Consider the following 55,733-nt stretch of genomic DNA (forward strand, 5'->3'; position numbering starts at 1 on the left):
GGGTCGCCGGGAATCTTGCCGTGGTTGAACACGATCATCGGAAATGGGCCCGCGCCGTCCGGCTTGTAGATCGTCGTTTCCAGCGTAACCTTGCCGTCGGCGTCCACCGGCACGCGGATGATCTGTTCGTTCAGGCGCGCGGTCGGCAAGTAGACGTCGTCGTCGAGCGCGATACGCGGCACGTGCGCGCGGGTCAGCGGTCCCGCCTGCGTGTCGGCGAGCGGGTCGGCGTGCGCGACTGCGACAGCGAACGCAGCCGCTGCACAAATCACCGCATACCTCGTCACAAACTTGCTGAGCACCATTCACGTACCTGCTGGAAGACCTGCGCTGAACACCGTGATGTCTGTTTGCCGCAACCGCGCTGACGTTCGCCTTTCGTCCGCGGTTTTCGACACACAAAAACCCATCCGCGTACGCAGTGCGCGAAGCGCACGTACGCCAATCGAGATCGCACGAGATGAACCCAAACGGCCGACGCGACCCCACGCGCCGATGATGAGCGCCACTGATGCTGCCCGGAACCGCCGCCGCACCCACTATGTGCTAATCGGCAGGGCCCCTGCGCATTTTGCGGAGCCGGTATCGATCCGCTCTCGCCAAGTGACGTCATGAAGCTACCGCCACATCCTGGCACGACAAATTTGTTTTGTGCAATCAAGGAGAACCCGCGCCGCAAAAATTGCGTGCCCAGTCAAGGACATCCGTCGGGCTTTGGACAAGCATCGAACGGGGGCCATAGTGTCCCGACTTTTTGGGGTAATTCCGGCGGAAAACGCGGCGTGCTAACGATCGATGGGTCTTCAACGGACGCCGCGTACCGCGACGATTCTTTCAGTCGAACTATCGGCCGCTTGAAAATGAAAGGAAGCACAGAAAAATCTGGAGTGATTCTAAGGCGGGGAAACAGAAGTGAAGGGAGTGCTTAAGGGTCCTTGCAAGCCGGGTGCCGTGGCGCGTGTTCGCGTATTCGCTGGCTCGGGTCATGATCCTGGCTGCGCCGACGCTCTGGCAGGAAAGGATCGTCGCGGCTCCCTGGAAGCGCGCTGAGCGCGTATTGGATCGTCGGTGCGCCTCGGCTTGTCCCGCGTAGACGATGGGTGCGGTCGCTGCCCTCAAGGGACAGTAGCGCGTGGACAGCGCATTGCGCGCCGCTGCGTCGTCAGAGCCTATCAACGGGCAGGGCGACGGATCACGCGCTAGTCGCCGACCTCGCCATCGACATAGCGCCAGCGCCCGTCATCGCCGCGCACGAAGCGGCTCAGCTCGTGCAACCGGTGCGCGCGCCCGGCCAACTTGTATCGCGCGACGAATTCGACGCTCGCGTGATCGGCGTCCGTTTCAGCGAAGGCTTTTATCTGCAGTCCTAGCCAACGCGGCGCGCCGGGCGACGCGGGGTCCGCGTCGAGATCGGCGGGGCAGGTTTGCGGCGCCCAGGTGGCGCGCAGATATTCCGTTGCGCCGACGACGTAAGCGCTGTAACGCGAACGCATCAGTTCGAGCGCACGCGGTGCGGCCTCGCCGCCGTCGATATAGCGGCCGCAGCATTGCGCGAAGCGGGGTGCCTTGGCGCCATTGCGCTGGCCGGGCGCGGCGCCGCCGCAAGGGCAGTCGGACGGTCGTTGCAGGGTATCCATCGAGCTCAGTTCAGACCGCGCGCAATCAGGATTTTCTGGATGTCGCTGGTGCCTTCGTAAATCTGGCACACGCGCACGTCGCGATAAATCCGCTCGACCGGGAAGTCGGTCAGATAGCCGTAGCCGCCGTGAATCTGCAAGGCCGCCGAACAGATGCGCTCGGCCGCTTCCGACGCAAACAGCTTGGCCATGGCCGCTTCGGTCAGGCACGGCTGGCCGGCGTCTTTGAGCGCCGCTGCGTGCCAGATCAGTTGACGCGCGGCTTCCAGTTGCGTCGCCATGTCGGCGAGACGGAATTGCACCGCCTGGTGAGAAAACAGCGCCGCGCCGAAGCTCTCGCGCTCCTTCGCGTAGCTGAGCGCGGCCTCGAACGCGGCGCGCGCCATGCCGACGCTCTGCGCCGCAATGCCGATACGCCCGCCTTCGAGCCCCGACAGCGCGATCCGGTAGCCTTCGCCCGGCGCGCCGATCAGGTTCGCGGCCGGCACGCGGCAGTCTTCGAAAATGATCTGTGCCGTATCCGACGAGTGCTGGCCGAGCTTGTCCTCGACGCGCGCGACCACGTAGCCTTTCGCATCGGTCGGCACGATGAACGCGCTGATGCCGCGCTTGCCCGCCGTCTTGTCGGTCACGGCCATCACGATCGCGACGTTGCCGTTCTTGCCGCTCGTGATGAACTGTTTGACGCCGTTCAGCACATACGAGTCGCCGTCGCGCGTCGCGGTGGTGCGCAGCGCGGACGCGTCGGAGCCGGCTTGCGGTTCGGTCAGGCAAAACGCGCCGAGCATCTCGCCGCGCGCGAGCGGCGTCAGCCAGTCGCGTTTCTGCGCGTCGTTTCCGTAGGTCAGCAGGATGCTGCACACCGGGCAGTTGTTGACTGAGATGGCCGTCGAGGTGCCGCCGTCGCCCGCGGCAATCTCTTCGAGAATCAGCGCCAGCGCCAGCGCATCCATGCCGGCGCCGCCATAGGCTTCGGGCACCAGCACGCCGTACGCGCCGAGTTCCGCGAGCTGCCGGTGCACGTCGCGTGGAAAGGTGCGCTCGCGGTCCCACGCAGGCGCATACGGTGTGATCGCTTCGCGCACGAAACTACGCAGCGCGTCGCGGACCATCAGGTGATCCTGGTCCAGCACCATGAAGCTGTCTCCTTACCAGTCGAGCGGCGTGCCGTCGTATTGATAGAAGCGGCCGTTGAACGCGTCGCGCTCGGCCGCCGCTTGCGCCAGCACGTCGCGCATGCCGGCGACGCTGCGTTCGGGATCGATGGCCGCCTGCGCGCCGCCCATGTCGGTGCGCACCCAGCCGGGATGCAAGGACACGCAGGTCGCGCGGGACGCTTCGACCGAGGCGAGCTTCAGCGCATCGTTCAGCGCGGCCTTGCTCACGCGATACAGCCAGCCGCTCGTGCCACTCGTTTCGGCGATGCTGCCCATCTTGCTGGAGATCACCGCGAACACGCCGCCAGCTTCCTCGACGAGCGGCAGCAGCACCGGCATCAATTGCATCGGGCCACGCACGTTGGTGTGCATCACGTGATCGAAGTCCTCCGCGGTGATGGTCTCGACGCACGCGGTGTGCGGGCCGTACACGCCCGACACCACGATCGCCGCATCGAGCCGTTCGCCGTCGAGCCTCCAGCCGAGCGCGGCGATCTGCTCGGGCGCGGTCACGTCGAGCGCGAAGGTTTCGGCGCCCAGGGCGCTCAGCGCGCTGAGCGCAGTGTCGTCGCGCGCGGTGGCGAGCACCCGCCAGCCGCTTTTCCTGTACTGCCGCACGAACTCCTGGCCGATGCCGCGCGACGCACCGACAATCAACACGGTCTTCATCGTCATTGAATACCTCAAGCGTTGTGGCGACGCGGTGAGGCGCGTCAAACCAGTTCGACACCCATCGCGGTCGCTTCGCCGCCGCCGATGCACAGCGTCGCGACGCCGCGTTTCAGGCCGCGCTTCTTCAATGCACCGATCAGCGTCACCAGAATCCGTGCGCCCGAGGCGCCGATCGGATGGCCGAGCGCACATGCGCCGCCGTTCACGTTGACCTTTTCATGCGGCAGATGGTGCTCTTTCATGGCCGCCATCGTCACGACCGCGAACGCTTCGTTGACTTCATACAGATCGACGTCGTCCGCACGCCAGCCGTTCTTCTCGAACAGCTTGCGAATCGCACCCACCGGCGCGGTGGTGAACCTGGCCGGCTCCTGCGCGAAGGTCGAATGGCCGACCACGCGCGCAACCGGTTCGATGCCCAGACGCTTCGCCGTCGATTCGCGCATCATCACCAGTGCGGCAGCGCCGTCGGAAATCGACGATGAATTCGCCGCCGTCACCGTGCCGGTTTTGCTGAACGCGGGCTTGAGCGTCGGAATCTTGTCGAGGTTGGCCTTAAACGGCTGCTCGTCGCGATCGACGCTCACCTCGCCTTTGCGGCTCGCCACGGTCACCGGCGCGATTTCCCACGTGAACGAGCCGTCTTCGTTTGCGCGCTTCGCACGTTTGAGCGATTCGACCGCGAACGCATCTTGCGCCTCGCGGGTGAAGTCGAACGACCCGGCGCATTCCTCGGCGAAGCTGCCCATCAGACGGCCTTTGTCGTACGCGTCTTCGAGGCCGTCATAGAACATGTGATCGATCACCTGGCCGTGGCCCATGCGCATGCCGCCGCGCGCCTTCGGCAGCAGATACGGCGCGTTCGACATGCTCTCCATGCCGCCCGCGACGATCACATCGACCGAACCGGCGGCGAGCATGTCGTGCGCGAACATCGCCGCGCGCATACCCGAACCGCACATCTTGTTGACCGTCGTGCAGCCAGTGCCCAATGGCAAGCCGGCGCCGAGCGCGGCCTGCCGCGCGGGCGCCTGGCCGAGCCCGGCGGGCAGCACACAGCCCATCACCACTTCGTCGACCTGTTGCGGTTCGAGGCCCGCGCGCCGCACGGCGGCCTCGATTGCCACCGAGCCCAACTGCGGCGCGGTGAGCGAAGCGAAGTCGCCCTGAAATGCCGCCATCGGCGTGCGCGCGACGCTCACGATCACCACTGGATCGGCCTGCGCTTCGGTGCGCTTGCCGTTCGTGCCTGTCTCAGTCATGTTTGTCTCCGTCATGCTTAAGCTCCCTGATCACACCTTCGACGATGGCCGGCACGTCGCCGAGTTGCGCCGCGTCGGCGGCCACCATGTCGTTATCAGCGTTGCGCGGGCCGCTCGCCGACACGGCGGCCACGCACTCCTTGTAGGTTGCGTCGAGCGCGGCCGCGTCGCCGATCATCATGCCGAGGTTGCGCATCTTGCCGTCGTGCACACCATAGGCCCAGCCGTGCACGGTCAGCTCCTGACCGCGCGCCCACGCGTCGTTGACAATGGTGGTGCGGCACACGTTCACCACCTGTTCGATCGTATTCAACTCCACCAGCCGCCGATGCCGCGCCTCACCGAGCGGCCACTCCTCGATCAACGCGGCGTGCTTGCTGCGCACATCCTGCACGTGAGCGAGCCAGTTGTCGGCGAGACCCACGCGGCGGCCATGCAGCGCCGCTCCCACACCCGAGCAGCCGTAATGGCCGACCACCATGATGTGCTTGACCTTCAGCAGATCGACGGCGAACTGGATCACCGACAGACAGTTCAGATCGGTATGCACCACCACGTTGGCGATATTTCGGTGGACGAACACTTCACCCGGCGGCAAGCCGATGATCTGGTTCGCCGGCACCCGCGAGTCGGAACAGCCGATCCACAGATACTCGGGCGTCTGCTGATGAGCAAGTCGCGAGAAGTACTGCGGGTCTTCGGACAGCTTGCGGGTGACCCAAGCGTCGTTGTTGTCGAACAGATGCGAAAGCGGATGGGAAGACTGGGAAACGTTCGTGGTCATGATGCTTGTTGGCGGTTGCTCGACCTTGACAGGTCGAAGTCGTTACATAAGGGCGGACGATGCAGTCGATCCTGCGAGCGGCGCAGACGGTTCACGCCACGCGCACGCTGGGCTCCTCTGCCGGGGCAGCCGGTGCAGTCGGTGCAGTCGGTGCGCTGCGCGCATCGGCAAATCGCTCCGGATAGCGCACGCAGAAGCGCACGCTGCTGTCGTACGGGAAAAAGTCGGGCAGTTCGCCTTTCAGTAGATGATCCTTGTACCGTTGCCATAGCGAAGGGTCGAAGAAGTCCGCGTGATGCTGCATGAACGAACGCCGCACGCGTGGATCGCCGAGCAGGAATGTGCCGTACGTCTCGGGGAATATGTCGTGCGGGCCGACCGAATACCACGGCTCGCCCGACATTTCGTCCTCCTCGTAGCGCGGTGCCGGCACGGCGCGCACGTTGCAGTCGGTCAGATATTCGATTTCATCGTAGTCGTAAAACACGACGCGACCATGACGCGTCACGCCGAAGTTCTTGTACAGCATGTCGCCGGGGAAGATGTTCGCCTGGATCAGCTCCTTCACCGCATTGCCGTATTCCTTGATGCCGTGCTCGACGTCGCTGTCGTTGCCGTTTTGCAGGAACAGATTCAGCGGCACCATGCGTCGCTCGATATACATGTGGCGAATCACCAGGTTCTCACCGTCATGTTCGATCAGCGACGGCACTTCCTTTTCGAGTTCACGCACGAGCGCTTCATCGAGCCGCGACATCGGCAACGCGACGCTCGAATATTCGAGCGTGTCCGCCATACGCCCCAGGCGATCGTGGCGTTTGACGAGCTGATACTTTGCCTGGATCTGCGCGCGCGTGGTTTCCTTCGGCGGCGGAAAGCTGTCTTTGATCAGTTTGAACACATAGGGGAACGACGGCAGCGTGAACACCAGCATCACGAGCCCTTTGATGCCCGGCGCGATGACAAACCGATCGCTCGAATGCGACAGGTGATGCAGCAGATCGCGATAGAACAGATTCTTGCCCTGCTTCTGCAAGCCCACCGACGTATAGATTTCCGCCTTCGGCTTGCCCGGCATGATGTTGCCGAGAAATTCGACGTACGCGGACGGCACTTCCATGTCGACGAGGAAATACGAGTGCGCGAAGCTGAAGATGATCTGCAACTGCTCGCGCGTGAGCAGAACCGTGTCGATCCCGAGCATGCCCGGTTTCACATGGCGCAGCGCCAGCGCGAACGGCAGCAGCGCGTCGCCGTTGATGATCCGTCCGACGATATACGCCGACTTGTTCCGGTAGAACAGCGACGCGAGCACGTGAATCTGGAAGTTCGGTGCTTCGTCGAACGCGCCGAACGCGTCGAGCATCGTCTGAACCACGCAGCCGACGTCGCGCGTCAGGTCTTCGAACGGTGGTTCGAGCTGGAAGTTGGTGACGATGCGTTCGAGCGTCGCGGCAAGGCCATCCTTGCCCGGGTAATACGCGCGGTAAGTGGGCTTCGCGGCCGGCTCGTCGTTCTCCAGGTATTCGGTCGCGATCGCCGGGCGCACGAAAATGAAGTCGTTGTTGAAATAGGACCGATGCAGGATCTTGCAGCACACCGAATTGAAAAACGTCTCCGCGCACTCGGGCTGGCGGTGCGTGGTCAACAGGCCGATGTAGTGCAGCTTGATCTGCTGCCACACCTCGTCGTCGATGTTTTCCGCGTCGTATTCGTCTTCCAGCGCTTCGACGCATTCCTCGACGCGTTCGTCGTACGAAGTGATGCGCTCGCGCGCGAGCTTTTGCAGCGCATGCCAGTCGCCGGCTTCGAAGAGCGTCTTCGCACGGATCGCGGCGTCGCGGAAGATCCGGTAGTGGCGGTCGAATCCTTCGAGCATCGTCTGGGCGACGTCAAAGCCGATTTGCGACGACAGCAGTTTGGGGAAGTGATTCATGTCGACCGTGCATTCGTCCCATGTCGTGAAGACACCCGTGATTGTATCGTCCGGGTGGGCTTGCGGCGCATCGCGCCGCTCGGCCCGCGCCTCGTCGCCTTGTGGGCGTTGGCAGGCGTTGGCCCGCTTTCGGGCTATCTCCGCTCATTGCGCCGGTTCGTCCGGGTTCACCGATGTAACACCCGGCAAGAAATCAGCGCTCTGCTCTGCTTTGCTTCACTTCGCCGCGCGTCACGCGCGGTACGTTGCGTTCCTCTTGCGCGCGCCGCGCTCAACCGGAACGTGCCTGACGAGCGCCGCCATCGAGCAGCGCGCGCGCCTGCGCTTCGTATTGCGCGAGGTCTTCGAGCGTCGCGTTGAGGTCTTCCAGTTGACGCTCCAGCACCTCGCGATGACGCGCCACCGTGGCCAGGAACGCTTGCAGTTGCGGGACGGTGTCGGTCGGCGACTCGTACACATCGAGCAGATCGCGGATCTCTGACAGCGTGAAGCCGAGCCGCTTACCGCGCAGCGTGAGCTTCAGGCGGGTCCGGTCCCGACCCGAATAGACCCGTCGCAGACCGCTCGACCCTTCGCGGCTCGGCGCGAGTAAACCCTGATCTTCGTAGAAGCGGATCGCGCGCGGCGTGACGTCGAATTCCCGCGCGAGCTCGGTGATCGTGTATTGCGTGTTCATCGGGATTCCCGTGGCCGGGCAGAAAATCGGATTGAACGATAGAATCGACGTTTACGTTATCGTCAACCTGAGCTGAACGCAACCCTTGCTGCAACGACGACGCGAGAGGGCGGAACCCGCCACCCTCGCGCCATGAGCGCCCGAATCATGCGACAACCCGCCGCCCGACATCGCACTTGCCATGGCGGACGGCCGACGGAGGAAGACATCCCCAATGAATGCACTCGAACATCAACTCCAATACCCCTTCGACGATCGCTTGCCGGAAGCGGGCGAGGCAATGGAAGTCGCGCCCGGCGTGTTCTGGCTGCGCATGCCCTTGCCGTTTGCGCTGGACCACATCAACCTGTGGCTGCTGCGTGATGAGATCGACGGCCAGCAGGGCTGGACGGTGGTGGACTGCGGCATCGCCTCGGACACCATCAAGCAGAACTGGGAGACCGTCTTCGATTCGTTGCTCGACGGCTTGCCGGTGCTGCGCGTGATCGTCACGCACTGCCATCCGGACCACATCGGCCTCGCGCACTGGGTGTGCAGCGGCGGCGACAAAAAGCGCTGGGACGCGCGGCTATGGATGACGCTCGGCGAATACATGCAGGCCCGCGTGATGGCCACCGGCGACGGTTCGAATGCCGGCGGCGAAGGGGCGGCGCGGCACTTCGCACGGCATGGCCTGAACGATCCTGACTCGCTCGAACAACTGCGCAATCGCAAGAGCTATTACTCGAGCCTCGTGCCGGCGATTCCCGCGCAATACCGGCGTCTGCGCGAAGCGGACGGCGTGCAGATCGGGGGCAGGACGTGGCGTGTGGTGACGGGCTTCGGTCATTCGCCGGAACACTGCGCGTTGCATTGCGAAGAGAGCCGTGTGCTCATCTCGGGCGACATGGTGTTGCCGCGCATTTCGACCAACGTGTCGGTGTTCGACATCGAGCCGGAAGGCACGCCGCTCGCGCTGTATCTCGAGTCGCTCGAACGCTACGAGATGATGCCGGAGAACACGCTCGTGCTGCCGTCGCATGGAAGGCCGTTTCGCGGCGTGCGCACCCGTATCCAGCAACTGCGCGAGCATCACGACGCGCGGCTCGCCGAAGTGCGCGAGGCATGCACGGAGAAGCCGCGTAGCGCCGCGGACATCGTGCCGTTGATGTTCAAGCGCCAGCTCGACATCCATCAGATGACCTTCGCGCTGGGCGAGGCGCTCGCGCATTTGCATCTGCTGTGGCTCGCGGGCGAACTGAAGCGAACGCAGGACGCGGACGGCGTGATCCGCTTTGCGGCGGCGTGATCGCGCGGACGCGTCGTTAAAAAAGCCCGGTGCGCTGTTGCGCAACCGGGCTTGCGTTTGCGCCGCTTCAGGCGCGCGCTGAATTACTGCACCGACACGGTCCCGAAGTTCTGTCGTCCAAACGGACTGACGTGATAACCGCTCACGTTCTTGCGCGTGATCGCGGCGGCAGTCGGATACCCGAGTGGAATCCACAGCGCCTGATCGTGGATGATCTGCTGCGCCTGTTCATACGCTTTGCTCCGCTTGGTCTGGTCCGGCGTGGCCTTGCCGTCGGCGATCAGCTTGTCCAGATCCTGATCGCAAAAGCGTGCGAAGTTGATCCCCGACTTCACCGCATTGCAACTGAAAAGCGGTGACAGATAGTTGTCCGGATCGCCGTTGTCGCCGGCCCAGCCCATGAACAGCAAGTCATGCTGGCCTTGCTTGGCCTGTTTGATCAGCTCGCCCCATTCGATCACCTTCACGTCCGCCTTCACGCCGATCTTCGCGAAGTCGGCCTGGAGCAGTTCGGCGCCGGCCTTCGGACTCGGATTCAGCACGCTGCCGTTCGGCCGCACCCAGATGGTCGTTTCGAAGCCGTTCGGATAACCCGCCTCGGCGAGCAGCTTCTTCGCCTTGACCGGATCGTACGGCCACGGCTTGATGGACTTGTCATAGCTCCACGTGTTGGGCGGATACGGATTCGTGGCCGGCGTCGCGGTGTTGTCGAATACGGTCTTCAGATACGAGCTGCGGTCGAACCCCATGTTCAGCGCCGCACGCACCTTCTGGTTGTCGAGCGGCTTCTTTTGCGTGTTCAACGCGACGAACGCGGTCATGAACGCCGGCGTCTGCACGATGGCGAGCGATTTGTCGCTCTTCGCGTCGGCCAGGTCCTGCGGCTTGGGCGACAGCGCGATCTGGCATTCGTCCGCTTTGACCTTCTGCGCCCGAACCGTCGCGTCCGGCGTGATAGCGTAGATGAGACGGTCGATCTTCGGCTTCGGCCCCCAGTAGGTGGGGTTCACGTCGTAGCGGATCACCGCGTCTTTCGTGTAGCTCTTCAACATGAACGGGCCCGTGCCGACCGGCTTCGCGTTCAGGTCCGCCTGTTTGCCCGCCTTGAGCAACTGGTCGGCGTATTCGGCCGAATAGATCGACGCGAAGCCCATCGTGAGGATCGGGACGAACGTCGCATCAGGCGCGTTCAATTCGAACTTGACGGTATTGTCGTCCACCTTGCTGACCGACTTGATAAGCTTGGGCAAGCCCATCGACTGCGCGTGCGGGAAGCCGCTCGCGCCCGCTACCTTGTGCCACGGGTTGTTGTCGTCGAGCATGCGCTCGAACGTAAAGACGACGTCGTCTGCATTCAGCGCGCGCGTCGGCTTGAAGTAGTCGGTGGTCTGGAACTGCACGTTCGGGCGCAGATGGAATGTATAGGTGAGGCCATCGGCGCTGACGTCCCATTTGTCGGCCAGTGCCGGTACCACTTTCTTCGTGGCCTCGTCGTACGAGACCAGTGAGTTGAAGATCACATCGGCCGACGCATTGGTCGTGACCAGCGAATTGAACTGCACCACGTCGAAGCCGTCGGGGCTCGACTCGGTACACACGGTCAACGGTTTGGCGAGCACGAGCGCGGGCGCCGTGAACAGTACGGCGGCTGCGAGCAGTTTGAAGCGCATAGGTTCTCCCATAACGAGCGCAGTCAGGCAGTGCGTCGGGTTGTGTGGTTATTCCGGCGACGCGGGAAGGGCGTTGGCGTCTTCACCGATTGTGATACGTTTCCGGCGCTCGCGCATAGTTGGGTGAGCCTGCCCATGCGCGCCGCGGCGGTGGCGAAAAAGCTTATCGAAGGGTGATTGCGGCGACAACAACAGAATTCGCATATCCATATGGTCATGCCGCGCTTGCTTGCCGCATCAGGTAGTCGACACCCTCGATCGCGCGCACGCCGTACCACGACACCATTTCGCCATCGATCAACTCGATGCGCGTGCCGGCCAGCCGCGGATCGCGCGCGAGCGTGTCGCGATGGGTCGGCGTAAAGCGATACGGCTCGCTGGACAGCAGGATGCGATCCACGTCCGCGAGCCAGGGCGCGGCGCCGAAGTCGAGCGTCGGATAGCGTGCCGCGCCTGCCACCCCGCCTTGCACAGCGGGCAGCGTGCGCCAGTTCACGAGCCGCAGCATGGCGGCGATGTAGGTGTCGCGCGCGACGGTCATCCATGGTTCGCGCCAGATCAGATACAGCACGTTCTGCGCAGCGAACGCCTGCGTGGCGGCTGCGCGCAGCCGGTCTTCGAGCAGCTCGCTCAGGCGTTGCGCCTCATCTACGCGGTCGAAGATCTCACCCAGCAGCGCGTAAAGCGCCAGGTTGTCTTGCGGTGTGCGCGGATGAGTCACGATGATGTGCGGCACGCATGCGCGCAATTGCTCGACCGTATCGCGCTCGTTTTCGTCGATATTGACGATCAAATGGGTCGGGCGCAGCGCGCGAACGGCGTCCAGATTCACAGCCTTGGTGCCGCCGACCTTGCGCACTGCGCGCACCTTCTCGCGCGGATGCACGCAAAAGCCAGTGCGCCCGACGATCTGCGCATCCAGCTTCAGTGCGAACAGCGTCTCGGTGATGCTCGGCACCAGCGACACGATGCGCGCGTCGTGACCCGCTGTGTCGTGCGCGACGCCGGCTGCATCGACCGCATGAGGCTGCATGGTCTACTCCGCGGTGGCCCGCGGCTTGCGTGGCGCGTGTTGGAACGCGTAGTCGTAGAGCCAGCGTGGCAGCACATGCAGCAGCATGGCGACGATGCGCATCTGCCAGGGGAACACGGCGAACGCCGTTTGCCGCTCGACCGCGTGCGCAACCTTCGCCGCGAAGCGGTCCGCATCCATCAGGAACGGCATGGTGTACGGGTTGTGCTCGGTCATGGGCGTGCGGATATAGCCGGGCGCGATCGTAACGACGCCGACGCCGTGCGGCCGCATCTCGACGCGCAGTGCCTCCAGATACTTGAGTGCCGCCGACTTCGACGCGCTGTACGCGCCGGAGCCCGGCAAGCCCCGCACACTGGCGACGCTGGCGATGCCGACCAGCGTGCCGCGCCTGGCGGCAATCATCGCGGCGGCGAACGGCTCGAAGGTGGCGACCATGCCGAAGTAGTTGACGTCCATCACTTCGCGGAAGGTGCGCAGATCGCCGTGGCCGGTAACGGCGCCGCGGCTGATGCCGGCATTGGCGATCACGATGTCGGGCAGACCGTGTTGCGCGATGAAGCGCGCGGCCGCATCGGCGAGCGCATCGGCGTCGCGAACGTCGACGCAATGGAGCGAGACGGCGTTGTGCGGATGGGACTCCTGGAAGGCGGCGAGCGCGTCGCCGCGGCGGGCAACGAGGCCGAGAATCGCGCCGCGCCGGGCGTACTCGTCGGCGAGCGCGAGGCCGATGCCGCTCGAGGCGCCGGTAATGAAAACCTTGAGCGGCGAACTCATTACGGCGCCTCTTCTTTACATCTTCCTGGTGCGGACCTGCTGCACCAGGTAGTCGAGCACCTGGATCGTGCCCGGCAGGCTGTTGGTCGCGGCCGGGCCAGTTTCATACTTGCCTTGCACGGCCAGCGTCGGCACACCGTCGATCTTGTACTCGTCGAGCAGCTTCTTGTCTTTCTGAAGGTCGCTTTGCACCGAGAACGAGTTGTACGCTTCCATGTACTTCTTCGGATCGACACTGTTCTTCGCGAGGAATTTGGCCTGATCTTCCGGCGTCATCAGGTAGTTCTTGTTGACGTGGATTTCATTGAAAACTTTCGGCGTCAGCTGTGGAGCGAGGCCCAGCGCGTCGAGCGCGTGATACATCTTCGAATGTGGAATGAAGTCGTCGCGGAAGGCGACCGGCACGCGCCGGAACACCACGTCCGGTCCCTGCTTCTTGACCCATGCTTCGAGGTACGGCTCGAATTCGTTGCAGTGCGGGCAGCCGTACCAGAAGAACTCGGTCACTTCGATTTTGCCGGCCGGCACGTCGGTAGGCTGCGGCGTGGCCAGCACCGTATAGTCCTTGCCCGCTACCGGCGCGCTCGGCGATGCCTGCGCGCAGGCTGCAACCAGGCCCAGTGAGAGAAACAGAATGCTCAAAAGTTTTTTCATGTTGGGTTGACTCGAGTAGGCGATGAAACGGTGGCGCCACGCAATTGCCCGCCACCGTTCCTGGTTTTGGTATGAGACCTTGCAGTCGTCCGACGTGCCTGTGACACGCGCGGCGCGCCGATAGTTCGGTGGCTGCACGCGCCGGCGATTACCGCGTGTTTATTGTTTGGTGAAGCGGATCACGGCGGTATCCACGCCCGCGTCCGACAGACGCTGACGGCTCGAATTCATGTCCTCGAACTTCGAGAACGGTCCGATGCGCACGCGATAGTACGTCACTCCGCCCGCATCGCGCTGGGTGACCTTCGATTCGAAGCCCTGGAACGCCAGACGCGCGCGCTGCTGTTCGGCATCGGCCGCGGTCTTGTAGGCGCCCACCTGCAGGAAGTAGCCGGTGTTCGCGTCACCCGGCGCGGGCGTTGCGCCGGAACCCGGCTTGACGTTCGCGACCGTGGCCGCCGACGTGCTCTTCGGCGCGGAGCCCGCTGCGGTGACGGACGGTGCGCTGGACACTTGCGGCTTTTTCGCCGGAGCCTGTGCGACGCTCGCGCCAACGCCGTTATCCTGCGACGGCTTCGGTGCGATCGCAGTGCCGTTAGCGTTGCCGTTCGCAGTGCCAGCCGAGGGCGGCACTTCGACGATCTGCGGTTCTTCGAGCATGCCCGACTGGGTTTGCGAATTGGTCTGGCCCGGCGCGGTATTCGGCGGCGCGGGCTGCGCGGCTTGCGGCACCGGCTGGCCCGGCGTCTTGCCTTGCAGCGGACGGTTCGGATCGTATTGCGGCTGGCCGGTCGCGGCGCCGGTTTCGGACGCGGCGGGCGGCGCCACCTTCGAGACGAACGGCGTAGGCGCACGGGTGATATACAGCGCCACCACGACCGCGATGGCAAGGCCGACGATCAGGCCGAGCACGATGCCGAGAAAAGTCCCCCCGGTTTGTTTCGATTGCTTTGTTGTGCGGCGTGCTTTTGCCATCGTATGAATCACCTGCAAAAAGAATCCAGGAACGGCCGCCGATTATAGCGACGGCCGCGTGCATGTTGCGCCGGAGGAGTTACATCTTGACGGGAGCGGAGACGCCGATCGTCGCCAGACCATTGGCCAGCACCTGACGCGTGGCGGCGAGCAGCGCGACGCGTGCATTGCGCTCGGCCGCGTCGTCGACCAGCACGCGTTCGGCTCTGTCATTGTAGAACGAGTGGAATTCCCCGGCGAGTTCGCGCAGGTAGAACGCGACCGCGTGCGGCGCGAGTTCGTCGGCGGCGTGTTGCAGCATGTCCGGGAACTCCGCGAGCTTGTTCAGCAGGGCCATGGCGCGCTCGCTCGTGAGCCGCGACACGTCGACGCCGGCGAGCGTGGTCTCGTCCACGCTTTCATCCGAACCATAGCGCGCCTTGCATTCGGCGATCACCGAGCAGATGCGCGCGTGCGCATACTGCACGTAATGCACCGGATTTTCGTCGTTCTGCTTGAGCGCAAGGTCGATGTCGAACACGAACTCGGTATCTGCCTTGCGCGAGATCAGAAAGAAGCGCACGGCGTCGCGGCCGCGGCGAATCGTTTCCTCGTCGATCAGGTCGACGGCCGCTTCCGAGCCCGGCGTTGCACCACCCGACCATTCGATCAGATCGCGCACCGTCACGTAGCTGCCGGCGCGCTTGGAGATTTTCACCTCTTCGCCGTTGCGCATGACCGTGACCATCTTGTGCAGGATGTAGTCGGGATAGCCCTTCGGAATGCCGATGCCCAGACCCTGCAGGCCGGCGCGCACCCGCGCGATCGTGCCATGGTGATCGGAGCCCTGGATGTTGATGACCTTCGTGAAGCCGCGTTGCCACTTGGCGACGTGATAGGCGACGTCCGGCACGAAGTACGTGTACGTGCCGTCGGTCTTGCGCATCACGCGGTCTTTGTCGTCGCCGTCGTCGGTGGTGCGCAGCCACAGCGCGCCGCCTTCTTCGTAGGTTTTGCCGGCGGCGATCAGCGCCTCGACGGTTTGCTCGACCCGGCCTTCCGTGTACAGCGACGACTCCAGGTAATACTGGTCGAACTTCACGCCGAACGCCTGCAGATCCATGTCCTGTTCGCGGCGCAGGTAGGCCACGGCGAAGCGGCGGATCGCCTCGAGGTTCTCGATGTCGCCCGCGGCGGTGACGGGCTCGCCGTCGCTCGCGGCCACCGTGGCTCCGTTCAGGTAGTCTTTCGCGATCTCGGCGATGTACTCGCCGTTGTACGCCGAAGGCGGCCAGTCCTGGTCGCCGGGCGCGAGGCCGCGGGCGCGCGCCTGGGTCGACAGCGCGAGCGTGTGGATCTGTACACCCGCGTCGTTGTAGTAGAACTCGCGGTGCACGTCCCAGCCCTGCGAGGCGAGCACGTTCGACAGCGCATCGCCGAGCGCCGCCTGGCGGCCATGGCCGACGTGCAGCGGGCCGGTCGGATTGGCCGACACGAATTCGATCAGTACATGCTTGCCGGCCTCGCGTTGCGAGCGGCCGAAGCGCTCTTTCTCCGCGAGCACCGCGGCGATCACCGCCTGCTTGGCCGAGGCCGCGAGCCGCAGGTTGATGAAGCCGGGGCCGGCCACTTCGGCGGCCTCGATCAGCGCCTGGGCCTGCGGTTGCCCGAGCAGCGCGTCGACGATCTGTTGGGCCAGCTGGCGCGGATTGGCGCGCAGCGGCTTGGCCAGTTGCATCGCCACATTGCACGCGACGTCGCCGTGCGCGGCGACCTTGGGGCGTTCCAGCGTGATGGTGGGCAACACGAAGGCGGCTTCGCTCGCGCCTTGCGTGGCGAGCGCGACGCGCTTCACGGTGTCGGCGAGCAGTGTTTCGAGGGTCTGTTTATGTGCGGGCAGCATGCTTGTTGCGAGTCCAGTGAGGCGATCCGGTGATGCGGAAGAGGCGCCGGCCGCGCGGCTGGCGCAGCCGATTCGTTATAAGCGGGGAAAGCGGCGATGCGCCCGGCGCGGCATATCGGGCACGTGGGGCGCCCAATCGGGCGCATTGCCTGCAACGTGCTTGCCGGTGCAGGTCGCCATGCCGTGGCGGTAGCCGCCACGGCTTGCGGGGTAGCGGCCCGTCAGGCCCGGCCACACTGCTTGCGCTTCGCCGCGCGCGGCACAGTGCGCCGCCCTTTTTCCGTCCAGACGGATTTTAGCAGGTGCTAATATGTTCAATGAGATGCCCAGCAAGGGCCGTGGCCGCGGCGTCTGATCGGCGAGCCAACGTAGCGCGCGCTGGCGGCCGCCTTGGGCGGCGCCCGCGCGTCGATCCGCCATAATGAAAAAGGGAATAGTCATGCTGATTACTTTCAAATGCCACGCCTGCCCAGATGTGATGATGCTGGAGAATCTGGCTCAGTATCTGGTAGGCATTATCGGCAAACGTCTTGGGGAGCGCGGCGTCATCACGCACGAGGAAACCAGCGCGGCCATCGAGAAACTGGAGGCGGCGATCACCTTCGACAAGCGCGAGCGCGCCGAACATGACGGCCATTTTCACGAAGGCGAGGACGGCCACGAGCATCACGAGATTCCGCCGGGGCTCGCGCAGCGCGCGTATCCGTTCCTCGACATGCTGCGCGCGGCGCAGAGGGAAAACGCGGATATCGTCTGGGGGCTGTGATTCCCGCTCACCGCGGGCGTGAGCGTGTGCAGCACGCGCGAAAGCCGCTTGATCGAGCGACGGCGCATTGAATGCGCGCCAAGCGCATCAAACGAAAAGAGCCCGCTCGATGCGGGCTCTTTGTCGTTCGGCCCTTTTATCCGACCGACCGGCCGTGCCGTTACTGGCTGGCGGCGTCGGCCGGCGCGGCCATCGGAGCGGACGCGTCTTTGTTCATTTTTTGCTTCTTCGGCTTCTTCACGTGTTTCACCGTCGGCGGCGAATACGAACTGACCGCGCTGGAGCCGGCCGGCGCAGCGGGCTGGGCGAGCGCCGCAGAGGCGCTCACCGCAAGCGAAACAGCAGTGAGGAACAGCGTCAGCTTTTTCATACGATTTTCTCTCCGTTGACAATTGCAATGCGATGAGCGGACGGGCTTTGGCCGCGTCTGGCGAGATAAAACCGCTTCAGTCTACAAAGCCGAAAATTACGTTGCCGCAAATATTCAGGCTTTGAGCACCGATATAGTGGGTTCCCGCCGACCGCTCAGAGCAACGGCGCCAACGCCCGCTCGGCGTCCTTCTTCGACAGCGACATGCGCCGCGCGTAGTCTTCGAGCTGATCCTGGCCGATCTTGCCGACCGAGAAGTACGTGCTGTCCGGGTGTGCCAGATAGAAGCCCGACACGCTGGCCGCCGGCAACATCGCGAGTGATTCGGTGACAGTCATGCCGATTTCGTTCGCTTGCAGCACGTCGAACATGTCGCGCTTCACCAGGTGATCGGGGCAGGCCGGATAGCCGGGCGCCGGGCGGATGCCGCGGTACTTTTCGGCGATCAGTTCGTCGCTGGAGAGGTTTTCGGCGCTCGCATAGCCCCAAAGATCGCGCCGCACGCGCGCGTGCATCGCTTCGGCGAACGCTTCCGCAAAGCGGTCGGCGAGCGCTTTCAGCATGATCGCGCTGTAGTCATCGTTGTCCTTCTCGAACTGCTTTTCCCTCACGTCGACGCCCAGCCCCGCCGTCACGGCAAACATGCCGATGTAGTCGGCCACGCCCGAATCCTTCGGCGCGATGAAGTCGGCGAGCGAGCGATTCGGCCGGATCACGCCGTCCACCACCGGACGTACGCTTTGCTGGCGCAGATTGCGCCACGTGAGCGCAACCTTCGAGCGCGACTCGTCCGTGTAGATCTCGATGTCGTCGTCGTTCACCGTGTTGGCCGGCAACAGCGCGATCACGCCATTGGCCTGCAGCCAGCGGCCCTGGATCAGGCGCGCGAGCATCGACTTGGCGTCGGAGAACACGCGCCGCGCCGATTCGCCGACGATCTCATCGTTCAGGATGGCCGGATAGGGGCCAGCCAGGTCCCACGTCTGGAAGAACGGACCCCAGTCGATGTAGTTCGCCAGCTCGTTCAGATCGAAGCTCTTGAATACGCGGCGGCCAATGAACTTCGGCTTCACCGGCTGGTAGCTGGCCCAGTCGACCCTGGTCTTGTTCGCGCGCGCTTCGGCGAGCGTGACCATGGGCAGCGCCTTCTTGTTGGCGTGCTGCGCGCGGATGCGGTCGTAGTCGGTTTTCAGCTCGTCGAGGTACTTCGCCGCGCCTTCGTCGGACAGCAGGCTCGACGCTACCGACACCGAGCGCGACGCGTCCGGCACGTACACCACGGGGCCTTCGTAATGCGGCGAGATCTTTACAGCGGTGTGCACACGCGAGGTGGTCGCGCCACCGATCAAAAGCGGAATCTTCTTCACGCGGAAGTAATCGTCGCGCTGCATTTCCGACGCGACGTAGGCCATCTCTTCGAGGCTCGGCGTAATCAGACCCGACAGCCCGATGATGTCCGCGCCCTCGACCTTCGCCTTTGCGAGAATCTCGTTGCACGGGACCATCACGCCCATGTTGACCACTTCGAAGTTATTGCACTGAAGCACCACCGAAACGATGTTCTTGCCGATGTCGTGCACGTCGCCCTTCACGGTGGCGATGACGATCTTGCCTTTCGCGCGCACGTCGCCGCCGGCCGCGGCGAGCTGCTTCTTTTCTTCTTCGATGAACGGGATCAGATGCGCGACCGCCTGCTTCATCACGCGCGCGGACTTCACCACCTGGGGCAGGAACATCTTGCCCTGGCCGAACAGGTCGCCGACGATGTTCATGCCATCCATCAGCGGACCTTCGATCACGCTGATCGGCCGGCCGCCCTGGGCTGAGAGCTTCGCGCGCACTTCCTCGGTGTCTTCGACGATAAAGTTGGTAATGCCGTGCACGAGCGCGTGCGAAAGACGCTTCTCGACCGGCTGATTGCGCCACTCCAGGTTCTCTTCCTTCTTCGCGGCGCCGGTCTTGTACTTGTCGGCGATTTCGAGCAGCCGGTCCGTGCCGTCTTCGCGACGGTTCAACACGACGTCTTCAACGCGCTCGCGCAACTCCGGATCGAGGTCGGCATACACGCCGAGCTGCCCCGCGTTGACGATGCCCATGTCCATCCCCGCCTGGATCGCGTGATATAGGAACACGGTGTGGATCGCCTCGCGCACCGGGTCGTTGCCGCGGAACGAGAACGACACGTTGGACACGCCGCCGCTCACCTTCGCATACGGCAGGTTCTCTTTGATCCAGCGCGTTGCGTTGATGAAGTCGACCGCGTAGTTGTTGTGCTCCTCGATGCCGGTGGCGATCGCGAAGATGTTCGGATCGAAGATGATGTCTTCCGGCGGGAAGCCGACCTGGTTCACGAGGAACTCATACGAGCGCTTGCAGATTTGCGTCTTGCGCTCGAAGGTGTCGGCCTGGCCTTGCTCGTCGAAGGCCATCACCACGGCGGCTGCACCGTAGCGGCGAATCAGGTTCGCGTGATGACGGAACGCCTCTTCGCCTTCCTTCAGTGAAATTGAATTGACGATCGCCTTGCCTTGCACGCACTTCAGACCCGCTTCGATCACTTCCCACTTCGACGAGTCGATCATGATCGGCACGCGCGCGATGTCCGGCTCCGACGCGATCAGATTCATGAAGCGCACCATCGCCGCTTTCGAATCGAGCATCGCCTCGTCCATGTTGACGTCGATCACCTGAGCGCCGTTTTCGACCTGCTGGCGCGCGACGGCGACGGCATCGTCGAACTGGTCGTTGAGGATCATTCGTGCGAACGCTTTCGAGCCCGTCACATTGGTGCGTTCACCGACGTTGATGAAGAGCGTCCCGGACGTGACGTTGAACGGCTCGAGGCCGGCAAGGCGCATGGTGTGATCGGTCATGGCGTATGTGCGAGTCGATTGCTTGCGTTGAGGTGCGGCTTGACTGCGGCTGAGGTACATCCTGGCTGCGTCTGTTCGTGTGACGCCAGAGCGGCGGCCAGCGTGCCGGCCGCCTGACTCATAACGCTCATGCGGCGTCGCGATATTGCGTCGGCCATTGACGCGGCTTCACATCGGCGAGCGCCTGCGCGATCGCCGCAATGTGCTCCGGCGTCGTGCCGCAGCAGCCGCCCGCAATGTTCACGAGACCGGCCTGCGCAAATTCCTTCAGCAGGCCCGAGGTGTCCGCGGGCAATTCGTCGAAACCCGTATCGCTCATCGGATTCGGCAAACCGGCGTTCGGATAGCACGACACGTAGGTGTCGCACAGCTTTGCCAGCTCGGCGATGTATGGGCGCATCAGCGCTGCGCCCAACGCGCAGTTCAGCCCGAAGGTGAGCGGCTTCGCGTGACGCAGCGAGTTCCAGAACGCCTCGACCGTTTGTCCCGACAGAATGCGTCCGGATGCGTCGGTGACTGTGCCGGAGATCATGATCGGCAGACGCTCGGCGGTGTCTTCGAACAGCTCGTCGAGTGCGAACAGCGCGGCCTTTGCGTTGAGCGTGTCGAAGATGGTTTCTACGAGGAACAGGTCCACGCCGCCGTCGAGCAGCGCCTTGGCCTGCTCGTAGTAGGCCGTGCGCAGTTCGTCGAAGGTCACGTTGCGCGCGCCCGGATCGTTCACGTCGGGCGAAATGCTCGCGGTCTTCGGCGTCGGTCCGATTGCGCCGGCGACGAAGCGCGGCTTGGCTGGCGTCGAAAACTTGTCGCACGCGGCGCGCGCCAGTTTTGCCGACTCCAGATTCATCTCGGCCGCCAGCGCTTCCATGCCGTAGTCCGCCTGTGCCACCGTGGTCGCGCCAAACGTGTTGGTTTCGATGATGTCCGCGCCCGCCGCCAGATACTGCTCGTGAATCTCGGCGATGATGCCCGGCTGGGTGATGGACAGCAACTCGTTGTTGCCCTTGATATCGCGCCCGTAGTCCTTGAAGCGCTCGCCGCGATAACGTGCTTCGTCGAGCTTGTAGCGCTGGATCATCGTGCCCATCGCGCCGTCAAGGATCAGGATGCGCGACTTGAGCAGCGCGGGCAGCGCCGTGCCGCGTGTGTAGGCGGGCTCGGGACGGACTGGCATGGCGGTTTGAGCAGGCTGGTTCATGGCGGACGAGGGGCTTGCGCCGGCTTTCTCGGGAAACCTGTCATTGTAGCCGCTGCCGGTCGGATGCGCCCGGCGCGGCCGAAGCGGCCCTTGGGCTGGCGTGACGGGGACGGGAGCGGCAAAGATAACGACACACTGCGAACGCGCGGGCCGCGATCGCCGGGGCCTGCTCTGAAATGCACGCCCACGAACGGGCAGAATAGAAAACGGCCCAGCGAGGCGAAAGCCTGCTGGGCCGCTTCATGACTGCCGAGCGTGTTGCTCGCGAGCCGCCGGCTGCACCGGCGGTGCGGTCAATCAATGTGGGTCGCCCATAACGTTGAGTGCAATTGTGTGGCCCCGCGGTTAGTGAAGGATCACCGGTTGATGCATCAGGCTGTCGAACTGGCCGAGAAATTCGTCGACTTCATCGAGCGACGGTTCCTCTTCGATCAGCTTTTGCACGTGCTCGCGAAAACGCGCCGCCATCGCGCCGTCGATGTAGATTTCCCGCTGCATGTTTTTGTCGACGATCTCGTAGCCACCCGACTTCATGGCCAGCAGACCTTCCTGCGGCGGAAACTCGACGACACAATAATTGGGGCTGTTATAGATCATTTGCATGGCGACACTCCTTATTTCCGTTGGCTCCTGGCCGTTTCTGCACCATACGTGGAGCGTATGTGGTGGAATTCAAGGGGTGGGTCCGGATTGACGCTTGTAGAAGTTCCGAACCTACCGGTTAGACCGGCTTCTCTAGAAACGTTTCAAGCAGTGCAGCAAAACGGTGAGATTGCTCGATGGGTGCGAGGTGTGCGGCATCGAGCAGTTCGAACTGCGCGCCTTCTATGGCGTCTGCTATTGCCTGCGTGGCAGCAGGGGGCGTGCCCGCGTCGTGGCGACCTCCCACAGTCAGGGTTGGGCAACGGATGCTTCCCAGCTTACTGCGGATGTCGAAGTCGCGCACCGCTTCGGATGCCATTGCGTAGCCTTCTGGCAACGTATTGGCGAGCACTTCGCGAATCGGCTCCACTGCTTCGGGGTGGGCGGCCTGAAACCCGGCCGTGAGCCAGCGGCTCAGCGTCGACGGTAGCAGCGCGGCCATGCCGTCGCTGCGCGCCGCATGGGCACGCTGGTCCCATACCGCGCGGTTTTCCGGCAAGGTGCCGCTCGTGCTGTCGGCAATCGTCAAACTGTCGACGCGCGAAGGGTGGTCCACAGCGAACTGCTGCGCGATCATGCCGCCCATCGACATGCCGACCAGGTGCGTGGTCGGGGCATCGAGCGCATCGAGCAGCGCGGCGAGATCGTCCGACAGATCGCTGACACTGAACGGCTGATTGGACAGCGCAGTGTGGCCGTGGCCGCGCAGGTCGTAGCGCAGCACGGTGTAGTCGTCGCGGAAATAGCCGGCAAGCTGGTCCCAGACGGACAGGTCGCCGCCGAGTTGATGGATGAACGTCAGCCACGGGCCGCCGCCCTCGTTGCTCAGTACGTAGCGCGTTTCAATGCCGTTGATGGTCACTTGCATGCGGGCTCCTTGAAAGTAACGCAGTGGGAGGGTTCGTTCGCGTCGCCGGGTGTTGCCTGCGTGCGTTGTCTGTCATACGCAGCGGCAACGCGAACGGTTGCAGCAGTCGATGGGAGTCAGCGTCCTCGCCGAAGTTTCGACGATGTGCGCAAGACCCTGTTTAGTGAAGGGATGTCAGGGCTTGATGATGCCAGGCCAGGTCGAATCGACCGGCGAAACCGGCGCGGCGCCGGGCGCAGTTGCCGATGTGTCGGCGGGCGGTGGCTCGGCTGAATTGTCGGGCGCAGCAGGCGAGGGCGAAGGGGAGGCGGCGGTTGCGCCATTGCCATCAGCGAGGCCCGCGGTGTCGATAGCGAGCTTGCCGTGCCACAGCAGTTCGACTTGCGTGCCGTTCGGCTCCGTTTGCACGATGCGCGCCGGCAGCCACCCGAGCGACGGAGCGAGCCATACGTCGATGCGACGCATATCGCCTTCATGGCGAGGCAGGCGCTTGAAATGACGCGTGTCCAGATAGCCTTGCGTCGTGCGGATCGTTTCGTCGCCGATTGCCTCGACCGGCCAGTTTTCGCCGCTGTCGTTATCGACCACGAAGAACTGCCGTACGACCCCAGGCTCGTAGGCCGCCGGCTCGCCTCGTACGAGACTGGCCAACTGCATCACCATGCTGAAGCGGTCCTGCGCGCCGTCTTGCAGCGGCAAGGCAGCCGGTGTGCGCGTGAACGCGATCTTTTTTTCGTTGCGATTGAAGATCGCGATGTCCTCCGCGCGACGGCCACGCTTTTCCACGTACTCATCCGGCGCGAGGCCGAATGCGTCGATGCGTCCATGGCTCGAATAGACAAAGGGGCCGACGAAAGGCACGGGAACCGAGACGATCATTTCATAGCTTTGCCCGTTGCTGCTCCAGTGAATCGTGCCAGGCGCGTTGCGCACACCGTTGAAGAACGTGTCGTACTGCAATTCGCCGGATGGCGGGACGGAAAACTTCACGCCATTCGACGCTTGCGGCGCGCTGGCGGCCACAGGTGCGCTGGTCGCGGCGGTGCTCGCGGCGCTCGCCGCGGCGTTCGCGCCGGACCCAGGCGCCGCGGCCGGCTCGCTCGCGGCGGGGCCCGATGCTGCTGCAGCCGGCGGCGCGGCTTGCGTTGCCGGCTGCAGCGCAGTCAGCACATGTTCGCGCGGCGGGCTCGCCACGGGCTTGCGCACCCGCGCTGGGGCGGGCTTAGGCGGCGCGGCGGCGGGCTTCGTTTCGATTCGCTCGGGCCTCAGCAGCGCGACTTGCACAGGCATGCGCTCGTGGTCCGCCGGTTTCAGTGTCACCTGGGTGTGCTCGAACCACTGTGCGGCAAGCCAATGCATGACGGCGACCGCCGCGAGCACCGCAAGCCACCGCCAAGCGCGCGAACCGTCGCGCGGCCCGTTGCTCGGCGGTCGATTGGAACGGCGTGCGGCGGTAGCAGTGTCCATCGGCGATCGAATGTGTGGTGGCTGGTAATGTTGGGATTGCTCAGTATGGCGCGCTCGCGCCGCTTGACGGCAAAGCTGCCCGATTTGCGCTGCTAACGCGCGATGAGGCGCATGAGTTTGCGGCGAACGGTTTCGACCGCCCGGCCGCGCACGATGTTCCGCGTCGGCGAAAACGCGCGCACCCCAAACCTTTTGCACCGCTCATGCAAACTGCTGCCAGCGGCTTCGAGCCGAGCGCCTCGATCGAGTCCGTACCGATGCATCATTCCGCATGCCGCGGCGCGGCGCTGTACCCCAGCTCGTATGAAAGCTTTTGCGCGCATTCGCGCAGCGCCATGTCGATCTCGCCGCCCCAGTTGATATCGAATGCGCCTTCCTGGCCAAGCGCGACGAGCCCTAGCGCGAGCTCGCCGGTTGCGTCGAAGACAGGCATGCAGAACGCGTGGATGCTCGGCAGCAAGATCCCTTCGACACGCGCCGCCTGGTGCTCGCGCACCTCGGCCAGAACCTGGCCTACCTCTTCGCGCGTGCGCGGGCCGCTTCTATGCGACGAGCGGCGCGTGTCGGCCAGTTCCCGCTCGAGCATCGCGGCGGTCTTGCTGGCCGGCAGATACGCGGCGAACAGCAGCCCGGTGGCGGAACCGAGCAAGGGCATCACGTCGCCAAGTTTCAGCGATGCCTTCTCCGGATGGCTCGATTCCATCCAGTGAACCATGGTCGGCCCCTGGTTGCCCCACACTGCGATGCCCACCGTCAGGTCGAGCCGGTCGCGCAGTTCGGCGAGCGCGATCCGCGCGAGCTTCACGCCGTCGACGCGCGCAAGCCTTGCGAGCCCCAGTTGCAACGCGAAGCCACCCAGCTCGTAGCGCCCCGACAGCGGGTCCTGCGCGACCACGCCGAGGCGCAGGAAACTGACCAGGTAGCGATGTGCTTTCGCCGGACTCATGCCGGCGCGTTGGGCCAGATCGCGCAGCATCATTGCGCGCGGTTCGCGGGTCAGCACGTCGAGCAGTCTGAAGCCGACTTCGATCGACTGGATGCCCGAGCGCAGTTTCTCTTCGCCGGTCTCGATGCTATCGTCATCGGCTTGCGGCATGTCGAGCGGTTCGGGTGGCGCCTTGTCGGCGGTGGTGCGGATCGCGCCGGAGCGGGAACTTGGAGGCATGAGCAGGGCGCATTGCGCGTTCAAAGAATGACGAAGGAAATGCGTGGTGGGCGTGACATTGCGCCGTACGGCGTGCTCGACAAGCCGGGTTGGCAAGCGGGGCTGAGAGAGATACGCCGATCGCGTCTGTCAACCGCGCTTGCGCTTCACGCCTGCAACGCATGGCAGACCACCCTCGCCGCGACCTGCCTCGAGCCGCGCGAGCCGCATCCCTTGGATCACGCCGATTCACCATCGTAGAATAGATTCCCTCCATCGTCACTAACACGGTTCACTTCTCTATGAAACTTGCCACGCTGAAGGACGGCACGCGCGACGGCCAACTGATCGTCGTGTCCCGCGACCTGCACACCGCGGCCATCGCCGACGCGATCGCGCCCACCATGCAGCGCGTGCTCGACGACTGGGCCTTCTATGCGCCGCAACTGCAGGACCTCTACGACGCGCTCAATCAGGGCCGCGCGCGCAACACCTTCTCTTTCGATGCGAAGCAATGCATGGCGCCGCTGCCGCGCGCGTTCCAGTGGGCCGACGGCTCGTCGTACGTGAACCACGTCGAACTGGTGCGGCGCGCGCGCGGCGCCGACATGCCGCCGGAATTCTGGACCGACCCGTTGATGTACCAGGGCGGCAGTGACGATTTCATCGGACCGAAAGACGACGTGGTGTGCGCGTCGGAAGCATTCGGCATCGACTTCGAAGCGGAAGTCGCCGTGATCACCGCCGACGTGCCGATGGGCGTCACGCCCGACCAGGCGCTCAGAAGCGTGCGTCTGATCACGCTCGTCAACGACGTGTCGCTGCGCAACCTGATTCCCGCCGAACTCGCGAAGGGCTTCGGCTTTTTCCAAAGCAAGCCGGCCACGTCGTTCGCGCCGGTCGCGCTCACGCCCGACGAACTGGGCGAATACTGGCGCGAAGGCCGCGTGCACCGGCCCATGATCGTCCACTGGAATGGCAAAAAGGTCGGCCAGCCTGATGCCGGCACCGACATGGTGTTTCACTTCGGTCAGCTGATCTCGCACGCGGCAAAGACGCGCAATCTGCGCGCCGGGGCGATCGTCGGCTCGGGCACGGTGTCGAACAAGGACGCGAGGCGCGGCTACTGCTGTATCGCCGAGAAGCGCTGCCTCGAAACCATCGAGCATGGGGCGCCGCAAACCGAGTTTATGAAGTACGGCGATGTGGTGAAGATCGAAATGTTCGACGACGCGGGCAAGTCGATTTTCGGCTCGATCGAGCAGGGCATCGCGCCGCTGGATTGAAGCCGCGCTCGAGTGAAGCCGGGATGCGAGCCGGTTTGAAGCCGGTTTAAGCCAGCCGTGCTGGAGCGACGCGGCATGAGGCCCGAGACCGCATCTCCGCAAACTCGACGCGAGCTCGTCGAGGCGAAAGGGTTTCGCCCGATGCCGCCACTCCGGCGCGCGGCTACACTGACTGGCGCGGCGGCAGGGCCGGGGTGGCCGGCCGCTGGGTAGGGAGAAAAACCGCGTAGCACCCGTGAAGAGTCAGGCCCGAGACTCGCGCCCAGCAGCGCGCGAGCGGGCATCGGCAGTGACCAAAACGAAAAACCGACGTCAGGAGACAGCATGCCGCGATTGGAATCCCTTGAATCCCGAAACGTGCGCGCGAGTGCGAATGCGATGGCGGGTCAGCACCGCAACCGTCTCGCGCGTTGCGCCGCCTGCCTCTGTGCCGCGCTGGCTTGCGCATTGCCCGCCATGGCGTTCGCGCAGGTCAAGATCGGCCTTGTGCTGTCGCTCACCGGACCGGCCGCGTCACTCGGCATTCCCGCACGCGACACCGTCGCGTTGCTGCCCAAGCAGATCGGCGGCAAGACAGTCGAATACATCGTGCTCGACGATGCGTCCGATACCACCCAGGCCGTGCAGGACACCAAGAAGCTGATCTCCGAGAATCACGTCGACGCGATCATCGGTTCGTCGATCACGCCGAACTCGCTGGCGATGATCGACGTGGTCGCCGAAGGTCAAACGCCGATGATCTCGCTGGCTTCATCGGCGAAGATCATCGAGCCTGTCGATGCGAAGCGCCGCTGGGTATTCAAGACGCCGCAGACCGATGCGATGATGGCCTCGGCCATCGCCGAACACGCGAGCACGCACGGCGTCAAAACGATGGCGTTCATCGGTCAGGCGGACGCGCTCGGCGAGACCTTCTATGCCGAAGTCGCGAAGTTCGCGCAGTTGCATCACATCGGCATGGTGGCGAGCGAGCGCTTCAATCGCACGGATCCGAGCGTGACGGGCCAGGTCCTCAAAATCCTCGCGACCCATCCCGATGCCGTGGTAGTGGGCGCCGCGGGCACACCCGCCGCACTGCCGCCGAAAACTCTGCGCGAACGCGGCTACAAAGGGCTGATCTATCACAATCACGGGGTCGGCAATAACGACTTCCTGCGCGTGTGCGGCGCCGATTGCAACGGCACCTTCCTGCCCGCGAGCCCGGTGCTGGTCGCCGCGCAATTGCCGGCGGATCATCCGGCCAAGCGCCTCGCGCTCGACTACATCGCGCGCTTCGAGGCGCTGCATGGAGCCGGCAGCGTGTCGGCGTTCGGCTCGTACACATCCGACGCGGGCGCGTTGCTCAATGCGGCGGTGCCGATCGCGCTGAAGGCGGGCGCGCCGGGCACGCCGGACTTCCGCCGGGCGCTGCGCGATGCGCTCGAAGCGACCCATGGACTCGCCGACACCAACGGCGTGGTCGACATGAGTGCGACGGATCACCTCGGACTCGATCAGCGCGCGCGCGTGATGGTCGAAATCAGGAACGCGAAGTGGGTTTATCAACCGCGTTGAATCCGCTGACCCTGCGCTTGCCGGTGGGGTCCCGCTTCAACCGGCTCAACAAATGCAGCAACATACGGATTCCTTATCATGTCTCACGCACCGCACCGTAACGACGCGTATTACGCGCGCTATCAGTCGCTGCAATTGCATCGTCATGCGCATGGCGTGCTGGAAGTCGTGATGAGCGGCGAGGGCGCGAACAAAAGCGGACTCGCCACCGCCGACGCACGGATGCACTTCGAACTGGCCGAGATCTGGCGCGCCATCGACCGCGATCCCGACACGCGCGTCGCGATCATTCGCGGCGCCGGCAAGGGCTTTTCGGCGGGCGGCGACCTCCAACTGGTCGAGGACATGGCGAGCGATTTCGAGGTGCGCGCGCGCGTGTGGCGCGAAGCGCGCGATCTTGTCTACAACGTGATCAACTGCAGCAAGCCAATCGTTTCGGCGATGCACGGCCCGGCGGTCGGCGCGGGACTCGTGGCCGGGTTGCTAGCCGATATCTCGATTGCGACGAAGGGCGCGCGGATCATCGACGGGCATACGCGTCTGGGCGTCGCCGCCGGTGATCACGCGGCGATCGTCTGGCCGCTGCTGTGCGGGATGGCGAAGGCCAAGTACTACCTGCTGCTGTGCGAGCCGGTGAGCGGCGAAGAAGCGGAACGCATCGGTCTGGTGTCGCTCGCCGTCGATGAAAACGATCTGCTGCCCAAAGCGTTCGAAGTCGCCCGCAAGCTCGCGAACGGTTCGCAGACGGCGATTCGCTGGACCAAGTACGCATTGAACAACTGGCTGCGCTCGGCGGGGCCCGCGTTCGATACGTCGCTCGCGCTGGAATTCATGGGTTTTGCGGGGCCGGACGTGCGTGAAGGCGTGAGCTCATTGCGCGAGCGCCGCGCGCCCGACTTCGGCGCAGGCGACCCGTGGCGGGAGCCGCCGCGGCAACGGTCCGGCGATGTTGCCGACCACGACGGCAACAACGGCGGCAACCGCGGCGCGGCGGACGACAGCCCGACCTGACGGGGTGTTTGGCGAGGTATGATCGACTGACGCACGCGCGCATCGCGTTCACTTCTTCCTCTTATGCAGCGAGGCGACAAGCATGACCGACACGACTGATTCCACGCCGCCTTTTCCCGGCTTTCCGGGTTTTCCGCCGGCTGAAATGCTCGATCGCATGTGGGGCATGATGCGGCTCTCGCCGTTCGGTTCCGCGCTCACGGGTGCGCAACCCGGCGGCGGCCTCGGCCCGTCGCTGTCGATGATGTCCGACATGATGGCGCCGCTCACCAACGTCGAGGAACTCGACAAGCGCATCACCGACATGCGCGCGGTCGAACAATGGCTAAAGCTGAATCTGAGCATGCTGCAGTCCGCGATCCAGGCGCTCGAAGTGCAGCGCGCCACCCTCGCCACACTGCGCGCGTTCGGCGCGTTCGCGCAGTCGTCGATGGCGCAGCCGGCCAAGCCATCTGCCGCGGCGAGTCCCGCGCCGGCCAGCGGCTGGCCACATTCGGCGGCTGGCGCGGCGCGAAGCGCCGGGTCGTCAGAAGGCGCCGCGTCGTCGGAAAGCGCCGCGGCGCAACCGGATAACGCCGCTGCAGCCAGGAATGGCGAAGAAGAGGCACCCGCCGCACCTCCGTTCGACGCGTCCGCGTGGTGGAATCTGCTGCAATCGCAGTTCAACCAGATCGCCCAGTTTGCGATGACGCAACCGGGCGTGGCGGCGGCAGCGGCGGGTGGACAGCCCGCAACGGACGCCCCGCAGGGTGCGGCCCACGCAGGGCCAGAGAGTGGTTCAGCGGCCGGCGCCTCGTCCGCGTCGGCGGAGGACCCGAAGGCTGCCGCCAAGCGGCCCGCTGCGAAGCGGGCGCCGGCAGCCGCGAAGCGCGCGGGCGGCTCGGGCACGGGCGGCACGGGCGCGAAAAAGTCTGGGTAGCGGCCGGGACGGAACGCAGAAGGGAAGGCGGGGAGCAAGCCACGCGCCGGCACGACATCCCCCATCATTCAAACGATCCTTCGTGCCCGGCATGGTTTACCCGCTTGTCTGCGGCCCTTCATGAAATAGGCGATTTCGTTGAACAGGATCAATCCGCCAGCGCAATTGCGGCTTTCCTGTCGCGGGTTCTGACAAATCAGCGTGCTATCATAGTGTAAGCTTAATTTGGCTTTTGGGCGTGCGCTGAAAACAACCAATCCAGCCGCCCTTGCTTAGTTTGACGCCGCAAATCGCCGGCGCAGGGCTGGACGGTGCGTTTTTATCGCAAGCTGGCTCGACCTCAGGCATAGGGTATCCCTCACCCACGGTTGGCCGCCCAGCGCATGACTTGCCGAAAGTCAACCCGCTGGCGCACAGGCCGGGACTTCTTTGCTGCCCGGTGCATCTGGGCAGCCAATTACCGCGTAAAATTCAATGCTTGGCCGACAGAAAGTGCGTTTCGTTCGGCGTGAGCGAAAATTGCTACACGTAGTAGTGACAGACACAGACCGTATGTGCAGAACAGGGGTGGGACTATGAACACCATGCTTTATCCGGAACTTTATAAATCGCTCGAATCCGTTCGATGGGACATGGAGAAAGACATTCCCTGGGACAAGTTCGATGCATCGCTATTGACCGACGAGCAGGCTGCGACGATCAAGATGAACGCGATCACCGAATGGTCGGCGCTGCCCGCCACGGAAATGTTTTTGCGTGACAATCATCACGACAGCGATTTCTCCGCGTTCATGAGCGTGTGGTTCTTCGAAGAACAGAAGCATTCCCTGGTGCTGATGGAATACCTGCGCCGCTTCAAGCCCGAACTGTGTCCGACCGAAGAAGAACTGCACGCGGTGCGCTTCGAGTTCGATCCGGCGCCGCCGCTCGAAACCCTGATGCTGCACTTCTGCGGCGAAATCCGCCTGAATCACTGGTATCGCCGCGCGGCCGAATGGCACACGGAGCCCGTCATCAAGCAGATCTACGAAACCATTTCGCGCGACGAAGCACGGCATGGCGGCGCGTATCTGCGCTACATGAAGAAAGCGATGGCGCAGACCGGCGACATCGCGCGAGCCGCGTTTGCGAAGATCGGAGTACTGATGGCATCGGCGCGCCGCACCGAAAAGCCGCTGCATCCGACCAACCTGCACGTGAATCAGGCGCTCTTCCCGCGCGACACGATTCAATCGCGCCTGCCGGACCCGGAATGGCTCGAACGCTGGCTCGACGAGCAGATACGTTTCGACGACGGCTGGGAAAAGAAGGTGGTTGAGCGCATTTTGCACAACCTGTCGATCCTGTTCGAGCGTACGTTCAGTACGGCGCAGGAATTGAACCGTTATCGCAAGGAAGTGGTGGCGCGTTTGCAGGCGGACCAGAAGTCGGCGGAACAACCGGCTTGATGCGGTTGATGCGGTAAGTGCGCGCGTTCCGTGCGCGTTGAGTGCGCATCGAGTGCGCATTGAGTGCTCGTTTGTGGCGCGAACTCACGCCCGTTTCGGCGACCGCGCTGCGCAAAGTTTTTAGTTTCTGAAAACGGTCCGGCAGGCGTTAGCTTGCCGGACCGTTTTGCTGAATGGCATTCGCCGTGTAGGGTGACGGCATTTTTCTCTTCCTTCTTTGTGATGGCTGCTACTTTCGAACGCAAGATTCTTACGCGCGATGCCCTGGTTCAGCAACGGGCTTCGTTGAGCGCGCCGGTCGTGTTCACCAACGGCGTATTCGATATCCTGCATCGCGGGCATGTAACGTATCTCGCCGATGCCAAAGCCTTGGGCGCCTGTTTGATCGTCGGCGTGAACAGCGATGCTTCGGTGCGCATGCTAGGCAAGGGCGACGACCGGCCGATCAACAACGAAGCCGACCGGATGGCATTGCTGGCAGCGCTGGAAAGCGTCGATTACGTGGTGTGCTTCGGCGAGAAGACGCCGGTCGAGTTGATCTCGGCGCTGCGGCCGGACGTGCTGGTCAAGGGCGGCGACTACGACATGGACGCGCTGCCAGAGTCGGCCGTCGTGCGCGGCTGGGGCGGCCAGGCGCTCGCAATCCCGTTCGAGCACGATCGCTCGACCACCGCGCTGCTGAGGAAGGTTCGTACACAAAGCTGAAGATGCGGTGCCGAGGTGGCGGCGCAATGTCGTCGTGTTGATGCAGGGGCTTGGCGCCCGAAGCCCCTGCAGCCCGAAGCCCGAAGCCCGAAGCCCGAAGCCCGAAGCCCGAAGCCCGAAGCCCGAAGCCCGAAGCCCGAAGCCGGGCATCCCGCGCCCGCCCTCTCATCCTGCTCCCGGCCGCCGCTACTGTGGCAATGCGGACGCCGCGATCGGCGCAGCCGGCGCGGGAGCGCCGACGACCGCCTGGTCGGCCGCCTGCCCCATCGAGACCGCCTGCACTTTCAACCACTCCGGGTGAACTTCGCGATTCAGGTGGACAGGCTCGCGCCCGCCGGCGGTGGGCGCTGGGCCAAACACTCCACGCACCGCGACAAATGCCAGGACGTTGGCAAGTAACAAAATGGCGATCGGCCAGCGAAGCATCGTGGTTTATTCCCGTCGAGAAAAAGTGAGCGGCTGACGTCTGCGGGACCGCGGCTCAGGCGTCGTATTGCGTTGTGCTGTCGGCGGCGATCAGCGCGAGCCCGGATAGCACGAGTGAGTCGTGCCGAGTATGCGGTACTTTCAGCGCGCTCGCCACTTCGTCCACCGCGCCCCCGCCGATTACCAGCCGCACCGGCACCTGCCATTCGTCCTGCAGGTCGCGCAACGTCCGCTCGACCAACCCCGCCTGGGCCAGCGTGCAACCGGCGGACAGGGAGCGCGGCGTATCGGTCGCGAAGAAGAGGCCGCGGCGCGACGCGTCGGGCGCGCGGTCGTCATCCACAAGCAGGCCGCGGGCCGCGGCGGCGTCGAGCGTTGGCAGTTGCGCGGTGTGCTCGCCGAGCGAACGCATCATCAGCGTCCAGCCAGGCGCGATCAGACCGCCGACAAAGCAGCCGTCCGCCCGCAAAGCCTCGAGCGTGGTCGCCGTGCCAAACGTCGCGATCAGCAGATGCTCGCCGGGAAACGCTGCGCGCGCGCCAATCATGCCGGCCCAACGGTCGCTGCCGAGCGTCTGCGGCGCGGTGTAGCGGTTACTCACGCCACATTGCTGCGAGCGCGCGCGGATCGTCGTAAGCGGCAGGTGCGGCCAGTGCGCGTCGAGCAGCGCTGCGATTCGCGCGGCCACCCCTTCGCCGGCGACGTTGGACAGCCAGGCGCCGGCCGGGGTCGGCAAGCTCGACCAGTCGGGGCGATCGGCGCCGCCCTCGCTTGCATGGGCCAGCGCGCCGGCCGATAGCTGTGTGCCGTCCGCGCGCACCAGCGCCCACTTGATCCGGCTATTGCCTGCGTCGATCAGCAGATAAGGCGCGCCGTTCGTCATGCGGCACCGTCGGCCAGCCGCAGCGAAACGTCGCCGGTTGCAATGGTCTGGCGGCCGTTCGCGGTATCGAGCAGCAACTGACCGCGCTCGTCTACGCCCGCCGCCACGCCGCGCGCCAGTTCCTCACCCTGTTCGAGCAAAACGACTTCGCGGCCCGCGTACGCATGTACGGCATTCCAGCGCGCCTGGAACGGTGCAAACCCTTCGGCGCCGAAGCGTTGCAGTGCCGGTTCGAGCGCGTTCAGTTCGGCGGCGAGCGTGTCGGTGAGATTGGCGTTCGGCAGCGCGCGTTGCAGCGCGGTCGGCACGGTGCCGCGCGCTTGGGGCGGCGTGCCGGCATTGAGCGCGCCGACCTGGGCCGCCAGTTCGTCGGCGCCCTTCACATTCGTGCCGATGCCGATCACTACGGCGCTCGCGTCGTCGGTATTCCACGCGGTTTCGATCAGGATGCCGGCCAGCTTGTCGCCTTCGAGCAGCACGTCGTTCGGCCACTTCAGCGCGATCTGACCGGGACCTGCGACCGGCAGCGCGCGCAGCCCGTCGACCAGCGCGACGCCCACGGCAAGGCTCAGTCCCGCGAGACCTTCGAGCGGACGCGGCAGCACGCAAGCGACCGAAAACAGCAGCGCATTGCCCGGCTCGGCATACCACGGACGGCCCCGGCGGCCACGGCCGGCGGTCTGCAGATACGCGACCCGCACGATCGGCCGCGGCAGTGCGCCGGCTTGACGCGGCAGCGCCTTGACGCGCGCCATCAGGTCAGTATTGGTCGAGCCGGTTTCTTCGACGATTTCGATCGGCCAGTCATGCGCATGCGCGCCGAACAGCGCAACCGCGCGCTCGCGGTCGATGCGCCAGTCGGCGCCCATGGGCGCGTTGGGCGCGGCCCGGGGAGGGGTCTTGGAAGCGTTCATGGCGCATATTGTAGCGACAGCGAACTCCGTGAGGTTCGAGCAGGGCCTATCTGCTGTGCGTTCGCTACAATGGCCGCTAATCCGATAACCAGTTTCTCGCGATCCTTGAACTACGACACTCCGCCCGGCCTGGAAGTGGCGGCCGGCAGCCAAGGCAAGATCGTCCGGCTTTCGGGCCAGTGGACGGCGCTCGCGCTCGCGCGCGACCGCGACACTGGGCATGTGATCCCGCTGCTGCGCTCGCTCACGGGTGCCCAGGGCATTGGCCAGTGGGACCTGTCGCGGATCGACCGGATGGATCACGTCGGCGGCCAGGCGCTGTGGCGCGTGTGGGGCCGCCAGATGCCGCCCGACACCACGCTCAACGATACGCAGCGCGATATCTTCGAGCGCATCGCGTTGCTCGACACGGTGCGCGAGAAGCCCGAGCCGATCGTCAAGTTCGACCCGTTCACCCGGCTCGGCCTCGCCATCTTCTCGTTCTCCGAACACCTGTATGGCGGTGTCGCCATGCTCGGGCGCGTCGTGCTCGATCTGCTGAAGATCCTGCGCAACCCGGGAATGACGCCGTGGACCGAGATCTCCGCGAACGTCTACAACGCCGGTGCACGCGCGCTGCCCATCACCGCGCTGGTCGCGTTCCTGATCGGCATCGTGCTCAGTTACCTGTCCGCGCAGCAGTTGCGGCTCTTTGGCGCGAATCAGTACATCGTCAATATTCTCGGGCTGGCGGTGATCCGCGAGCTCGGCCCGGTGCTCTCGGCGATTCTGGTGGCGGGCCGCTCAGGCTCGGCGATCACCGCGCAGATCGGCGTGATGCGCGTGACCGAGGAACTCGACGCGATGCGGGTGATGGGCATCCCGCACGGCCTGCGCCTGATCCTGCCGCGCGTGGTCGCGCTCGGCGTGGCGATGCCGCTGCTCGTGATGTGGACCAACATCGTCGCGCTGACCGGCGGCGCGGTCGCGGCCAAGGTCGTGCTCGGCATCGACATGAGCTACTTCGCACGCGCGCTGCCGGGCGTCGTGCCGATCGCGAACCTGTGGATCGGCCTCGGCAAGGGCGTCGCGTTCGGCATGCTGGTCGCGCTCGTCGGCTGTCACTTCGGCTTTCGCATCAAGGCCAATTCGCAGAGTCTCGGCGAGGGCACGACGACCTCGGTGGTCACCTCGATCACCATCGTGATTCTCGCGGATGCCGTGTTCGCGATCCTCTTCCAGAACGTGGGGCTCGGATGATCGCGCCGCTCACCCAGGCCGTACGCGGCCAGCCGTTACCGTCGATCGCCGGGCCGGTGATCGAAGTGATCGACGTCACCAAGCGCTACGGCCGCAACATCGTGCACCAGCATCTGAATCTGGACGTGCGGCGCGGCGAGATCATGTCGATCGTGGGCGGGTCGGGCTCGGGCAAGACCACGCTGGTACGGCAGATTCTCGGCCTTGAACGGCCATCCTCCGGCACCATCAAGCTGTTCGGCGAGGACCTCGCGACCATCTCGCCGGAAACCGCGCTCCTGATGCGCAGCCGCTCGGGCATGCTGTTTCAGCGCGGCGCGCTGTTCTCGTCGCTGTCGGTGTTCGACAACATCGCGCAGCCGGTGCGCGAACTGGGCACGGTGCCCGAGGACCTGCTGCGCGACATCGTCATGCTCAAGCTGGAGATGGTCGGCCTGCCGTGCAAGCATGCGTCGAAGATGCCGTCGGCGCTGTCGGGCGGGATGATCAAGCGCGTCGGCATTGCCCGCGCGATCGCGCTGGAACCCGAGCTGCTGTTCCTCGACGAACCGACCGCCGGGCTCGACCCTCAGGCGTCCGATGAATTCGTCGAACTGATCTCCGCGCTGCATCGCGCGCTGGGTCTGACGGTGGTGATGGTCACGCACGACCTCGACACCATGATCGCGCTGTCGACCCGGGTCGCCGTGCTGGCCGATCGCAAGGTGCTGATCGCCGCGCCGGTCGAAGAGGCGGCGGGCCTCGATCATCCGTTCGTCCGCGAATATTTCCTCGGTCTGCGTGGGCGCCGCGCGTTGCAGGCGCTGCCGCCGGAGCGCCGCGCGAAGCTGCCGCGCGCGGCGCTCGCGCCGGCGTCGTCGGAATTGCCGCTGTGAACCAGGAATCCTGACAATGGAAAACAAATCGCACGCTTTCTGGGCCGGACTGTTCACGATCGTCCTGCTGCTGGCCATCGCGGCGGCCGCTTTTCTGTTCAACATCGACCGTTCCGTGCGCGTGCCCTACGACCTGATCGCGCGCACCAACGTGACCGGGCTGTTTGCCGATGCCGCCGTGCGTTACCGCGGGCTTGATGTCGGCAAGGTGCAGTCGATCAAATTCGATCGGAGCCATCCGGGCCAGATTCTGGTTCGCATCCTCGTCGACACGAACGCGCCGATCACCCATTCGACGTTCGGCAGCCTCGGCTTCCAGGGCGTGACCGGCATTGCTTTCATCCAGCTCGACGACACCGGGCACGATCCGCGGCCGCTGCCGTCGTCGATTCACGATGTGGCGCAGTTGCCGATGCGTCCAGGCTTGCTCGACCAGTTGCAGCAGCGCGGCGACATCATGCTGCGCAAGCTCGAAAAAGTCGCCGACGACGTGAACAACATACTGTCGCCGGAGATGGCCGCGCAGTTGCTGGGCACGGCGGCGAGCCTGCAGAAAGCCGCCGACGGCGTCGCGACCCTGACCCGGCAGATCGCGCCGGTTACCGCGAGGCTGCCCGGGACGATCGATCAGCTCGATCGCACGCTGGCGTCGACGAACCAGCTCGTCACCGGCCTGAACCGCCCCAACGGACCGCTCCAGACCAACCTCGACAAGGTCGGCACGGCGGCGCAGCAGGCCGGCGACGCGCTCAACTCGATGAACGGCACGTTGCAGGAGCTGTCCGCTCGAGTGAGTTACGACACCTTGCCGCGCGTCAACGCGCTCGCGGAGGACGTGCGTTCGGCGGCCCGCTCGGTGGATCGCGCGGCGGACACCTTCAGCTCCAGCCCGCGCAGCGTGCTGTTCGGCGCGCCTGCCGCGGCGCCCGGCCCGGGCGAGGCCGGCTTTGCGTGGCCCGCCGCCCGAGCCGCGCGCTGAACCCCAAGCTTCAGAAAGGAACGATCTCATGTCGCGCTCGATTCAACGGTTGTGGTCCTCGGGCGCCGCTGCGGCGGTGCTGCTCGCGTTCGGCGTGCTGGTGGCGGGCTGCGCGGGCACAACCGCGGGGGGCGCGGACATTCGTTACGACTTCGGTCCGCCGGGCGTGGCGGCGTCGGCCGCCTCCTTGCCCGCCGTCAAGGTGCTCGACGTAAGCGCGCCCCCGGTGCTCGAGTCCGACCGGATGATTTACCGGCTCAGTTACGCCGATGCGCAGCAGACGGGGGCTTATGCGAACAGCCACTGGGCCATGACGCCGTCGCAGTTGCTCACCCAGCGTCTGCGCGGCGCGCTCGGTTCGCACGGCACCGTGCTGACGGGCGCCGACGGCGTGGCCGCGCCGGTTCTGAAAGTCGATCTGACGGAGTTCGAGCAGGTCTTCGACAGTCCGACTCAAAGCCACGCGGCGATCGGCGCGCGCGCCACCCTCGTTCGCAACGGCAAGCTGGTCGGCCAACGCACGTTCAGCGCCCAAGCACCGGCGGCTTCTACTGACGCGGCCGGCGGTGCGCGCGCGCTCGCCACGGCCAGCGACGACCTCGTCGCGCAGATCGCCGCGTGGCTCGGCGCACAGGCGACGGTCGCCGCGCAATGACCGGGCGGCAGCGCACGCAACGGAGCGCTGCATGAGCGAAAGACCGTGGCTGCGCCAGCCGTCGGTATTGGCGCGGCAAGCGCTCGCGCTGTATGCCGCGCTGATCGTCTACGGTTCCTGGTATCCGTTTTCGGGCTGGCGTTCGCTCGGCCTGTCGCCGTTCGCCTTTCTGTTGGACCCGATGCCGCAGTACCTGACGGCGTTCGACGTCGTCACCAACGTAGTCGGCTATATGCCGTTTGGCGCGCTGGTGGTACTCGCGATCTATCCGCGCTGGCGGGGTCCGCTGGCGGTCGGCGCGGCCTTCGTGCTCGGCGCGCTGCTGTCCGGCACGATGGAGGCGGTGCAAACCTATCTGCCCATGCGCGTCGCTTCCAACCTCGATCTGTCCGCCAACACGCTCGGCGCGCTGCTCGGCGCGGCGATCATGTCACCGGCGACCGGCGCGCTGCTCGATCGCGGCTTGTTGCGGCGCATGCGGCTGCTGTGGTTCGAGCGCGACCGCGCGGCGCTCGCGTGTCTGGTTGCCGCATGGCCGTTCGCGACGATGTACCCGGCGCCGCGCCTGTTCGGTCTGGGCAACTGGCCGCGCGCGCTGTGGTTGCGTTTCGATTCGACGACCCAGGACGCGCTGCTCGCATGGACGCCTCCCGGCTGGCACGTCGCCGCATGGCCGGCACTCGCCGCGGCGTGGCTGCCCGAGGACGCGTGGGAAGCCGTGATCACCGCGCTCAACCTGTTCGCCGCGCTCGCGCTGGCTTCGCTGCCGGTGCGCCGCCGGGCGCCGCGTGTGCGTCTTCTGCTGCTGTTCATCGTGATCACGTTGTGCGTGAAAGCGGGCGCCACCTTTCTGCAATCGCAGTCGGGCCTCACATTCAACTGGGCGACACCGGGCGGGCTCGTAGGGCTCGGCTGCGGCACGGCTGCCGCGCTCGTCGCGCTGCGTCTGCGGCGGCGCACGCGCGCGGCGCTCGCGGGCGCCGCGTTGGCGCTCGCGCTGGCGTTCGTGAATCTGCTGCCGGTGAATCCGTATTTCGATGTCGTGCTGGCCGACTGGCGACAAGGGCGGTATCTGCACTTCAACGGGCTCGCGCACTGGCTCGCGTGGACCTGGCCGTATGCGGCGCTGGTGTGGCTGGCATTTGTCGCCGAGCAGGCGTGGCTTAAGCGGCCCGCGAAGCGCGCGTGACTTGGGCGCGCGATGTGCGCGAGGCGGGTGTGAGCACGGTCTCAAATATGGGCAAACGCGCGTGAGATGCGCCCGCGATGTGCGTCGGACATGCGCCATTGCTGCCTCAGATGTGCACGAGCCTGTGGTGCGTGAGCCGAGCGCAAGCGTCCACAGAAGTGCGCGTAAGATGGGCCCGCCGCGTGCGCCGGACGTGCGCTGGCACTGCCTCGGACATGCGCGAGCCGTGCGCATGGGGTGCGCCAGCGAACTGATGCGGCTTCCGGCCACGCCACAAGCGCGGCTGAGCCGCAGCGCGGCCACGGTCCGTGTCGGCGGTCATCAGCCCCGCTCGCTATAATCGTCCGCGCAACAGGCGCGCTTATGGCGTCATCGTCCTCCCTTACAGTCTCGCCCCGGACATCATGGACTCCTTCTACAAGTACCACGTCTTCTTCTGCCTGAATCAGCGCGACCCCGGTGCCGAGCGTCCGAGCTGCGCGAACTGCAACGCGCAGCATATGCAGGAGTACGCGAAAAAACGCGTGAAGAAACTCGGCCTCGCCGGCCCCGGCCAGGTGCGCATCAACAAGGCCGGCTGCCTCGACCGCTGCGAGCTCGGCCCGGCACTCGTCGTATATCCCGAGGGCGTCTGGTACACGTATATCGACGAGAGCGACATCGACGAGATCGTCGACTCCCATCTCGCGAACGGAAAGATCGTCGAGCGTCTGAAAATCGATCAATAAGCCTCGCCATGAACGTACACACGAAGAAGTATCTGATCGACGGCCCCGTCGGCAAGATCGAGCTCGCGCTCGACTTGCCCGACGAGACGCGCGAGAACGGCGCCGCGCCGCGCGGCATCGCGCTGGTCGCGCATCCGCATCCGCTGTTCGGCGGCACGATGGACAATAAAGTCGCGCAGACGCTGGCGCGCACGCTCGTACAGCTCAACTACGTGACGTACCGCTCGAATTTCCGCGGCGTCGGCCAAACGCAAGGCGAACACGACGCGGGCATCGGCGAGCGCGACGATCTGCGCGCCGTGCTCGATCACATGCGCGCCGAAGCCGGGCAGCACGATCTGCCGCTGGTGCTCGCGGGCTTTTCCTTCGGCACGTTCGTGCTGTCGCATGTGGCTGCGCAGCTGCGCGAGGAAGGTCGGCAGGTCGAGCGGATGGTGCTGGTCGGCACGGCGGCCAGCCGTTGGGACGTCGCGCCCGTGCCGCAAAACACACTCGTGATTCACGGCGAACTCGACGAGACGGTTCCCATTCAATCCGTGTACGACTGGGCGCGTCCGCAGGAACTGCCGGTGGTCGTGATACCGGGGGCTGAACATTTTCTGCATCGCAAGCTGCATGTGCTCAAACGGATCATCGTCGACGCCTGGCGATGAGCCGTACGCCGCGTGCGTTTTCCGGGGGTACAGGTGCGCGCAAACGCAAATTAATCGCGCCACCGTGCGCAAGTTTGGCGGAATAGCGCGCGTATAATGAGCGCTCTTTTTTGGGCGCAGCGCCGCCCAGCCGGCAGTTCGCGCGACGCGTGAGGTCCTTTCGCGCGCAGCGGTGCCGGTGCGAGGCGTGCTGCGCGAACCGATCGCGTCGCCGTAAGTCCAATGGGCGCCCGCCGTTTACGGCCAGACGCCCGCTGACCGGCTCTTCCAAACTATGCGCCCTGCGCGCGATGTATTTTTCCGCACCCATCGACCCTATGCGTTTCTCCTCCACCACCGGCCGCACGTCATTCCCGTCAGTTGCTTCCTTCGTTCCCATCCAGCTCAGCCGCGCGCTCACGCTCGGCATCGTGTTGCCGGCGACCCTCGTCGCCAGTAGCGCGTTCGCGCAAGTGCCGCCGCCGGCGGTGAACGCGCGCTCGTGGGTCCTCGTCGACGCCACCAGCAACCAGGTGCTCGCCTCCGGCAATGCAGAGGAACGCGTCGAGCCGGCCTCGCTGACCAAGCTGATGACCGCGTATCTCGTCTTCGAAGCACTGCAGACGAAAAAGATCACGATGGACCAGACGGTGATGCCGAGCGAAGCGGTGCGCCGCGTGCACACCGACGAATCGCGCATGTTCGTCGAAGCGAACAAGCCGGTGACCGTGCACGATCTGGTGTACGGCATGATCGTCCAGTCCGGTAACGACGCGGCGATCGCGCTGGCCGAACTGGTCGGCGGCAGCGAAGCGCAGTTCGTCAACATGATGAACACCGAGGCCCAGCGCCTCGGCATGACCCACACGCATTTCGCCGACGTCAACGGCATGCCCGACGCGCAGCACTACACGACGGCGGGCGACCTCGCGGTGCTGTCGGCGCGCCTGATTCGCGACTTCCCCGACTACTACAACATCTTCTCGGTGAAGGAATTCACGTACAACAAGATCAAGCAGCCGAACCGCAATCGTCTGCTGTGGATCGACCCGAGCGTGGACGGCCTGAAGACCGGCCACACGCAGGCGGCGGGCTACTGCCTGATCGCGAGCGCCAAGCGTTCGCTGCCGGGCACGGCCGACGCATCGCGCCGCCTCGTATCGGTGATGATGGGCGAGACCAAGGAGCACGACCGCGTGCAGGACAGCCTGAAGATGCTGAACTACGGCTACACCGCGTATGACACGGTGCGTCTGTACAAGGCGAACCAGGTGGTCGGCACGCCGCGCGTCTACAAGGGTGCGCAGGACAGCGTGCAGATCGGCGTGAAGAGCGACCAGTACATCACCGTGCCGAAGGGCATGGGCGACAAGGTGAAGCCGCAGATCGAGCAGATCGATCCGCTGGTCGCGCCGATCGCGAACGGTCAGCAGGTCGGCACGGCGAAGCTGGTGGCCGACGGCAAGGTGCTCGCGCAGTTCCCGGTGGTCGCGTTGCAGGCCGTGCCGCAAGCGGGCGTGGTGGGCCGCGTGTGGGATTCGCTGATGCTGATGTTCAACAAGAAAAAGTAAGAGCCGTTCGCCATGACCGCTGTTTCCGATGTTTCGCTCGACCCGATCGTTTATCTGAATGGCGAGCTGGTGCCGTTGTCCGAAGCACGTGTGCCGGTGCTCGACCGCGGCTTTATTTTCGGCGACGGCATTTACGAAGTCGCGCCGCTGTATGCGCCGCTGTTCGAGCATCACAGCGGCCGCACGGCCTTCCGGTTGCCGCAGCACCTCGCGCGGCTCGCGCGCTCGGTCGGCAAGATCGGCATCGCCAATCCTTTCGACGATGACGGCTGGCGCGAACTGATCGAGCGCGTGGTCGCGGCCAACGAGGCGCACGGCGGTCTACCCGCAGAGCAAGACGCGATTGCCTATATCCAGGTCACGCGCGGCGTGGCGAAGCGGGCCCACGCATTTCCGGCCCGCATCCAGCCCACTGTATTCGTGATGGTCACGCCGCTGCATTTGCCGGACGCCACGCAGCGCGCGCAAGGCGTGTCATGCGTGAGCGCCGAAGATCGCCGCTGGCTGAATTGCGACATCAAGTCCGTGTCGCTGCTGGGCAACGTGTTGATGGCGCAATACGCGGCCGAAAACGACGCGTTCGAGACGATCCAGTTTCGCGACGGCATGCTGACCGAAGGGTCGTCGTCGAATGTGTGGATGGTGAAGAACGGCGTGTTGTCGGCGCCGCCGCGCAGTCACAAGATTCTCGAAGGGATTCGCTACGGTCTGATCGAAGAACTGACGGGCGAATGCGGGATCCGCTTCGAAGCGCGTGAGATTACCGAAGCCGAGTTGCGCGGGGCCGACGAGATCATCGTCAGTTCGGCCACCAAGGAAGTGCTGCCGGTCACCCGGCTCGACGGCCAGCCGGTAGGCGTCGGCAAGCCGGGTGCGGTCTTTGCCGCGCTGTATGCGGCGTATCAGCGCGCCAAGGCGAAGGAAGCGCAGCAAGGAGCAGAGCATGAATCCCGCGAACGACTCACTGTTTGATTTTCCCTGCGATTTCCCGATCAAGATCATGGGCAAATCGCATCCGGAGTTCGCCGAGACCATCATCACGGTGGTGCGTCAGTTCGACGGCGAAGTCGACGCGTCGCGCGTTGAAACGCGGCCGTCCAGCGGCGGCAACTATACGGGCCTCACGGTCACGGTGCGCGCCACGAGCCGCGCGCATCTGGACGATATCTATCGCGCGCTGACCGGCCATCCCATGGTCAAGGTCGTGCTGTAAAGCAGCGCGAGATACGGCGTGTCATGGCGCGACGCGCAACGCGTTGGCCGCCAGACCGGCGCTTGCGGCGGGCCTCGCCTCGCAAGCCCGGTCGAACAACTGCTTGAATCTTCCCACCTCGTCGAACACCCAGTCGTGGAACGCCTTGACGCGGGCGGCTCCCAGCATTTGCGGCGGGCAGATGAAGTAGTACTGCCATGGGCTCGGGGCATCCACGTCGAATAGCCGCACAAGGCGGCCCGCGGCGATTTCGTGCATGGCCAGCGAGCGGCGCGTGAGCGCGACCCCTTGACCGTCGATCGCCGCCTGCAGCAGATTCGAAGAATCCTGATACAGCACGCCCCGTTTCGGCTCGGGCCAGTCGGCGAGGCCGGCGGCGTCGAACCACGGGCGCCAGAGTTCGTCGTCGGAACGCAGCAGCGGGACGTTGGCGAGATCGGCCGGGGTTTTCGGCAGATTGCCGCCGTTGAAATCAGGCGCGCAGGCGGGAAAGAAAGTCTCTTCCAGCAGCAGTTCCGCGTGCAGCCCGGAATATTTGCCGAAGCCGAAACGGATCGCGACGTCCACGTCGTCGCGTGCGAAGTCCGTTAGCGCATTGGTGGACAGCAGTTCCAGATCCCATTGCGGATGCGCTTCGATAAAGCTGCCGATGCGCGGCGTCACCCAGCGCGCCGCGAACGACGACAGCATCGACACCACGAGGCGCCGCTCACGGTCGCCGGCGCGGATCTCGCGGGTGGCGTCGGCGAGCGAGAGCAGCGCGGTGCGCACGCGCGTCGCGTAACGCCGGCCGGTTTCCGTGAGCCGCACGCGTTTGCCGTCGCGCGCAAACAGCGAGACGCCTAGCTCGGCCTCGAGCGCGCGAATCTGGTGGCTGACTGCACCGTGGGTCACGAACAGTTCGTCGGCGGCGCGCGAGAAGCTCTCATGGCGGGCGGCGGCTTCGAATGCCTTGATCGCGTTCAGGGCGGGGAGTTGACGGAGGTCCATCGCAATATTTCTCACATAGAGGTGAAAATTGATCGTTTTGCGCCGACCCTTGCTACGCCTACGATTGTAGCCATGAAACGAACTTTGGCGAGGGCATCATGCGAGAAATTTCCTCTAGCATCGCGTTTGAAATTCGTAACGGCGAAACGCTGGCGATGAAGGTTGCACGCAGCACCAAGCTGGTCGTGCATGGCGGGGCCATCTGGGTGACACGCAGCGACGACGTCGAAGACTACTGGCTGCAACCCGGCCACACGCTGCGGCTGCGGCGCGGCGAGCGGCTCTGGCTGAGCGCGGAGGGCAGCACGCCCTCGAAGGTCGTGTTTTCCGTGCCGACGCGTTGCGACGAACGCGCGCTGAACTGGCTCGCGCGTGTCGGCGAGCGGCTGCTGATGCGCATGCGTGGCGGCTGGCGCACGGTCTGAGGCGCTCCGCTCGAGGCGCTTGAGCAGCGGCCGCGCGGGCCCGGTCAGACGGCGCCGCGGTGCGGCCCTGAGCGGCGCGTCTACGCCCTTACGATCGACGTCGCTCATTCGCGCCCCAGCCAACGCGCACCGCGACGCTGCCGGCGCGGCCCGGCACGGGCGATGCCCTCATGCTCGGCGCGGATTGCCAGACTTCGGTAAACTGCCGGGATCATGTGCGCCAGCCCGGTTTCCCTGTCTCTCTTGCCCGCCACGGCGCCGCTCACGCTGCGCTGGCGCGGCTCCGAACCCTACGAAGTCAGTTTCGAGGCAATGCGCGCGTTCACCGACGCCCGCACCGCCGACACCCCCGACGAGATCTGGCTGGTCGAACACCCTCCCGTCTTCACACTGGGCCAGGCCGGCGATCCAGCCCACCTGCTGGCCGCCGACAGCGGCATCCCGCTCGTCAAGGTCGACCGGGGCGGCCAGATCACCTATCACGGGCCCGGCCAGGTGATTGCCTACCTGCTGCTCGATTTGCGCCGCCGCAAACTGATGGTGCGCGAGATGGTCACGCGGATCGAGCAGGCCGTGATCGACACCCTGGCGGCGTATAATCTCGCCGGAGAACGCAAGGTTGGCGCCCCCGGCATCTACGTGGCGCCGGGACCTGACGCCGGGCGCCACGCCGGCGCCAAGATTGCGGCGCTGGGCTTGAAAATCCGCAACGGCTGCAGCTATCACGGCGTGAGCCTCAACGTGCAAATGGACTTGCGGCCGTTTCTGGCCATCAATCCATGCGGCTACGCGGGGCTCGAAACGGTCGACATGGCAACGCTCGGCGCTGCCGCCGGCTGGGACGACGTGGCCCGCACCCTGGCAACATGCCTCACCGCAAACCTCGACGGCAGTCCCGCGGCCGTCGCCCCATCACAGGCCGGTACGCTTACCGCCTGACTGGATCCGAACGAATGACTGACGTTACCGCGAACCTCGCAACTTCTCCCGCGCCCGAAGGCGTGCCGGCTTCCGCCGCTGTCTACGACGCCACCGCAAAGCAGAAGGCGCAAGCCAAAACCGCCCGCATTCCGATCAAGATCGTTCCGATCGAAAAGCTGAAGAAACCGGACTGGATTCGCGTCAAAGCGGCAACCGGCAATTCGCGCTTCTACGAAATCAAGCAGATTCTGCGCGAGCACAATCTGCACACCGTGTGCGAAGAGGCGAGCTGCCCGAATATCGGCGAATGCTTCGGCAAGGGGACCGCAACTTTCATGATCATGGGCGACAAATGCACGCGCCGTTGCCCATTCTGCGACGTCGGCCATGGCCGTCCCGATCCGCTCGATGCGGAAGAACCGGGCAACCTGGCGCGCACCATCGCCGCGCTCAAGCTGAAGTACGTGGTGATCACCAGCGTCGACCGCGACGATCTGCGTGACGGCGGCGCGGCGCACTTCGTCGAATGCATTCGTCAGACGCGGGAGTTGTCGCCGGAAACGCGCATCGAAATTTTGACGCCCGATTTTCGGGGCCGTCTGGATCGCGCGATCGGCATTCTGAACGCCGCGCCGCCCGACGTGATGAACCACAACCTTGAAACCGTGCCGCGTTTGTACAAGGAAGCGCGTCCGGGTTCGGACTACGCGCATTCGCTGAAGCTGCTCAAGGACTTCAAGGCGCTGCATCCGGAGGTCGCCACCAAGTCGGGCCTGATGGTCGGTCTCGGGGAAACCGAAGAAGAAATCCTGCAAGTGATGCGTGACCTGCGCGAGCACGACGTGGACATGCTGACGATCGGCCAGTATCTGCAGCCGTCGGAACACCATCTGCCGGTGCGCTCGTACGTGCATCCGGACACCTTCAAGATGTACGAGGAAGAAGCGTACAAGATGGGCTTCGCGCACGCGGCTGTCGGCGCGATGGTTCGTTCCAGCTACCACGCCGATTTGCAGGCGCATGGCGCGGGTGTGGTCTGAAGGTTTAGCCCGTTGGCTGCTTTACCGGTTGTCATGAAAGCCCGCACGCGTTGCGGGCTTTTTTATGCGCCCGGCGCCTGTCCCCCGAGCGGCATCGCCGGATAGGTCACATTGCCAAATCCGTCAGTCGGCGGGTTATGCGCCCTCGCGCTGAGCCGAAGCGCGGAACGCCCCGACGAGCTTGTCGACGATCCGCTCGAGCGCCGCATGCTCGTCGTCGCTGAGCACAGACAATAACTCCGCTTCCAGTGCACGCCCGAGTTCGTCGCTGGCCGCGCGCGTGCGCTTGCCGGCGGCAGTCGGCCAGAGCTGGAAATGGCGCGCATCGTCCGGATGGATTGTCCGCCGCACCTGCTTGCGCTCGATCAGGTCCGCCATCAGCTTCGATAGCAGCGTCTTTTCAATCAGCGTTTGCTCCCGCACCGCCGTCGCCGTGATGCCCGGTTCGTCGCAGATGATCCGCAGCACGCGCAGCGAGCGCACGTCCAGGCCGCACGCGGGTTTGTACACCGCATTGGCACGACTGATCATCTCGGTCTTGATCAGGTCCAGTTTGAACGTGAGGTACTGGGCAAACTTCATGTCTTGGGCGGCAACGCCGGCTTTCGGTTTGGCTGATGACATACCGCTGGGGGTTATCCGGTTCGGGGGAGCGGGGAGCGCCTTGGGCGCCGCACCTGCGGTCCGCCCATCCATCCAGATGATAGACGAAGCTTCGTGGCGGCAGCGATCCGTACGTAAAAGAATCAGTTGAAATTTTCAACTACCGATGTTTCTGCATGAAACTGGTTCTGTCTCGCTGCGGCGTGGGAGCGAAAGTATGTTTCCGGCCCGTGTGCGCTCGACAGATGCTGCGCTGACGTACAACCTTGCAGTGCTGCTGCTCGGCGGGCTCGCGCCGTTCATCGACACGTGGCTCGTCAAAGTCACGGGCGGCAATATCGCGCCGGTGTACTACGTGCGGTGTAGCCAGTCTGCTGCTTCTGACAGGAATGGATGTCGGCGAACTGCGGGCGCGGGCGGTGTCTTAGGAGCAGTGTTGCTCGATGCCCGGGCCGCCCGCTGACCCTCAACAGCCGAACGCGAGCCGCTCACAATTCACATAGGCGAAGACTCAAACGCACAAAATTACAATAAGCCTGAAATGTGCAACACTACGGTCATATACGCCCCGATGCGCGTTCGCGCGGCATGCGGTTCGGGTAATGGCAGCTGGAACGGATGCGCAGTGGCTCATGTTGATTCTCTTAAACCTTCTGGCCGGCGTCGCGCTTCTCGTGTGGGGCTCGCACATCGTGCGCACCGGCATCCTGAGGGTGCTCGGCGCCGATTTGCGCGGCGTGTTGGGGCGCAGTGAGGAAAAGAAAATCGCCCACCGTCTGTCGTTCTCCGAAGAAGGGCTGGGCGAGCTGGACGACTTGCAGGCGCGGCTGGTCAGCAATCTGCAACTGGGGTTGTCCGTGTTTCTCAACAACGATCTGCGTTGCGCCGAACGTCTGCTGACCGAGAAAGAGCGGTTTCGCGACCTCGAACGCGCGTATTCGTACCGCCATCTGGACCGGCTTGCCGGCCAAACCTTGCGCAGTATCGAGACCAGTGCATTGCATCTCGACCTGATCAGCGACATGAAGCGGCTGAATTCGCTGTTTTGCTCGACCGCCTATCCGGTGCTCGACGCGGCCGGCGCGCTGCACGATACGCGCTTGCGCAAGCGAGCGCTCGACGTGATGCATGTGAAGGAATGAGCGCCGCGCGTCAGGCCAGAACGAGCTGCGGCAGTTTTCTTTTCAATGCGGCACAACCGGCGACGTCGGCCGCTTTCCGGTTGGTGACGAGCACGTCGATCTTCTCGACCGAACAGTAGGAAATGCGGCTGCGCTGGCCAATCTTGCTGTAGTCGGCGAGGATCGCCACGCGGTCCGCATTGGCGACCATCGCGCGCGCCACTTCCGTTTCGGCGTGATCGTAGTGGGTCGCGCCATGCCGGTGATCGATGCCGACCGGCGACAGCAGCGCGAGATCCGCGCGATAGCGCTGGACATCCAGCACGGTGCTCGCGCCGGTGGTCGCCAGCGCGCGGCTGCTGATCGAACCGCCGAGCAGGATCACATCGTTCGCCGGGTCGGTTTGCTCGGCCGGGCCGCGCAGTTTCATCGCGACCTCGATTGAATTGGTGACGATGGTCAGGTTCGCCAGTTTCGCCAGTTCTTCCGCCAGCGCCGTAGTCGTGGTGCCCGCATCGATGAAAAGCGTCTGGCCGCTCGCGATCAACCCGACGGCCGCATGGGCGATGGCCGTCTTCGATTTGACGCGCATGTGGATGCGCTCGGCAATGGGCGCTTCGTCGGCGGGTTTGATCGCGCCGCCGTGCACGCGCCGCAGTTCACCGAGCGCTTCGAGATCGAGCAGATCGCGCCGCACGGTTTCGCGCGATACCCCGAGGTCCGCCATGATCCGCTCGGTCGACACGCGTTGCAACGTGGAGAGCAACGCGCGAATTCTCTGATGACGGTCTGCCTGCCACATGCCTGTTGCCTCGATGAGCGTGCGCGCCGATGCGCTGGGTGCGGACGTATCCGTACGATGTCAGCGTACTACTTCCGCCGGATCGTGTTGTACTTTTTGGGCGGGTTGTGAATTTGTGTATTCTGCGTATGCCTATGCGCAGCCGCGATCTCGCGTTTCGTTGCGCTGCGCTTGCTATCGCCGCGATTGCCGAAGCGCGATACTACGGCCGGGCACTCGCGCGCGAGGCCGGCAATGCTGCGAGAGCAAACTCAACCGATCTAGCTGAATGAACGGAAGGTGTCGGGACGTGACAAATGCAATAGATCGCGGATCTTCCGCACAATGGCCGTATCCGCGTATGGTCGCGCATCGCTGCGGCGGCACGCTGGCACCGGAGAATACGCTGGCCGGCTTTGACGCCTGTGTGCGCTACGGCTACACGATGGTCGAATTCGACGCCAAGCTCTCCGCCGACAACGAACTCTTTCTGCTGCACGATGACACGCTGGAGCGCACTACCAGCGGCCACGGCGCCGCCGCCGACCACACCTGGAAGCAACTCGCCGCGCTGGACGCGGGGGCCTGGCGCGCCGCGCAATTCGCCGGCACGCGCCTCGCGACGCTGGCCGATGCGGCGCGGCGGTGCGCGCGCGACGGCATCGCCGCCAACATCGAGATCAAGCCGTGCCCGGGTCGCGACGCGCTGACGGGGACGCTGATCGGAAGGGGCGCGTCGACACTGTGGCAAGGGCAAACACCGCCGCTGCTGTCGTCGTTTTCGGTGGAGGCGCTGGCCGCGGCGCGCGAGGCCGCGCCATCGCTGCCGCGTGGCATGCTGTTCGAACAGGTGCCGGCGAACTGGTTGCGCATCGTGCGCGAGCTGGAGTGCGTGTCGTTGCATGCGAGCCACCGGTATCTGAGCGAGCCGCTCGTTACGCAAATCCGTGCCGCCGGACTGCGGGTGCTGGCCTATACGGTGAATGATCCGGCGCGCGCCCAAGTGCTCGCGCATTGGGGCGTCGATATGATCTGCACGGATCGCCTCGATCTGTTGCCGCACGACATGTTCGCCTCGCCGGCTTGAAAAGGTGAGAGCGTGCGGCCGGCACCGTCATTCCAATGTTCGAGTGCGTCGGGTTTTCCCGCAGGCATCGCTGCGATCAATTCCGGATTCCCCGACGGCGCCAGTCCGGGTTTCCGGAATCCCGGACGGTCTCCGACTTCCAGAGACAAAAACCGCTTAATAATCAAACGACTGCGCAAATAACGCGGCTGGCATCGAGCTTGCAGAATAGATCACGGCCGCAACGGCCCCACAACTAAAGCCAGGAGACAACGATGTCCGATTTCCCTTCCCGTTTTTTCTAGATTCGTCATCTTGTCGCGGCCTATTGCCGTGCAGGCGTGACGAATCCTCGTTCGCGTGATGCGCAGAGTGGCAGGCCTCAAGTCCACCCTCCTCAAGCAGGAACCATCGTGAAGAAACCTATCCATAAAGTGCTGTACGTCCAGGTGATCGTGGCGATCCTCATCGGTATTGCACTCGGGCACTACTACCCGAACCTCGCCGTCGACATGAAGCCGCTCGGCGATGGCTTCATCAAGCTCATCAAGATGGTGATTGGTCCAATCATCTTCTGTACGGTTGTGACGGGCATCGCCGGCATGGAAGACATGAAGAAAGTCGGGCGCGTGGGCGGCAAGGCGCTGCTGTACTTCGAAATCGTCTCGACCTTCGCGCTGTTGCTCGGCCTCGTGGCGACGCACGTGCTACGGCCCGGCGCCGGCTTCAACATCGACCCGGCCACGCTCGACGGCAAGGCAGTCGCCTCGTATGCCGCGAAGGCGCACGGTCAGAGCTCTGTCGACTTCCTGATGCATCTGATCCCCGACACGCTCTCGTCGGCGTTCGCTCAAGGCGAAATCCTGCAGATTCTGCTGGTCGCGCTGCTGTTCGGCGCCGTCCTCGCGACGGCCGGTGAGAAGGGCAAGGTCGTCACGAACTTCATCGAGGGTTTGTCGCATGTGCTGTTCGGCATCGTGCGCATCATCACGAAGCTGGCGCCGATCGGCGCTTTCGGCGCGATGGCATTCACCATCGGCAAGTACGGCATCGGCTCCCTGCTGCCGATGCTCAAGCTGATCGGCACGTTCTATCTGACCTCGATCGTGTTCGTGGTGGTGGTGCTCGGTGCGATCGCTCGCCTCGTGGGCTTCAACATCCTGCGCTTCGTTTCGTACATCAAGGAAGAGATGTTGATCGTGCTCGGCACGAGCTCGTCCGAAGCCGCGCTGCCGCAACTGATGCTCAAGCTCGAAAAGCTCGGTTGCTCGCGCTCGGTGGTGGGCCTCGTGGTGCCGACCGGCTACTCGTTCAATCTCGACGGCACCAACATCTACATGACGATGGCCGTGCTGTTCATCGCCCAGGCGACCAACACCGACCTCACGTGGACGCAGCAGCTCACGCTACTGGCGGTGACGATGTTGACCTCGAAGGGCGCGAGCGGCGTGACGGGCGCGGGCTTCATCACGCTGGCCGCGACCCTGGCGGTGGTGCCGACCATTCCGCTGTCGGGTATGGTGCTGATTCTCGGCATCGACCGCTTCATGAGCGAATGCCGCGCGCTGACCAATATCGTCGGCAACGGCGTGGCGACGGTCGTGGTCTCGGCATGGGAAAAGGAGCTGGATCGCAACAGGCTGAATGCCGCGTTGCATGGCGAGGTGTCGGTCAAAGAACCGGCCGGCGCCTGAGCCTAGCCGCTTCAGAGTCCCGCTTCAGGGTCCTGCTGTCACGGCTGCGGAGGCCCGCCATGAACCCGGGTGGTCTGCGCCGACTCACTGCGCCCGCGGCCAGCCAGGCTAGCGCCGCTGGCGCGCCACCTTGTGCCACAATGTCCGATCTCTACCGACCGGACCTGACCAACGTGACGCGCCGCTTGCTGATCCTGTTCGCGCTCGTGGCCGGGCTCGTGGCAGCCTGCTGGCTGACCTACAGCGTCGCGTGGCAAACGGGGATCGACAACCTGCGGCGCAACGCCGCCGCGCGCGTGGAGCGCACCGCCAGCACGCTGAAAAGCACGCTGGAGCGCTATGAATCGCTGCCGTATCTGCTCGCCGAGCATCCCATCGTGCAGCAGGCGCTGGTCGATCCGAGTCCGGCCAACGTCGAGCGTGCCAATCTGTATCTCGAAGACCTCAACCGTCACGCGCGGGCGACGGTCACGTACATCATCTCGCTCGACGGCTATTGCGTCGCCGCCAGCAACTGGCGCGGGCCAGGCAGCTTTGTCGGCGCCGACTATCAGTTCCGGCCGTATTTTCTCGACGCGGTCGACGGCCGCGTGGGGCGTTTCTTCGGCATCGGCACGATTTCCCAGGCGCCGGGCTACTACATCTCGCAGCCCGTGCGCCGCGACGGCGAGATTGTCGGGGTGGCGGTCGTCAAACTCGATCTGGAGTGGTTCCAGGGCGCCGATGCGTCAGAGCCACTCGTCGTCACGGACGATCACGGTGTGATTTTTCTGTCGTCGGTGCCGACGTGGAAGTACCACACGATACGGCCGCTATCCGGGCAAGTCGCCGATTCGATCTACCAGGCGCGTCAATACGCGCAGCAGCCCATTGCCCCGCTGCCGGTGACGATCGAGCGCAAGCTCCAGGACAACGCACAGATCGTGCGCATCGGCGGCGGCCGGCAGGCGCCGCGCTTTCTTGCGTCGCGGCGCGGCATGGGCGAGCCGGACTGGCATCTGATCACGATGGCGCCCGTCGATCCGGTCGACGCCGACGCGCGTAAGGCGACCATCGTCACCGGTTTCGGCTATGTCTGCATCGTGTTGCTCGGGTTTTACTGGCGCATGCGCCGCGCTCGCGTCCACGAAATGATGCGCAGCCGCGCATTGTTGCAAAAGGCCTATGCGGAACTGAACCAGCGCGTCGCCGAACGCACCGCGGACCTCTCCGAAGCAAACGAACAGCTGCAAAAAGAAGTGGCCGAACGCACGCGCGCCGAGCAGGAATTGCGTGCCGCGCACGACGAGCTGATCCAGGCGAGCAAGCTCGCCGCGCTCGGTCAGATGGCGGCCGGCATCACGCATGAACTGAATCAGCCGCTGGCGGCATTGCGCGGTTTCTCGGACAACACCCGTGTGCTGCTCGAACGCGGCGACCATGCGTCGGCTCGCGAGAATCTCGAAGCGATCGCCGCGCTCACCGAGCGCATGGGCAAGATCACCAACCAGTTGAAGCTCTTCGTCGGCCGGGCGCGGCCGCGCAATGCGCGCGCGCCGGTCATGCGGGCGCTTCGCAACGTCGTCGGGCTGCTGCAGAAGCGTTTGCAGGGCGCGCAACTCGGGTTGAGCCTGCTGGATGCGGCGAGCGGCGCGCGCACGCCGCTCCGTCTCGCCGACGACCATCCCGAACTGATCGCGCATTGCGACGATCTGCGGCTCGAACAGGTGCTGATCAACCTGCTAGGCAATGCGCTCGACGCGACTGCCGGCGTAAACCCGCCGCGCATCACGATCGAGATCGAAGTCGCGGAGGCGAACCTGTCGTTCGCGGTCAGCGACAACGGCCCCGGCATTCCCGACGACGTCCTGCCGCGCCTGTTCGAACCTTTCTTCACGACCAAGGAGATGGGCCAGGGACTGGGGCTCGGGCTTGCCATCTCGTCGTCGATCGCACGAGATTGCGGCGGCACGCTGGTTGCGCGCAACGCGCCGGAGGGCGGCGCATCATTCGTGTTGACGCTGCGCCGCGCGCGCGTGCAGACGAGCCACCCGGCGGACCCGCTAACCGCAGGTTCCTGAACCCAGATGGAAACCGTCATGCTGAATCACGGCCTGCAAGTGCTGTACATCGAAGACGACGAACTGGTGCGGCGCGCCAGCGTGCAGAGTCTGCAACTGGCGGGCTTCGAGGTGGTCGGCCACGCGTCGGTGGAATCCGCGGCGAAGACGATCAGCGCGGATTTCTCCGGGGTGATCGTCAGCGATATTCGCCTGCCCGGCGCGAGCGGTCTCGATCTGCTTGCGCAGTGCCAGGAGCGCGCGCCGGATGTGCCGGTGATCCTCGTGACAGGCCACGGCGATATCTCGATGGCCGTGCAGGCGATGCGCGACGGCGCATACGATTTCATCGAAAAACCGTTCGCGTCCGAGCGGCTGATCGAAACCGTCAGGCGTGCGCTGGAGCGCCGCAAGCTGGTGCTGGAAAACCTCGCGTTGCGCCGCGAGTTGGCCGGGCAAGGAACGGTGGCGCCGCGGATCATCGGTCGCAGTCCCGCAATCGAACAGGTGCGGCGGCTGATCGCGAACATCGCGCCCACCGACGCGTCCGTGCTGATCAACGGCGACACCGGTGCGGGCAAGGAGCTCATCGCGCGCAGCCTGCATGAATTGTCGCCGCGGCGCGACAAGCCGTTCATCGCGGTGAACTGCGGCGCGCTGCCCGAGCCGATGTTCGAGTCGGAGATGTTCGGCTACGAGCCGGGCGCTTTCACCGGCGCGGCCAAACGGCGGATCGGCAAGCTCGAACATGCCTCGGGCGGCACGCTGTTTCTCGACGAGATCGAGAGCATGCCGCTTGCGTTACAGGTCAAGCTGCTGCGCGTGTTGCAGGACGGCGTGCTGGAGCGCCTCGGCTCGAACCAGCCAATTCGCGTGAACTGCCGCGTCGTGGCCGCTGCCAAAGGCGACATGGCCGAGCATGTCGCGGACGGGTCGTTCCGGCGCGATCTGCTGTACCGGCTGAATGTGGTGACGATCGCGTTGCCGCCACTGGGCGAGCGTCGCGAGGACATCGTGCCGCTCTTCGAACACTTCTTGCTGGACGCGGCGGTGCGCTATCAGCGGCCTGCACCCATCCTCACCGATCGCCAGCGT

Annotated in this window: 54 protein-coding genes and 1 pseudogene (2 of these 55 cut by a window edge); 27 read left to right on the forward strand and 28 right to left on the reverse strand. The window is 64.7% G+C overall.

What is annotated here, in order from left to right:
* The 8 genes from ABQJ48_RS21285 to ABQJ48_RS21320 all read right to left on the reverse strand — a co-directional run.
* Nucleotides 1-305: the 5' portion of a dienelactone hydrolase family protein gene (locus ABQJ48_RS21285; RefSeq protein WP_367839976.1), read on the reverse strand. The gene continues 979 nt to the left of window position 1, outside the view; only the first 305 of its 1,284 coding nucleotides appear in the window; the start codon lies at nt 303-305; its stop codon lies off the left edge, out of view.
* An 894-nt stretch (nt 306-1,199) separates the two neighbouring features.
* Nucleotides 1,200-1,637 (reverse strand): YchJ family protein, encoded by a 438-nt coding sequence (locus tag ABQJ48_RS21290; RefSeq protein WP_367839977.1) that lies wholly within the window; start codon nt 1,635-1,637, stop codon nt 1,200-1,202.
* Nucleotides 1,638-1,642: 5 nt separating this feature from the next.
* Entirely contained in the window at nt 1,643-2,773 is a 1,131-nt protein-coding gene (locus ABQJ48_RS21295; RefSeq protein WP_367839978.1) for an acyl-CoA dehydrogenase family protein, read from the reverse strand.
* A 12-nt stretch (nt 2,774-2,785) separates the two neighbouring features.
* Nucleotides 2,786-3,463, reverse strand: coding sequence for an SDR family oxidoreductase (locus tag ABQJ48_RS21300; RefSeq protein ID WP_367840086.1), 678 nt, complete (start codon nt 3,461-3,463; stop codon nt 2,786-2,788).
* A gap of 44 nt (nt 3,464-3,507) precedes the next feature.
* Nucleotides 3,508-4,743, reverse strand: coding sequence for an acetyl-CoA C-acetyltransferase (locus ABQJ48_RS21305; protein WP_367839979.1), 1,236 nt, complete (start codon nt 4,741-4,743; stop codon nt 3,508-3,510).
* Nucleotides 4,721-5,512, reverse strand: coding sequence for a carbonate dehydratase (gene can, locus ABQJ48_RS21310; protein WP_367839980.1), 792 nt, complete (start codon nt 5,510-5,512; stop codon nt 4,721-4,723). Before can ends, ABQJ48_RS21305 begins: the two co-directional genes overlap by 23 nt.
* Nucleotides 5,513-5,603: 91 nt before the next feature.
* Nucleotides 5,604-7,448 (reverse strand): bifunctional isocitrate dehydrogenase kinase/phosphatase, encoded by a 1,845-nt coding sequence (aceK, locus tag ABQJ48_RS21315; protein ID WP_367839981.1) that lies wholly within the window; start codon nt 7,446-7,448, stop codon nt 5,604-5,606.
* A 271-nt stretch (nt 7,449-7,719) separates the two neighbouring features.
* A complete protein-coding gene (locus ABQJ48_RS21320; RefSeq protein ID WP_367839982.1) occupies nt 7,720-8,124 on the reverse strand; it encodes a MerR family transcriptional regulator in 405 nt (134 codons plus the stop codon).
* Between the two features lie 214 nt (nt 8,125-8,338).
* Here ABQJ48_RS21320 and ABQJ48_RS21325 point away from each other — a divergent pair, with 214 nt between their 5' ends.
* On the forward strand, nt 8,339-9,412 hold the full coding sequence (locus ABQJ48_RS21325) for an MBL fold metallo-hydrolase (RefSeq protein WP_367839983.1): 1,074 nt from the start codon (nt 8,339-8,341) through the stop codon (nt 9,410-9,412).
* An 83-nt stretch (nt 9,413-9,495) separates the two neighbouring features.
* Here ABQJ48_RS21325 and ABQJ48_RS21330 read toward each other — a convergent pair whose 3' ends face one another.
* The 7 genes from ABQJ48_RS21330 to ABQJ48_RS21360 form a co-directional block, all read right to left on the reverse strand.
* Complete coding sequence (locus ABQJ48_RS21330) at nt 9,496-11,082, reverse strand: ABC transporter substrate-binding protein (protein ID WP_367839984.1); 1,587 nt, start codon at nt 11,080-11,082, stop codon at nt 9,496-9,498.
* A gap of 214 nt (nt 11,083-11,296) precedes the next feature.
* Entirely contained in the window at nt 11,297-12,115 is an 819-nt protein-coding gene (locus ABQJ48_RS21335) for a helical backbone metal receptor (protein ID WP_367839985.1), read from the reverse strand.
* Between the two features lie 3 nt (nt 12,116-12,118).
* On the reverse strand, nt 12,119-12,892 hold the full coding sequence (locus ABQJ48_RS21340; protein ID WP_367839986.1) for an SDR family oxidoreductase: 774 nt from the start codon (nt 12,890-12,892) through the stop codon (nt 12,119-12,121).
* Nucleotides 12,893-12,907: 15 nt separating this feature from the next.
* Entirely contained in the window at nt 12,908-13,546 is a 639-nt protein-coding gene (locus ABQJ48_RS21345; protein ID WP_367839987.1) for a DsbA family protein, read from the reverse strand.
* 159 nt (nt 13,547-13,705) lie between these two features.
* Nucleotides 13,706-14,539: an SPOR domain-containing protein gene (locus ABQJ48_RS21350; RefSeq protein ID WP_367839988.1), complete on the reverse strand. Its 834-nt coding sequence runs from the start codon at nt 14,537-14,539 to the stop codon at nt 13,706-13,708.
* Nucleotides 14,540-14,600: 61 nt separating this feature from the next.
* Nucleotides 14,601-16,403: an arginine--tRNA ligase gene (argS, locus tag ABQJ48_RS21355; RefSeq protein ID WP_367839989.1), complete on the reverse strand. Its 1,803-nt coding sequence runs from the start codon at nt 16,401-16,403 to the stop codon at nt 14,601-14,603.
* 75 nt (nt 16,404-16,478) lie between these two features.
* Nucleotides 16,479-16,859 (reverse strand): hypothetical protein, encoded by a 381-nt coding sequence (locus ABQJ48_RS21360; RefSeq protein WP_367839990.1) that lies wholly within the window; start codon nt 16,857-16,859, stop codon nt 16,479-16,481.
* Between ABQJ48_RS21360 and ABQJ48_RS21365 the strand changes: the two genes are divergently transcribed.
* Nucleotides 16,843-17,169 (forward strand): DUF1840 domain-containing protein, encoded by a 327-nt coding sequence (locus ABQJ48_RS21365; protein ID WP_367839991.1) that lies wholly within the window; start codon nt 16,843-16,845, stop codon nt 17,167-17,169. The two genes, ABQJ48_RS21360 and ABQJ48_RS21365, sit on opposite strands and share 17 nt — an antisense overlap.
* A 160-nt stretch (nt 17,170-17,329) precedes the next feature.
* Here the strand turns inward: ABQJ48_RS21365 and ABQJ48_RS21370 are convergent, their stop codons facing one another.
* The 7 genes from ABQJ48_RS21370 to ABQJ48_RS21400 all read right to left on the reverse strand — a co-directional run bounded on the left by ABQJ48_RS21370 (nt 17,330) and on the right by ABQJ48_RS21400 (nt 25,752).
* Nucleotides 17,330-17,539, reverse strand: coding sequence for an acid-shock protein (locus ABQJ48_RS21370; RefSeq protein WP_367839992.1), 210 nt, complete (start codon nt 17,537-17,539; stop codon nt 17,330-17,332).
* 155 nt (nt 17,540-17,694) lie between these two features.
* On the reverse strand, nt 17,695-20,472 hold the full coding sequence (gene metH / locus ABQJ48_RS21375) for a methionine synthase (protein ID WP_367839993.1): 2,778 nt from the start codon (nt 20,470-20,472) through the stop codon (nt 17,695-17,697).
* Between the two features lie 67 nt (nt 20,473-20,539).
* Nucleotides 20,540-21,610, reverse strand: coding sequence for a homocysteine S-methyltransferase family protein (locus tag ABQJ48_RS21380; RefSeq protein ID WP_367839994.1), 1,071 nt, complete (start codon nt 21,608-21,610; stop codon nt 20,540-20,542).
* Nucleotides 21,611-21,955: 345 nt separating this feature from the next.
* Complete coding sequence (locus ABQJ48_RS21385) at nt 21,956-22,213, reverse strand: BTH_I0359 family protein (RefSeq protein WP_074762832.1); 258 nt, start codon at nt 22,211-22,213, stop codon at nt 21,956-21,958.
* A gap of 118 nt (nt 22,214-22,331) precedes the next feature.
* A complete protein-coding gene (locus ABQJ48_RS21390; RefSeq protein ID WP_367839995.1) occupies nt 22,332-23,120 on the reverse strand; it encodes an alpha/beta fold hydrolase in 789 nt (262 codons plus the stop codon).
* A gap of 174 nt (nt 23,121-23,294) precedes the next feature.
* On the reverse strand, nt 23,295-24,587 hold the full coding sequence (locus ABQJ48_RS21395) for a DUF3108 domain-containing protein (protein ID WP_367839996.1): 1,293 nt from the start codon (nt 24,585-24,587) through the stop codon (nt 23,295-23,297).
* Nucleotides 24,588-24,849: 262 nt separating this feature from the next.
* The gene (locus ABQJ48_RS21400) at nt 24,850-25,752 is read right to left on the reverse strand and encodes an IclR family transcriptional regulator (RefSeq protein ID WP_367839997.1); all 903 of its coding nucleotides are present in this window, start codon (nt 25,750-25,752) and stop codon (nt 24,850-24,852) included.
* Nucleotides 25,753-26,033: 281 nt separating this feature from the next.
* On the opposite strand from ABQJ48_RS21400, the gene ABQJ48_RS21405 reads away from it, so the two are divergent.
* The 6 genes from ABQJ48_RS21405 to rfaE2 all read left to right on the forward strand — a co-directional run bounded on the left by ABQJ48_RS21405 (nt 26,034) and on the right by rfaE2 (nt 32,654).
* A complete protein-coding gene (locus ABQJ48_RS21405; protein ID WP_367839998.1) occupies nt 26,034-27,017 on the forward strand; it encodes a fumarylacetoacetate hydrolase family protein in 984 nt (327 codons plus the stop codon).
* Nucleotides 27,018-27,341: 324 nt separating this feature from the next.
* Nucleotides 27,342-28,571 (forward strand): ABC transporter substrate-binding protein, encoded by a 1,230-nt coding sequence (locus tag ABQJ48_RS21410; protein WP_367839999.1) that lies wholly within the window; start codon nt 27,342-27,344, stop codon nt 28,569-28,571.
* A 78-nt stretch (nt 28,572-28,649) separates the two neighbouring features.
* The gene (locus ABQJ48_RS21415) at nt 28,650-29,582 is read left to right on the forward strand and encodes an enoyl-CoA hydratase/isomerase family protein (RefSeq protein ID WP_367840000.1); all 933 of its coding nucleotides are present in this window, start codon (nt 28,650-28,652) and stop codon (nt 29,580-29,582) included.
* Nucleotides 29,583-29,664: 82 nt separating this feature from the next.
* Nucleotides 29,665-30,501, forward strand: a complete 837-nt coding sequence (locus ABQJ48_RS21420) for a PhaM family polyhydroxyalkanoate granule multifunctional regulatory protein (protein ID WP_367840001.1) — start codon at nt 29,665-29,667, stop codon at nt 30,499-30,501.
* A 575-nt stretch (nt 30,502-31,076) separates the two neighbouring features.
* Nucleotides 31,077-31,949 (forward strand): ferritin family protein, encoded by an 873-nt coding sequence (locus ABQJ48_RS21425; protein WP_367840002.1) that lies wholly within the window; start codon nt 31,077-31,079, stop codon nt 31,947-31,949.
* A 222-nt stretch (nt 31,950-32,171) separates the two neighbouring features.
* The gene (rfaE2, locus tag ABQJ48_RS21430) at nt 32,172-32,654 is read left to right on the forward strand and encodes a D-glycero-beta-D-manno-heptose 1-phosphate adenylyltransferase (RefSeq protein ID WP_367840003.1); all 483 of its coding nucleotides are present in this window, start codon (nt 32,172-32,174) and stop codon (nt 32,652-32,654) included.
* 186 nt (nt 32,655-32,840) lie between these two features.
* Here rfaE2 and ABQJ48_RS21435 read toward each other — a convergent pair whose 3' ends face one another.
* From ABQJ48_RS21435 to ABQJ48_RS21445, 3 genes are read right to left on the reverse strand one after another with little or no spacing between them, the layout of a single operon-like run.
* A complete protein-coding gene (locus tag ABQJ48_RS21435; RefSeq protein WP_367840004.1) occupies nt 32,841-33,080 on the reverse strand; it encodes a hypothetical protein in 240 nt (79 codons plus the stop codon).
* A 55-nt stretch (nt 33,081-33,135) separates the two neighbouring features.
* A complete protein-coding gene (locus tag ABQJ48_RS21440) occupies nt 33,136-33,963 on the reverse strand; it encodes a type III pantothenate kinase (RefSeq protein ID WP_367840005.1) in 828 nt (275 codons plus the stop codon).
* Nucleotides 33,960-34,877 (reverse strand): biotin--[acetyl-CoA-carboxylase] ligase, encoded by a 918-nt coding sequence (locus tag ABQJ48_RS21445; protein WP_367840006.1) that lies wholly within the window; start codon nt 34,875-34,877, stop codon nt 33,960-33,962. Before ABQJ48_RS21445 ends, ABQJ48_RS21440 begins: the two co-directional genes overlap by 4 nt.
* A gap of 105 nt (nt 34,878-34,982) precedes the next feature.
* On the opposite strand from ABQJ48_RS21445, the gene ABQJ48_RS21450 reads away from it, so the two are divergent.
* From ABQJ48_RS21450 to ABQJ48_RS21495, 10 genes are all read left to right on the forward strand, one after another.
* Nucleotides 34,983-36,116: an MlaE family ABC transporter permease gene (locus ABQJ48_RS21450; protein WP_367840007.1), complete on the forward strand. Its 1,134-nt coding sequence runs from the start codon at nt 34,983-34,985 to the stop codon at nt 36,114-36,116.
* The gene (locus ABQJ48_RS21455; RefSeq protein WP_367840008.1) at nt 36,113-36,991 is read left to right on the forward strand and encodes an ABC transporter ATP-binding protein; all 879 of its coding nucleotides are present in this window, start codon (nt 36,113-36,115) and stop codon (nt 36,989-36,991) included. The genes ABQJ48_RS21450 and ABQJ48_RS21455 overlap by 4 nt, the downstream gene beginning before the upstream one ends.
* 16 nt (nt 36,992-37,007) lie before the next feature.
* Nucleotides 37,008-37,970: an MlaD family protein gene (locus ABQJ48_RS21460; RefSeq protein WP_367840009.1), complete on the forward strand. Its 963-nt coding sequence runs from the start codon at nt 37,008-37,010 to the stop codon at nt 37,968-37,970.
* A gap of 28 nt (nt 37,971-37,998) precedes the next feature.
* On the forward strand, nt 37,999-38,625 hold the full coding sequence (locus tag ABQJ48_RS21465; protein ID WP_367840010.1) for an ABC-type transport auxiliary lipoprotein family protein: 627 nt from the start codon (nt 37,999-38,001) through the stop codon (nt 38,623-38,625).
* A gap of 31 nt (nt 38,626-38,656) precedes the next feature.
* A complete protein-coding gene (locus ABQJ48_RS21470; RefSeq protein ID WP_367840011.1) occupies nt 38,657-39,814 on the forward strand; it encodes a VanZ family protein in 1,158 nt (385 codons plus the stop codon).
* Between the two features lie 404 nt (nt 39,815-40,218).
* Entirely contained in the window at nt 40,219-40,542 is a 324-nt protein-coding gene (locus tag ABQJ48_RS21475; RefSeq protein WP_367840012.1) for a (2Fe-2S) ferredoxin domain-containing protein, read from the forward strand.
* 8 nt (nt 40,543-40,550) lie between these two features.
* Complete coding sequence (locus tag ABQJ48_RS21480) at nt 40,551-41,195, forward strand: alpha/beta hydrolase (protein WP_367840013.1); 645 nt, start codon at nt 40,551-40,553, stop codon at nt 41,193-41,195.
* A 317-nt stretch (nt 41,196-41,512) separates the two neighbouring features.
* Entirely contained in the window at nt 41,513-42,745 is a 1,233-nt protein-coding gene (locus tag ABQJ48_RS21485; RefSeq protein WP_367840014.1) for a D-alanyl-D-alanine carboxypeptidase family protein, read from the forward strand.
* A gap of 12 nt (nt 42,746-42,757) precedes the next feature.
* The gene (locus ABQJ48_RS21490; protein WP_367840015.1) at nt 42,758-43,717 is read left to right on the forward strand and encodes a D-amino acid aminotransferase; all 960 of its coding nucleotides are present in this window, start codon (nt 42,758-42,760) and stop codon (nt 43,715-43,717) included.
* Nucleotides 43,689-43,958 (forward strand): DUF493 family protein, encoded by a 270-nt coding sequence (locus ABQJ48_RS21495; RefSeq protein ID WP_367840016.1) that lies wholly within the window; start codon nt 43,689-43,691, stop codon nt 43,956-43,958. Before ABQJ48_RS21490 ends, ABQJ48_RS21495 begins: the two co-directional genes overlap by 29 nt.
* A gap of 21 nt (nt 43,959-43,979) precedes the next feature.
* Here ABQJ48_RS21495 and ABQJ48_RS21500 read toward each other — a convergent pair whose 3' ends face one another.
* Nucleotides 43,980-44,948 carry a transcriptional regulator GcvA gene (locus ABQJ48_RS21500; RefSeq protein ID WP_367840017.1) on the reverse strand — a complete coding sequence of 323 codons (969 nt, stop codon included), beginning with the start codon at nt 44,946-44,948 and terminating at the stop codon, nt 43,980-43,982.
* A 98-nt stretch (nt 44,949-45,046) separates the two neighbouring features.
* Here ABQJ48_RS21500 and ABQJ48_RS21505 point away from each other — a divergent pair, with 98 nt between their 5' ends.
* From ABQJ48_RS21505 to lipA, 3 genes are all read left to right on the forward strand, one after another.
* Nucleotides 45,047-45,373, forward strand: a complete 327-nt coding sequence (locus tag ABQJ48_RS21505) for a DUF2917 domain-containing protein (RefSeq protein WP_367840018.1) — start codon at nt 45,047-45,049, stop codon at nt 45,371-45,373.
* Between the two features lie 213 nt (nt 45,374-45,586).
* On the forward strand, nt 45,587-46,312 hold the full coding sequence (gene lipB / locus ABQJ48_RS21510; protein WP_367840019.1) for a lipoyl(octanoyl) transferase LipB: 726 nt from the start codon (nt 45,587-45,589) through the stop codon (nt 46,310-46,312).
* 14 nt (nt 46,313-46,326) lie between these two features.
* The gene (gene lipA, locus ABQJ48_RS21515; protein ID WP_367840020.1) at nt 46,327-47,334 is read left to right on the forward strand and encodes a lipoyl synthase; all 1,008 of its coding nucleotides are present in this window, start codon (nt 46,327-46,329) and stop codon (nt 47,332-47,334) included.
* A 135-nt stretch (nt 47,335-47,469) separates the two neighbouring features.
* On the opposite strand, the gene ABQJ48_RS21520 is transcribed toward lipA, so the two are convergent.
* A complete protein-coding gene (locus ABQJ48_RS21520) occupies nt 47,470-48,030 on the reverse strand; it encodes a MarR family winged helix-turn-helix transcriptional regulator (RefSeq protein WP_367840021.1) in 561 nt (186 codons plus the stop codon).
* 124 nt (nt 48,031-48,154) lie between these two features.
* Between ABQJ48_RS21520 and ABQJ48_RS21525 the strand changes: the two genes are divergently transcribed.
* Together ABQJ48_RS21525 and ABQJ48_RS21530 are read left to right on the forward strand one after the other, a co-directional pair.
* The gene (locus ABQJ48_RS21525; protein ID WP_367840022.1) at nt 48,155-48,400 is read left to right on the forward strand and encodes a hypothetical protein; all 246 of its coding nucleotides are present in this window, start codon (nt 48,155-48,157) and stop codon (nt 48,398-48,400) included.
* Nucleotides 48,401-48,680: 280 nt separating this feature from the next.
* A pseudogene (locus tag ABQJ48_RS21530) lies at nt 48,681-49,079 on the forward strand (Na/Pi cotransporter family protein); the annotation flags it as partial.
* 10 nt (nt 49,080-49,089) lie between these two features.
* Here ABQJ48_RS21530 and ABQJ48_RS21535 read toward each other — a convergent pair.
* On the reverse strand, nt 49,090-49,860 hold the full coding sequence (locus tag ABQJ48_RS21535; protein WP_367840023.1) for a DeoR/GlpR family DNA-binding transcription regulator: 771 nt from the start codon (nt 49,858-49,860) through the stop codon (nt 49,090-49,092).
* A gap of 289 nt (nt 49,861-50,149) precedes the next feature.
* On the opposite strand from ABQJ48_RS21535, the gene ugpQ reads away from it, so the two are divergent.
* The 4 genes from ugpQ to ABQJ48_RS21555 form a co-directional block, all read left to right on the forward strand.
* On the forward strand, nt 50,150-50,926 hold the full coding sequence (gene ugpQ, locus ABQJ48_RS21540; RefSeq protein ID WP_367840024.1) for a glycerophosphodiester phosphodiesterase: 777 nt from the start codon (nt 50,150-50,152) through the stop codon (nt 50,924-50,926).
* A 392-nt stretch (nt 50,927-51,318) separates the two neighbouring features.
* Nucleotides 51,319-52,599, forward strand: a complete 1,281-nt coding sequence (locus tag ABQJ48_RS21545; RefSeq protein WP_367840025.1) for a dicarboxylate/amino acid:cation symporter — start codon at nt 51,319-51,321, stop codon at nt 52,597-52,599.
* Nucleotides 52,600-52,739: 140 nt separating this feature from the next.
* Nucleotides 52,740-54,659: a sensor histidine kinase gene (locus ABQJ48_RS21550; protein ID WP_367840026.1), complete on the forward strand. Its 1,920-nt coding sequence runs from the start codon at nt 52,740-52,742 to the stop codon at nt 54,657-54,659.
* 21 nt (nt 54,660-54,680) lie between these two features.
* Nucleotides 54,681-55,733, forward strand: the 5' portion of a protein-coding gene (locus tag ABQJ48_RS21555; protein ID WP_367840087.1) for a sigma-54-dependent transcriptional regulator. 297 nt of this gene lie beyond the right edge of the window; only the first 1,053 of its 1,350 coding nucleotides appear in the window; the start codon lies at nt 54,681-54,683; its stop codon lies off the right edge, out of view.

It is taken from the genome of Paraburkholderia suaedae (assembly GCF_040812055.1).
Classification (GTDB): Bacteria; Pseudomonadota; Gammaproteobacteria; order Burkholderiales; family Burkholderiaceae; genus Paraburkholderia.

Excerpts from the sequence above, each read along its gene's own strand:
- ABQJ48_RS21290 (WP_367839977.1), bottom strand. The coding sequence starts at position 1,637 with ATGGATACCCTGCAACGACCGTCCGACTGCCCTTGCGGCGGCGCCGCG.
- ABQJ48_RS21295 (WP_367839978.1), bottom strand. The coding sequence starts at position 2,773 with ATGGTGCTGGACCAGGATCACCTGATGGTCCGCGACGCGCTGCGTAGT.
- ABQJ48_RS21300 (WP_367840086.1), bottom strand. The coding sequence starts at position 3,463 with ATGAAGACCGTGTTGATTGTCGGTGCGTCGCGCGGCATCGGCCAGGAG.
- ABQJ48_RS21305 (WP_367839979.1), bottom strand. The coding sequence starts at position 4,743 with ATGACGGAGACAAACATGACTGAGACAGGCACGAACGGCAAGCGCACC.
- can (WP_367839980.1), bottom strand. The coding sequence starts at position 5,512 with ATGACCACGAACGTTTCCCAGTCTTCCCATCCGCTTTCGCATCTGTTC.
- aceK (WP_367839981.1), bottom strand. The coding sequence starts at position 7,448 with ATGAATCACTTCCCCAAACTGCTGTCGTCGCAAATCGGCTTTGACGTC.
- ABQJ48_RS21320 (WP_367839982.1), bottom strand. The coding sequence starts at position 8,124 with ATGAACACGCAATACACGATCACCGAGCTCGCGCGGGAATTCGACGTC.
- ABQJ48_RS21325 (WP_367839983.1), top strand. The coding sequence starts at position 8,339 with ATGAATGCACTCGAACATCAACTCCAATACCCCTTCGACGATCGCTTG.
- ABQJ48_RS21330 (WP_367839984.1), bottom strand. The coding sequence starts at position 11,082 with ATGCGCTTCAAACTGCTCGCAGCCGCCGTACTGTTCACGGCGCCCGCG.
- ABQJ48_RS21335 (WP_367839985.1), bottom strand. The coding sequence starts at position 12,115 with ATGCAGCCTCATGCGGTCGATGCAGCCGGCGTCGCGCACGACACAGCG.
- ABQJ48_RS21340 (WP_367839986.1), bottom strand. The coding sequence starts at position 12,892 with ATGAGTTCGCCGCTCAAGGTTTTCATTACCGGCGCCTCGAGCGGCATC.
- ABQJ48_RS21345 (WP_367839987.1), bottom strand. The coding sequence starts at position 13,546 with ATGAAAAAACTTTTGAGCATTCTGTTTCTCTCACTGGGCCTGGTTGCA.
- argS (WP_367839989.1), bottom strand. The coding sequence starts at position 16,403 with ATGCTGCCCGCACATAAACAGACCCTCGAAACACTGCTCGCCGACACC.
- ABQJ48_RS21365 (WP_367839991.1), top strand. The coding sequence starts at position 16,843 with ATGCTGATTACTTTCAAATGCCACGCCTGCCCAGATGTGATGATGCTG.
- ABQJ48_RS21370 (WP_367839992.1), bottom strand. The coding sequence starts at position 17,539 with ATGAAAAAGCTGACGCTGTTCCTCACTGCTGTTTCGCTTGCGGTGAGC.
- metH (WP_367839993.1), bottom strand. The coding sequence starts at position 20,472 with ATGTACCTCAGCCGCAGTCAAGCCGCACCTCAACGCAAGCAATCGACT.
- ABQJ48_RS21380 (WP_367839994.1), bottom strand. The coding sequence starts at position 21,610 with ATGAACCAGCCTGCTCAAACCGCCATGCCAGTCCGTCCCGAGCCCGCC.
- ABQJ48_RS21385 (WP_074762832.1), bottom strand. The coding sequence starts at position 22,213 with ATGCAAATGATCTATAACAGCCCCAATTATTGTGTCGTCGAGTTTCCG.
- ABQJ48_RS21390 (WP_367839995.1), bottom strand. The coding sequence starts at position 23,120 with ATGCAAGTGACCATCAACGGCATTGAAACGCGCTACGTACTGAGCAAC.
- ABQJ48_RS21395 (WP_367839996.1), bottom strand. The coding sequence starts at position 24,587 with ATGGACACTGCTACCGCCGCACGCCGTTCCAATCGACCGCCGAGCAAC.
- ABQJ48_RS21400 (WP_367839997.1), bottom strand. The coding sequence starts at position 25,752 with ATGCCTCCAAGTTCCCGCTCCGGCGCGATCCGCACCACCGCCGACAAG.
- ABQJ48_RS21405 (WP_367839998.1), top strand. The coding sequence starts at position 26,034 with ATGAAACTTGCCACGCTGAAGGACGGCACGCGCGACGGCCAACTGATC.
- ABQJ48_RS21410 (WP_367839999.1), top strand. The coding sequence starts at position 27,342 with ATGCCGCGATTGGAATCCCTTGAATCCCGAAACGTGCGCGCGAGTGCG.
- ABQJ48_RS21415 (WP_367840000.1), top strand. The coding sequence starts at position 28,650 with ATGTCTCACGCACCGCACCGTAACGACGCGTATTACGCGCGCTATCAG.
- ABQJ48_RS21420 (WP_367840001.1), top strand. The coding sequence starts at position 29,665 with ATGACCGACACGACTGATTCCACGCCGCCTTTTCCCGGCTTTCCGGGT.
- ABQJ48_RS21425 (WP_367840002.1), top strand. The coding sequence starts at position 31,077 with ATGAACACCATGCTTTATCCGGAACTTTATAAATCGCTCGAATCCGTT.
- rfaE2 (WP_367840003.1), top strand. The coding sequence starts at position 32,172 with ATGGCTGCTACTTTCGAACGCAAGATTCTTACGCGCGATGCCCTGGTT.
- ABQJ48_RS21435 (WP_367840004.1), bottom strand. The coding sequence starts at position 33,080 with ATGCTTCGCTGGCCGATCGCCATTTTGTTACTTGCCAACGTCCTGGCA.
- ABQJ48_RS21440 (WP_367840005.1), bottom strand. The coding sequence starts at position 33,963 with ATGACGAACGGCGCGCCTTATCTGCTGATCGACGCAGGCAATAGCCGG.
- ABQJ48_RS21445 (WP_367840006.1), bottom strand. The coding sequence starts at position 34,877 with ATGAACGCTTCCAAGACCCCTCCCCGGGCCGCGCCCAACGCGCCCATG.
- ABQJ48_RS21455 (WP_367840008.1), top strand. The coding sequence starts at position 36,113 with ATGATCGCGCCGCTCACCCAGGCCGTACGCGGCCAGCCGTTACCGTCG.
- ABQJ48_RS21460 (WP_367840009.1), top strand. The coding sequence starts at position 37,008 with ATGGAAAACAAATCGCACGCTTTCTGGGCCGGACTGTTCACGATCGTC.
- ABQJ48_RS21465 (WP_367840010.1), top strand. The coding sequence starts at position 37,999 with ATGTCGCGCTCGATTCAACGGTTGTGGTCCTCGGGCGCCGCTGCGGCG.
- ABQJ48_RS21470 (WP_367840011.1), top strand. The coding sequence starts at position 38,657 with ATGAGCGAAAGACCGTGGCTGCGCCAGCCGTCGGTATTGGCGCGGCAA.
- ABQJ48_RS21475 (WP_367840012.1), top strand. The coding sequence starts at position 40,219 with ATGGACTCCTTCTACAAGTACCACGTCTTCTTCTGCCTGAATCAGCGC.
- ABQJ48_RS21480 (WP_367840013.1), top strand. The coding sequence starts at position 40,551 with ATGAACGTACACACGAAGAAGTATCTGATCGACGGCCCCGTCGGCAAG.
- ABQJ48_RS21485 (WP_367840014.1), top strand. The coding sequence starts at position 41,513 with ATGCGTTTCTCCTCCACCACCGGCCGCACGTCATTCCCGTCAGTTGCT.
- ABQJ48_RS21490 (WP_367840015.1), top strand. The coding sequence starts at position 42,758 with ATGACCGCTGTTTCCGATGTTTCGCTCGACCCGATCGTTTATCTGAAT.
- ABQJ48_RS21495 (WP_367840016.1), top strand. The coding sequence starts at position 43,689 with ATGAATCCCGCGAACGACTCACTGTTTGATTTTCCCTGCGATTTCCCG.
- ABQJ48_RS21500 (WP_367840017.1), bottom strand. The coding sequence starts at position 44,948 with ATGGACCTCCGTCAACTCCCCGCCCTGAACGCGATCAAGGCATTCGAA.
- ABQJ48_RS21505 (WP_367840018.1), top strand. The coding sequence starts at position 45,047 with ATGCGAGAAATTTCCTCTAGCATCGCGTTTGAAATTCGTAACGGCGAA.
- lipB (WP_367840019.1), top strand. The coding sequence starts at position 45,587 with ATGTGCGCCAGCCCGGTTTCCCTGTCTCTCTTGCCCGCCACGGCGCCG.
- lipA (WP_367840020.1), top strand. The coding sequence starts at position 46,327 with ATGACTGACGTTACCGCGAACCTCGCAACTTCTCCCGCGCCCGAAGGC.
- ABQJ48_RS21520 (WP_367840021.1), bottom strand. The coding sequence starts at position 48,030 with ATGGATGGGCGGACCGCAGGTGCGGCGCCCAAGGCGCTCCCCGCTCCC.
- ABQJ48_RS21525 (WP_367840022.1), top strand. The coding sequence starts at position 48,155 with ATGTTTCCGGCCCGTGTGCGCTCGACAGATGCTGCGCTGACGTACAAC.
- ABQJ48_RS21535 (WP_367840023.1), bottom strand. The coding sequence starts at position 49,860 with ATGTGGCAGGCAGACCGTCATCAGAGAATTCGCGCGTTGCTCTCCACG.
- ABQJ48_RS21550 (WP_367840026.1), top strand. The coding sequence starts at position 52,740 with ATGTCCGATCTCTACCGACCGGACCTGACCAACGTGACGCGCCGCTTG.